Here is a 46,801-nt window from a genome sequence, read left to right as displayed (position 1 = left end):
GTCGAATTTACAAGTGACCATAAATTAAAAATAGGCACAAAAATATATTATTATGAGACAACCGCAACCAAAATTACTCTTAAACAAAATCAAAGCGATAGTAGACCGTATAAAGAGACAAATTATACTATTACCGATACCAATAAATTGAATATTGCAACAAGAGCTGATCTCCTTTTGGCAGGAGATTACACCAGAGTTACAAGCGGCAGTAGTGATCCAGGCACAGGGGGAGGAGCAGACACAATTTTGGATATGCCTGTGGCAACTCCGAATGGTGGAAATTACATCAACGGGCAAACTGCGAGTGTAACCCTTAGCTGCACTACAGCAGATGCGGCTATATATTACACTACAAACGGCAATGACCCAACTACAAGCAGTCCTTCTTACGTATCAGGTTCCTTTATTTCCATAACTTCACAAACAGACGCGACAATTGTGTTAAAGGCCTATGCCGTTAAACCTAACATGATTGACAGCGATGTAATGACTGCCAATTTTGTTTTTGCCGCGCCGCACATTGATGTGGCAACGCCTACGGCAAATCCAGATGGGGGAACTTATTTAACCACGGATACTCCAACTGTAACCCTTGCCACCGCTACAACAGGGGCGATAATTTATTACACTCTAAATAACACTACTCCAACAGTAATCAACGGTACTCCGTACTCAGTTCCCTTTATTATAACCCCCCCAACAACAGGGACCACAGTTACGCTACAAGCCATAGCAGCCAAAGATGGCTCTTTCAGCAGTGTACTTACCAAGACATTTACCTTTAATCCGCCGTCAGCCACTACTGTCGCAACGCCTACGGCAGATCCGCCTGGGGGAAGTTACACCACTTCTAATACTGTAAGTGTAACCCTTGCAACTACAACGTCAGATGCGGCAATTTATTACACCCTTGATGGCACTACCCCAACGGCAAGCAGTACTGCTTACACAACGCCCGTTTCTATTACTTCAACAACAGCCGCCACAAAAACGCTAAAAGCCATAGCAATCAAAGATAGCGTTTCAAGCAATACACTTACCGCAACCTATGTCTTTACAGCGTCAAATACGGTTACCAGTAACGCAGATTCCGGCACGGGAACATTACGTAATTTGATAGGTAGCACGCCTGCTGGGGGTATAATCGAAATTGGTTCATCAGTAACAATAATTGAATTGAATACTCAGATAGACATTACCAAAAACGTAACCATTTTAGGAAACGGCGTAATTATTAAACCGAGCGGTACCTATCCGAATACAGGTAAATCATTATTACAAATTCAAAGCAATACTTCTGCGCCAATTGTAACTATTAGCCGTGTTCATTTTAAAAGCGGCAAAGATAATAGCTCAGGTGGCGCAGGCGCCGCTATTTATAATAGAGGAACCCTCACTTTAGAATCCTGTATCTTTACTTTAAATACTACAGGAAAAGGCGGCGCTATTTCTAACACAGAAAACTCTACGAAGGTGAATGGCTGCACATTCTACACTAACACAGCCACAGTTAGCGGCGGAGCGATATATATTAACGCCGGAACTCTTACCCTGACTGGAAATCTGTTCTGTGGAAACACCGCTCCCGCCAACAAAGGACCTGCGGTATTCCGCGAAGGCGGGACTGTAACTTCAGGCGGTTACAATGTATCTGATGTCGCGCTGGTACAATACAGTTCAGGCAGTTGGACGGGGGGGCAAACAACTGACAAGTTGCTCTCGGCATTAGGTATCAACGATACACCGTTTAATACAGACACTCTTGCGCCTCCTATTGGTTCTGCTCTGGAGGGTGTTATGCCTTCGACGGCCATTCAAGGCTTCCCAACCACAGACTTTAACGGTCATACCAGAAATTGGCCTGGAGCGCCGGGTGCTTTGAAGTAAGAGAGTAAACAGCAAATTAAGAAAGCCGTCCGTTTGGGCGGCTTTTTTTTCTTCGTGATCTTTGTATCTTGGTGTTCTTTGTGTGAGTCTCTTTGGAAAAAATTCCCTTTTTGTGAGAAATTTTTTCAAAAAATTTTTAAAAACAGTCAAGCAAAACCGCTACCTCGCACCCATATAGGATATATCAATTTTTGATATAAAACCTTGTTTTCGGGAGTAAACTATGCCGACAGAAAAAAGTGAAACCGTTGTATCATTTGAGGAAGTTATCTCAATTATAGAACATGCCCGTGAAAACGCCTTTCGTGCGATAAACCATGAATTAATCTCTATGTATTGGGAAATCGGGCGTTTTATTAATGAAAAAGTTACCATTGCCAACTGGGGAAAATCGGTCGTTCAGGAGTTTTCACGGTTTATCCAATCTCACTTTAAGGGCATAAAAGGCTTTTCGCCTCAAAATATCTGGCGAATGAAGCAATTCTATGAAACCTATGCCGGAAACGAAAAACTCTCACCAATGGTGAGAGAAACTAGCTGGACGAACAATATCATTATTATGATGGCGGCTAAATCCGATGAGGAGCGGGAATTTTATTTGTTGCTTTCTGCGAAGAATAACTACTCCAAACGCGAACTGGAACGTCAGATTGACAGTGGTCTATATGAGCGGACGATGATTTCCAACGAAAAAAATCAATTGTTTCTGTCTCGAAATGCCGGATTGACCGCATTGCGTGATAGTTATGTACTGGAGTTTCTTGATGTTCCTGAACGCCATAATGAAAAAGAACTGCGCAAGGCAATTATTGCTAATTTACGGGATTTTATACTTGAATTCGGGAAAAACTTCTCGTTTATCGGCGAAGAATATCGTGTGCAAGTCGGTAATACGGATTTCAACATAGACCTGTTATTTTATAACCGTGAGCTTTCCTGTTTGGTTGCAATTGAGTTAAAAATAGGGCATTTTAAGCCGGAGCATTTAGGACAACTTGAATTTTACCTTGAAGCCCTTGATAGTGACGTAAAAAAGCAGAATGAAAATCCAAGTGTTGGCTTAATTTTATGTTCAAAGAAAGACAATGCTGTTGTAGAGTATGCGCTTAGACGCAGTATGTCGCCGGCAATGATAGCTAATTACCAGACGCATTTACCGGAGAAAACGCTGCTTACAAGCAAACTCCGCGAATTGCGCGAGTTGGCGGAGGCGGAAGGTTTGGTTGATGATGAAGAAGACTGAGATACCAGCTCATAAATAAGCGACTTGGTTTACTCTTTTTTTGCCATAAGATTCACACAAAGATCACAAAGACGCTAAATAAACGCACGGCATAGCCGTGTAGATGAAAAATGCTGCACAGCGTAGCACCAATAAAGGTCGCCGTCTGTAATAAAAGCAAGGTTGCCTTTGGGCAACCGCTAGTGCGCAAAGAACACAAAGGAGGGAAAGGTTTTGTCCGCTATCTTATCGTGAAATTTCAAGTTAAGCCCTCGTACAAAAACCACCTATTCCCCTCTTCTTTTGGGGAAAAAACCGCGAAAATATATTGAAAAAAAATGATTATTAAGATATATTAGGGTTAATAAAATCAATTATTTATGGCGGTCAAAGACTGCCGCCGCCTGAGGGCGGAAAATTAGGAGGAAAGAATGAAAAGTAGAAAAGTGTGGGTGGGAATACCGTTAATTATTCTGGTATTCACAGTTGTATTTGGAGTAATGCTGACAAGTTGTGATGATCAGATTACAGAAGAACAGCTTCTTGGAAAATGGTACACAAAAGAAGCCTTGCAAGCTTCAGAGCCTAGACCGTCTTTTGAATTTCAAAGCGGCCAGAAAGTGTTGTCAGGCGGCGAAACGTATACGTATGAGAGAGGAGCGCAGAATGTCTTTACGTTTAAGTTAGCAAGGAACAATCAACCGAACGGACAAGCCACATTTGCATTTGACCCTGACGGTGAAGAATTGACCATCTCAAGCTCACAAAATGCTCCCTTAAAGAATGGAAAATACTACCAGATTGGTGCAACTGTTGATCAAAGTGACTCTACGGCAATACCTTCGGCATACCCGCCCGGAGGAATTTACACCGAAGGGCAATCTGTAACCCTTAGTACAACAACATCAGGCGCGACCATCAAATATACTACAGGCACAAATGCAGGTGACCCAATTAACGGTACTACATACTCATCCCCAATTTTGATAAGCTCTACTACTACACTAAGAGCTATTGCTGTAAAAGATAACGTTTATAGTGATGAACTTTTCCAAGAGTACACAATCTCATCATCGTCATCATCATCATCAAATATAACTAGTAATGCCGATGCCGGCGAGGGATCATTACGCGCTGCTATTGCGGCCGCGCAAGATGGAGATACAATAACACTTAATCTATCAGGAAATAAAACCATTTCATTGAAATCATGCATAGATATAACTAAAAACATTATTATTGAAGGTGGCAGCGCGGTTATCACACGGGACAGTACATGGCCGGATAATATTAGCGGTTCATTCTTTGAAATAAAGGAAGGCAAGACGGTAAGTATTAATCGTGTTCATTTTAAGGGCGGCAGAGAATTAAATGCCAGCTTTGGTTTAGGCGGCGCTATTTATAATATTGGAACTCTCACTGTAACATCCTGTATCTTCAACGACAATCGGGCAAACTATGGCGGCGCTATTTATACAACAAGCAAGTCCCTATCTACTACGGTGAGAGGATGCACATTCTACAATAACACAGCCACAAAGTGGGGCGGAGCGATTTTTGTAGGCGGTGGAAGTCTTTTCCTAACAGGGAACCTGTTCTATGGAAATACAGCCACCGATTGGGGACCTATAGTTGACCAAAGTACTGCTGTTGCTTCCGCGAAGGTATATTCACGCGGCTACAATGTGGTTGATAAAGAGGATGGAACCGGAAAAACTCAATGCGGTTGGACGTCTGCAGAGGGTGACCAAAGACTTGGCACTGGTTCTTTGAGTAGTCTTACAACCGTTCCGTTTAATGTAACCACTTTCGAGCCTTCAACCACTTTGAAAAACTTCATAACTACGACTCCTGCTGGCTTCCCATCAACGGACTTTAATGGCGCTACCAGAAATGGAGTGCCTGGCGCTGTGAACGCTACTAACTAAGATTGAGCAAACAGTAAATAAAGAAAGCCGTCCGTTTGGGCGGCTTTTTTGTGTGGGTTACGGGAGGGTTCTCACACGAAGAAAGAGGGGAAGAATTTTTACCACGAGCCAACACGAACAACGACAAGATATGTGCAAAAAGTTCGTGGTGGCCTGCCTGACCACTCCAGAGTGGTCAGGTGAATGTGGGTCGTGGTAGAAATTTTTCTTTTGGACACCTCCGCCATTGCGTACGAACAAGAAGCGAACAAAAACTTGTTGCAATTACTCTTAGCTTACTAAAAACAAACTATCTGCTAATCACTAACTACTAACCACTAGCCACTTCCTTCGCTGTATCCCAATTCCATTTTGTCGTCAGCATACTCATTATCTCCTTGGCGTGTTTTTCCATTAGCTCTTTCCACTAACCACTTTTTCCTGATACAATGTTTTTACCTTTTCAGGATCAAGCTGAGTAGCCAATATAACTGTTTCAATAGGAAGCCCCAGTTTAACCATGTTTTGCGCAATACTGAACGATTTTCGTTCTTCCCATTTGGCAGCCAAGCCTGTTTCTTCAATCACTTGATCAAACCTATTTTTCATTTTTATTTTCTCCTTCAAAGCCGCATCATTTACTCCGGCTATTACATAAAAATATGCGCCTAACCGCGCCGCTTTTCCTTGCCGTTCTATTTCATCACTTACCCACGAAAACTCATCATACCCCAGTTTATTGCTCAGGCTTTTTAACCACAGGTTCTCTTCCGCAGAAAGCCTGCTGCTGTCAATTACCTGTATGGGTAATATGTCCCCGCTTACAGTATATATCCCTAAACCAGTTTCCGCAACATTATAACCACGCTCATATTTTAAATGTTTCAGCAGTTTTTTGGGGTAACGGCTTTCTACAAAAGAAACCGTCAGACTGGTTATGGGCACCTTGTTAAACGACGCGTAAAGGCAGGCATAACCGTAAACTTTGTAGAAATCGGCTACAGACACATAATCCCCAGGGCTTTTGTATTCCAGAAGATTCCACTCCCTGAATATGACGGCGATGTTCTTTTTAATAATCGCGTTTTTCGCTTTTTTTATGACAAGGCAGTCTATCCGCAAAGGCTCGGAAGTGAGCTGGTATTCGGGATGAAATTCCAGAATGTCCTGATACTCATGAAGTTCCATTTGCAGGGCTTCCACAAAAGCGGGGTGCCATGAGATACGCGCTGAGTCTGAATCCATGTTTTCTTCCATGTTCATTTTCTTTTTTACCGTCGGCATAGTTTACTCCCGGAAACAATGTTTATATCAAAAGTTGATATCCCTATATGGGTGCGAAGGTGGCGTTTTGCTTGACTGAAAAATGTAGTTTTTTTGGAAATTTTTTTTACCATGAACTCGCTAAATAAACTTACGGCTTCCTCTTCCTTTGTGTTCTTCTCTTTCTTAGCGTTCTTAGTGTGAAATTCTTAGTGTGAAGTTTTTGGATTGTTAAGGAGTTTACTTCCTTACAATATTCCCAATTGCATATAACGGATAAATGTCAATATTCTCATAACGTCCGAAATTTTCCAAAGATGTCCGTATGCCCCTATTAATATGCTTTTCTTTCATAAAAAGACGGAGGCTTTGCATACTGCCTTGAGTTCCCGATTTAACTTCTATGGGAATAATGCTGGAACCTTTCTGAACGACAAAATCAACTTGGGCCTTACCCTGTGAAGAACCGGGGCTGGCAGATCTCTGCCAGTAGAATAATTCCTGTAAGGCAAAACAGGAAGAGGCTTTTAATAATTCAAGCCCTGTAAAAATTTCCGCCAAAGAACCGCGATTAACGGCTGAAAAATCATTGGCGGGCAATATTTCAGAACGGAGGCCGAGGGTATGCAAAAAGAGACCGGTATCGCAGGGAATAATCCGGCGGTATTTCCTGTTTGCTTCGGCGCCAAGGGGAATGCCGTTAGCGGCGGTATGAGTAACAGGATGAACAAGCCCCGCCATAATAAGGAGTTCAAGCGCTTGCTTGACCGCCGCACTTGGACTGCCGGGGGCGGCTCGTTCATATACAAACTTTCCTTCAGTTTGATGCATTACAGATTCAAAAACTTTATTAAGAAGCAGAAGCGGGATGCGTTTATGGTATTTGGCAAAGTCTGTTTTTAACACGGTTATTAGATCATTCAAAACAAGTTCGCCGCTAAGCAAATCCCGTTTCCGCGCATATTGTGAAACGGCTTCAGGCATTCCTCCGCAAAGTAAAAATAGTTTAAATCTGCCCACAACCTGCTGATGAATGGGTTCGGCAAGCGGTTTTTCAGGAGAAGCGGTCTTAATAGCTTCGCAGAGGTCTTCTTCATTTAAGGCGGTTAAAAATTCATCAAACCCAAAAGGATACATAAAAAGGGAACGAATGCGTCCCACGCCAAATGACGGTATTTCTTCAAGGGCAAATTCCAGAAGAGATCCGGCGGCGGCTATATGAAGTTCGGCATACTTTTCATAAAAATAGCAAAGTTTTGCCAATGCAGATTGGCAACTTTGAATCTCATCAAAGAAAAGCAGAGTTTCTCCCGGAATTATCGGCGTATGGTAATAAAGCGCAAGTTGTTCACAGATTTCCTGAGGGGAAAGAGAGGTTTCAAAAAAACTTCTTACCTCTTTGTTTTCATCAAAGTTTATCTCGATAAAATTTTTAAAATGCGTCCCTAATTGTTTTATAGCGGAGGACTTTCCTACTTGTCTTGCCCCCCGCAAGAGTAAAGGTTTCCTGTCAGGCTGTTTTTCCCGACTCCATGAGAGGAGTATTTCATCGATATTTCGTTTTAAATACTTTGTTTCCATTTTTCCTTACCCAAAAATAGCATACTTTTATAGAAAATTCAACCCAAAAACAGCGTAGTTTCAAAGATAATTCAACCTAAAATTTTTCGAATTTCTACCACGAACCACACGAACCAACACGAACAACGACAAGATATGTGCAAAAAGTTCGTGTGGTTCGTGGTAAAAATCGTGATAAAAATCCCCTTGAATTGCCATTAAGCTCGGCATTATAATTAATATGATGAAAAAAGCGCTTTTTTTACTGTTTTTATTCCTCACCGCAGTTGTTTTTGCCGACAGCGGACTGCAAATAAAGGTGGAAGATAACAGTTCCGGCCTTACAATTATCGGTTCTACGGGCAGGGCGGATTCCCTGTCAATTCCCGAAACCATTGACGGCAAAAAAGTTACCATAATAAGCAATGGCGCTTTTATCGGGAAGGGGTTAAAAGAGGTTACTATTCCCGATTCTGTAACCGTTATCGGGGACGGCTCGTTTTCTTTTAACAGTCTGGAAACTGTAACAATAGGGAATAATGTTACTACTATCGGCAGGGGAGCGTTTAGCGGTAATAAGCTGGCTACTGTAACATTGGGTTCAAAAATTAGCGTCATCGGCAAGGGGGCTTTTTCCAACAATATGCTGGAAGCCGTTACCTTGCCCGCCTCCGTGACGGTAATTGATGATTATGCGTTTTTTAACAATAAAATTAAAACAATTGATATTCCCGCAAGCGTTACAACGATAGGGGAGGGCGCTTTTTCCGGCAATAAATTTACCTCGATAGTGATTGGCAGCGGAGTAACAACAATAAGGGACGGCGCGTTTTACAATAATTTTATAACAAGCGTTACAATTCCAGCTTCCCTAAAGACTTTGGGCAGCAAGGTTTTTGACGCTCGCCCGTCAGACGGACGGATCAGGGGCAATATAGTTTATACCGACGTTAGCGGAAAAGTCCTGTATACGACCGCAAAGAATTTTGACGCATTCTATTCCTCTAATGGTAAAAAATCCGGCAAGTATCTGTTGAGTGACGGCAATTGGAAGATGGAATAAGGGAAGAGGGAAAAAGTTTTTTGTTCGCTGGCCGTATTCTAAGCCATTCAAAGGGAACTTTTTTATATCATATTTTGGCAATTATCTCCGAGGATAGCCCGGTATACTTACTTATTTGAGACACAGGCATATTGTCAGCTTTCATTTTTCGGGCATTTTTAAGCTTTTCTTTTTTACGGGCTTTACGCTAGGCAGTCACCAATTCGTCCTGATAGTCCATGTCGCATTTTATGCGATATGACTCGCGTATATAATCCAATTTCCTTTGCGTGAAGCCTTTCATTGTTTTTACCGCCATCGCTATGCCCTCCTCTTTATTGATTATCTCTGTTTTAAATCTTTAATTTTCTCTAAAGAGAGTCCTGTAATTTCATGAACAAATTTAAAGGAAGAACCTTTTGCAAGCAAATTTTTCGCGATTATTAGTTTTTCTTCTTCGCGGCCTCTTTTACGGCCTTCTCTGTGGCCATTTTTACGGGCTTTACGCTGGACGGTTACCACTTCGTCTTGATAGTCCATATCGCATTTTATCCGATACGATTCGCGTATGTAGTCTAATTCTTTCTGCGTGAAGCCTTTCATGGTTTTTACCGCCATCGCTATGCCCTCCTCTCTATTTATTATATCAACAATTTTAGCCCTTTTTTCGGAATCTGTCAAATATTCAAAAAACACAGCCCATAGTTCCGCAGTTGTCATCTTTTCAATCGGTTTTTCGGCTATGGGTTTCGTCTTTTCCAGTTCAACGGTTATTATTTTGGTTTTTCCGCCAAGAGAGATTTGGGTTTTGGGATCATAATAGAAAAATTCGTGTATAAGGTCTTTGTCGGGAAAAAATTTTTTCTTTGCTAGAATGGCGATTTGATACGTTTTTTTCAAATCGATATAATTTTTTCCTTTTCCGTGAAGCTCCTGTCCTGCGAATAATCTCGCGGCGTGGTACTCAAGACGCACAAGTTCATTTGCTTTTGGGTTAAAAGACATTTCCACGTTTATCGGCTCGCCTTTTTTGGTTTTGCAGGCGATGTCGAAACGCAGATACCGCTGCCGCAGGTCGCTGACGGGCGGTTCGTTGGCGGTGATTGTGTCCACCTTGATAACGCTGCCTATAAGCGCCGAGATCAGATCGGATAGCGCGGCTCTAGATTTTGCTGTGTCTCTGGTGAATACGGCTTTGAATACCGGGTCGTGGCGGATGTCAAAGACTTGCGTCCCGCCCTCGAAAGGGAAGGGTCCCCACTCGTACTGGGTAGGATTTTGATTTTTCATTTACTCTCCTTAACAACAATTTTGTTGTTACTTATATATGGCGTGCAGATGTATGGCGCTTGACCGAAAATTAATTTTTTTAACTTTTTTCCGCTTGTCGGTATTCCGGTAATTATTGTATTCTTTATTAATATGAATTTTTTTTCAGTTTCAGATGACTCTCTCCAAAAAGCGGCGCAAATTCTGCGTGATGGGGGGCTTGTCGCGTTTCCTACTGAGACGGTCTACGGGCTTGGAGCGGACGCTTTTAACGCCTCGGCTATCGCGAAAATTTTTGAGGTAAAAAACCGGCCTCATTTTGATCCGCTCATTATTCACATTGCCGCGCTTGACGCTCTTGAAAAGGCGGCGGATTTTTCAGTATTAAGTAAAGAAACACGGCAAAAACTTTTTTTGCTGGCGGAGAATCTTTGGCCGGGACCGCTTTCCATTGTTTTGCCTAAAAATAAAAAAATACCCGGAATTGCCACCGCTGGATTGGAAACCGCAGCTATCCGTTTTCCCGATCATGATGTGGCGCGAGAACTTATTGCGCTTTCTTCGGGAGCGGTGGCGGCTCCTAGCGCCAACCCGTTCGGCTCATTAAGCCCTACAAGAGCGGAACATGTGCGCGATAAACTTGGCGATAGGGTAGATATGATCCTCGACGGTGGCCCCACCCGTATCGGGCTTGAATCTACCGTGATCGACATAACGGGCGGTACTGGTGAATCCCGTTGCGGCGAAGGTTCCCATCCGTCATGCGTAAAAATACTCAGGCCGGGCGGCACGCCGAAAGAGGCAATTGAAAAATTGATAGGAGCGGTTGAGGACGGCTCTCCTGTTACGGATGTTTCCAAAGGTCTTGCCTCTCCCGGGCAGTTAAAAAGCCATTACGCTCCTAATGCGTCGCTTGTCGCATTTAATATGGAAGATATTGAAAAAATTGCGTATGAAAAAGATAGCGGATTCATTTTTTTTGACGGGTCAGCTAGGGAGACTTGGATTTCCGCCCAAAAACCGCCAAAATCGGCTGTTATTAGGGTTCTTTCCGAGACAGGGCAGATTTTGGAAGCGGCATCGCGCTTTTTTGATACTCTTCATGAGATGGACAATGGTAAAATATTAAGAATATTTGCGCAATTAGCACCTCAAGAGGGGCTTGGAAACGCGATAAATGACAGAATTTTTCACGCTTGCGCATAAAAAATAAAATTTATTTCTTTTATCTTGCCACACCGCTTTATATGGTGTATACTCAAAAAAAACAACGCTATCTGTGTGGTCATGCCGCGCTTGATATAAAAAGGATTTGGGGATGAAAATTCAACGTTTTTTCACTGACTGCGAAAGCGGTCCGTATTTTGATATTGTTTGGGAACGGCGCAAGAGCGAGATTAGAAACCCGAATGGCAAACCGATTTTTTCCGAGGACACTGTAATTGTGCCGGCGTTCTGGAGTCAAATTGCCGCAGATATTATCGCGCAAAAATACTTCCGTAAAGCAGGAGTCCCAAAGAATAAAATCTATGAATGGAAGAAATGGGCAAAAACGGGAAATAATTCCGAGGATCCGGGAAATACCCTGCCAGAAGACGGCGCGGAACATGACGCTCGTCAGGTTTTTCACCGCCTTGCCTACACATGGCTTGAGTGGGGCAGGCAGAACAAATACTTTGAAAGTCAGGAAGACGAAAAGGCCTTTTATGATGAAACCTGTTATATGCTTGCCCATCAATATGCCGCGCCTAACAGTCCGCAATGGTTCAATACCGGTTTGTATTCCGTGTACGGGATCGACGGCCCGGCGCAGGGGCATTACTATTTTGATCCCGCGCAGGGAAAAGTTGTTAAGTCTGAAAGCGCCTATAAACGCCCACAGCCCCACGCCTGTTTTATCCTCTCTATAGACGACAATCTTGTAAATGAGGGCGGCATCATGGATCTTATGACCCGTGAAGCCAGATTGTTTAAGTACGGTTCGGGAACGGGTTCTAATTTTTCCCGCATCAGGGGAGTGAACGAAATTCTTTCAGGCGGCGGGGTTTCATCGGGGCTTTTGTCGTTCTTAAAAATCGGCGACAGGTCGGCGTCGGCAATTAAGTCGGGAGGCACGACCAGACGCGCCGCCAAGATGGTTACGCTCGATGTTGACCATCCCGACGTAGAAAAGTACATAAATTGGAAAGCGGCGGAGGAGCATAAAGTCGCTTCCATGGTAACGGGGTCTTTGATACTGAAAAAACATATCGATGCGATTAAGAGGGCTTTGTCTGGTTTTAGGGGGCCTGAAGACGATAAATTTAACACCGAGAAAAACCATGAGCTTGCGATGGTTTTAAGAGCGGCGTTAGGTGATAAAATACCGCCGTCCTACCTGTACCAGCAGTTGCGCCGACTTGAGCAGGGCGATGAAGAGGTCGATGTTTCCCAGTACTCCACATCTTGGGACGATGAGGCTTATAATACCGTTTCCGGGCAGAGTTCTAATAACAGTCTGCGCCTTAGCGATGATTTTATGAAAGCGGTATTAAATGACGAAGATTGGCAGTTAAAAAGCAGAACGGTGGGAGATACGGTTAAAATCGTAAAGGCGCGAAAACTTTGGTCGGATATAGCGAAGACAAGCTGGCAGTGCGCCGACCCCGGCCTTCAATACCACACTACTATTAACGACTGGCACACATGTCCCGCAGGCGGCGAGATACGCGCTTCAAATCCGTGTTCGGAATACATGTTTCTTGACGATACCGCCTGCAACCTCGCGTCAATAAACCTTGCCGCGTTATACGATAAAAGAAAAAAGGAATTTAATGTTGACGGATACCTTCACGCGATTGACATCTGGACTACTGTTCTTGAAATCTCCGTAGTAATGGCGCAGTTTCCGTCTTCGCGTATTGCGGAGCTTTCCTATCAATACCGTACGCTGGGCTTAGGTTATGCCAACCTTGGAACGCTCCTTATGATTATGGGGCTTGCCTACGATTCAGATCAGGGGCGCTCGGTAGCGGCGGCGCTTTCCGCGCTTCTTTCAGGCGAAGCATACGCGCAATCCGCCCGCATGGCACAGGAGCACGGCTCGTTCGCGCGTTACGGTGAAAATGCGGAAAATATGTTGCGCGTTATACGCAACCACAGGCGGGCGGCCAACAACGCCGTTGACGGCGAGTATGAGGGGCTTCACACGATTCCCAGGGGAATAGATCCCGCCCATTGCCCGGCTTATCTTTTGAACGCGGCAAAATCCGCATGGGATAGGGCGCTTGAATTGGGCAAAGCTCACGGGTACCGCAACGCGCAGGTTACCGCAATCGCGCCCACCGGCACAATAGGCCTTTTAATGGATTGCGACACCACGGGAATTGAGCCTGATTTCGCGCTTGTTAAATTTAAAAAACTCGCCGGCGGCGGCTATTTTAAGATTATCAATCAATCAGTGCCTCCCGCCCTTGAAAATTTAGGCTATTCGCCTCAGGCTATCGAAGAAATTGTCGCCTACGCCACCGGCAGAAAAACGTTAAAAGGCGCTCCCGCGATAAACCATGAAACTCTTAAAGCAAAAGGTTTTACAAATGAAGCCCTTGCCGCAATTGAAGACGCGGTAAAAACTGCTCTTAATCTTGACGGCGTTTTTAATCCGTATATACTTGGCAAATCGTTTGTCGAGGAAACCCTTAATATCCCTGAATCCACATGGTCGCTTCAAGGGTTCAGTCTTCTTAAACACCTCGGTTTCAGCTCTCAGGATATTGAAGACGCGGAATTGTTCGCCTGCGGCACAATGGGTCTTGAGGGCGCTCCCGGCCTTAAAAAAGATCATTACGCCGTTTTTGACACGGCGGCTCCTTCCGGCAGGAAGGGAAAACGCTCCATATCATGGACAGCCCATATCGGCATGATGGCGGCGGTACAGCCCTTCATTTCCGGAGCGATTTCCAAAACCATAAATATGCCCAATTCCGCCAATTACGACGACGTAAAAGGCGCGTATATGCTCTCGTGGAAAAACGCGCTAAAAGCCGTCGCCCTTTACAGGGACGGTTCCAAGCTTTCACAGCCGCTTAACACTTTCGCCCCGGGAACCGATCCGTTAGCTGACACTATCCTTAAAGTTGAAAAAGGACTGGAGCTTCCCGCGTCGGCTCCTGATAAAAGAAAAACTGCGAACCTGCGGGGGCTTCGCAAGTCTTTGCCGAACCGCAGAATGGGATACACTCAAAAAGCGAAAATCGGCGGACACTCGATTTTTATCAGAACCGGCGAATATGAAGACGGCAGTCTTGGAGAAATTTTTCTTGACATGCACAAGGAAGGCGCCGCTTTCAGAAGCTTGTTGAATAGTTTTGCCATTACCGTTTCTCTTGGACTGCAATACGGCGTACCCTTGGAAGAATATGTAGACGCGTTCACGTTCAGCAGATTTGAGCCAAACGGCTTGGTGCAGGGGCATGATTATGTAAAGATGGCGACAAGCGTAATTGATTATGTTTTCCGCGATTTGGCGATTAGCTATCTTAAACGCAGTGACTTGGGGCAGGTAAAGCCAGAAGACCTTGTAGCCACAGCAATGAAAAGCGAAACAGAAACGCCGGATCAAAAAGGACGCGGCGAAAAAAACAGCGCCGGTTTCAGGCCAAACAGCGTTACGGTTCCGGCGGTTAAGCCCGTAAAACAACAGCCGCAGGGCAATTTGGGAAACGCCCCCAAGGGATTATCCGCGTTTTCGCCAGCTACGGCCCAGCCTCAGGCGCAAGTCGCGGTAATGGAAGGTTCTTATCCGCAGGAAAACGAAGTAATAAAAATCGTGCAGGCGCGCATAAAGGGCTATGAGGGAGACCCCTGCTCTTCATGCGGTTCGTTTACTTTGGTTAGAAACGGAACCTGTATGAAGTGCGATACTTGCGGCAGTACCACAGGGTGTTCCTGATATAAACAAGGAGTAAATTATGAATTTGATTTTTTTAGGCCCTCCCGGCGCGGGTAAGGGAACTTTGGCAGTAAGAGTCGTGGAGATGCTTGGGATACCCCAGATAAGCACCGGTTCAATTTTTCGCGCTGCGATAGCGGACGGGACTCCGCTTGGCCTAAAAGTTAAATCCGTCATTGATTCGGGAAAACTTGTAGACGATGAAACTACAATCGCGCTTGTTAAAGAGCGTTTTACCAAGGACGATGTAAAAAAAGGGTATATATTGGACGGCTTCCCCCGGACAATTCCGCAGGCTGAGGCGTTAGCCGATTTTTCAAAAGTAGACAAGGTTATCAATTTTGACATTCCCGATTCGGGCGTGCTTGAGCGTCTTGGAGGGCGGAGGGTATGCAGAAAATGCGGATACAATTTTCACGCGGTTTTTAACAAGCCAAAAAAAGAAGGAGTTTGCGATTACTGCGGCGGAGAAGTGTACATCCGCGACGATGACAAACCGGAAGCCGTTCAAAAGCGCCTTGAAGTTTACCGCTCCCAGACCGCCCCGTTAATCGATTACTATCGTAAAAAAGGACTGCTTTTAGACATAGACGCAAGCCCGATGATAGACGAAATTGTCGTCAATTTTAAAAAAGCTCTGGGAATATAAATAGCGTCCGCTACCTTGCAAAAGACGATAAAAAAAAATAATATGTCAATATGGAAACACATACACCGGGCGAGCGTATCGCCGAAATACGCAAAACTTATCAAGTCAGCAGGGAAGACCTTGCCGAACGCAGCGGCGTATCAGTAGAACTGATCTCAAGAATTGAAGATGACGGGCATATTCCAGACCTTGCGCCGTTAATTAAAATTTCCAGGGGGCTGGGCGTTCGCCTAGGCACGCTTCTTGACGACCATGAAAAACTTGGTCCTGTTATTTGCAGAGTTGGGGAAGCCGCTTCCTCAAGCCGTTTTAAAACAGGTTTGCCTGAAGGAGCTGCGGCGGACGAACATCACGGTCTTAACTTTAACGCGCTTGCCGCTGATAAAAGCGGACGTCACATGGAGCCGTTTATCGTAACAATCGAAGCTGACGCGCATCAGGAAAAATCATCCCACGAGGGCGAAGAATTTATCTATGTAATGGATGGGAAAATGGCGTTTGAATACGGCACTGGAAAAGATACCTTAAACGCGGGGGATTCCGTTTATTACGATTCTATCGTGCCTCATTGCGTTTATTCCGCAGATAACAAGGCGGTAAAAATACTGGCTGTAATTTATACGCCGGCTTAAGAGGGCTCCATTATGGAATTTATAGAAAAGACTCTCACTCAAGTTTTAAAAGATAAAGCCGCCGCGCATCCGGATCACGATTTTCTTGTCTATTCTGACCGCAACCTCCGTTTTACTTACGCGGAATTTGATAAAAGAGTGGACGACTTCGCGAAGGGACTGCTCTCCATCGGCGTAAAAAAAGGCGACAACGTTGGCATTTGGGCTACAAACGTGCCTGATTGGAACACCGTGCTTTTCGCTTGCGCTAGAATTGGCGCCGTTCTTGTTACCGTAAATACCGGCTACAAAACCCATGAATTGGAATATGTGCTGAAACAATCCGACATGGTATGCCTGTGCCTTACAAACGGCTGGCGCGATTCCGATTATATAGGAATGGTAAACGATCTTGTGCCGGAACTTAAAACGACGCAAAGAGGGCAGATTAATTCTCCCAGATTCCCGTTCTTAAAATATGTCGTGCATATTGGCCAGCAAAAACACAGGGGGATGTTCACTTCAAGCGAAGTTTTGCTGTTAGGCCAGCATACCGATTCGGCGTTGTTAAGCGAAATTGAAAAAACGCTTGATACCAACGATGTTGTAAATATGCAGTATACGTCGGGTACTACGGGTTTCCCAAAGGGCGTAATGCTAACCCACAGAAACATTCTTAACAACGGGCTTGGCATCGGCGACAACCAGCGCCTTACTGAAAAAGACATTGTATGCCTTCCCGTGCCGCTGTTCCACTGTTTCGGTCTTGTGCTTGGGATGATGGCGATACTGACGCACGGCTCCACAGCCGCTATGATAGAGTGGTTCGATCCCCTGCTTGTGCTTGCTACAATTCAAAAGGAAAAATGCACCGCCGTTTATGGGGTGCCGACAATGTTCATCGCGGAGCTTAATCATCCCATGTTCAAGATGTTTGATCTTTCCAGCCTGCGCACCGGCATTATGGCGGGTTCCCCCTGTCCGATTGAAGCGATGCGCCAGGTAATTGATCTTATGTACATGAAGGAAGTCACTATCTGTTACGGGCTGACTGAATCATCGCCCGTTATGACCCAGACGCGCTACGATGACGACATTATCGTGAAAGTGGAAACCGTAGGCCGCGCCCTGCCCGGCGTGGAAGTTACAATCCGCGACCCTGAAACCGGCGAAGAATGTCCCGATGGCGTGCATGGGGAGTTCTGTTGCCGTGGCTACAATTCAATGAAAGGTTACTACAAACTGCCGGAGGCGACCGACCAATGTATCGACAAAAACGGCTGGCTTCATTCGGGCGACAGGGGCGTAAAAGACGAGAATGGCAACTTTAAGGTGACAGGCCGTTTAAAAGACATGATAATCCGGGGAGGAGAGAACATTTCTCCCAAAGAAGTGGAGGACTTTTTGTACACAATGCCGGGCGTCAAGGACGTGCAGGTAGTCGGGGTTACCAGTGAAAAATACGGCGAAGAAGTCGCCGCTTTTGTCATTCTTCACCATGACGTAAAAATGAACGTGGAAGACGTGCGCGACTATTGCAGGGATAAAATAGGCAGGTATAAAATACCCAAATATGTGTTTTTTGTGGACAATTACCCCCTTACATCAAGCGGAAAGATACAAAAGTACCTATTACGCGAGATGGGGAATAAACTGGTTCAGGAGCAGGCAAAGGGCTAGAGTTTTTTTGTATATTCTTCATTATTGCTATTTAGACCACTCGACTTTTTTTTGGAAATATGTCATAATTCAATAATGGACGCAGTTAAAATCGATCCTGAATTGATAAAAAAAGTTGAATTGTTTTCCAGCCTCGAGCAAAAAGAGATTGACTTTGTAATCTCACATTCAGCTTGGCTTCATCTTTCCAAAAGCGCACTTTTGTTCTCTTCAGGAGAAAAAGCCTCTCAGTTTTATATTTTAACAAGCGGGGAAATCCGCGTATTTAATAAAAGAGACGACGGCAGTGAAGAAGAAATGGCGCATTTTACAGCAGGTGATACAATCGGCGACTTTGACTTCGCGCGCGGGGCCGAATATGACGCTTATGCCGAAGCCGCGATGGATTCCGCTCTTATCGTCTTTCCGAATGCCGGTTTAACATTAGAATCTCTCGCGCAGGAAGATACTCAATCCGTTTGCAGTATTCTTCTAAACGCCATTATTATGATGACGGGGCGCATAAAATCGACGTATAAACTAATTTTGAATAATATGTCGTGGGTACAGGAACTTCACAGGCGGGCTTACGAAGACGCGGGAACGGGGCTTTGGAAACAGATACTTATTAAAGATGAAATTATAAACGCGCTGAATGGTTCTGCGGCATTGATCATGCTTAAACCTGACAGGTTTAAAACATTGGTTGATTCAAGGGGGCACAGCGCGGGAGACGAGGCTATGATCAGAATAGCGATTATACTTAAAAACATTACAAGGCAAATCGGGCATGGCTGGGCGCTTCGTTTTAAAAGCAATGAAGTCGGACTTATTATTAATAACTGCGGAACTGCACAAGCGGAAGAAATAGCCCTTGAATTGTATGAATTTATTAACGACATGGACTCAGTCCCCCCTCAAGATGATATTCCCGAATTTAATTTTTCCGCTACAATATCATGGGCCGTCTGGCCGGAAGACGGAGCTGATTGGGAAACGTTTTTTAACGGAAATTACAGCTCTCTTTTGGACAATTGGAAAGACGGCGGCAACAGGGTAGTTCATTATTCAAAAGAGGCGGCAAAAACATGAGCGAAAATAATATGAGCGAAAAAACATTACCATTTCTGTCCGTATCACTTGACGTTTCATTAACCGGCATACCGCTTTTTTCCGGATTTGATGAAAATGAATATAGTACCGTCGCTAAATTATTGAAAGTGGTATACGCGAAAAAAGACGACGTTATTTTCAGGGAAGGCGACAAAGGTGAAGATATGTTTATCCTTTTGTCAGGTTTATTAAGCGCGTTTGGCGCCCAATCAGACGGGAATCAAAGGTGGTTATTTGACATAAAACCTTGTGATTTTTTCGGTGAGATGTCGATAATTGCGCATGAACCGCGCTCTGCGACAATAAGCGCAAAAGATGATTCCGTTGTATTGATGCTGAACACGGTTGATTTTTTCAGAATAATTACCGATTACCCGATAATTGGCTATAAAATACTCAGAACTATCGGTACCGTACAAAATCAATGGTTAAGCCAGTCGTCAAAGTCCTACAACGATTTAATCCGGTGGGGCGAAAACGCGCGCAGAAGGGCAATCACTGACGAAATGACAGGGTTGTACAACCGCCGTTTCCTTGAAGAATCCATCAAGGAACGTTTTAATAATTCATTTATGAATTTACGCATTATGTCCCTGTTAATGATGGATCTTGACAAGATACACGGCATAAATGACCGTTATGGCCCCAAAGCGGGCGATATAATAATTACGTCATGCGCCCAGATAATCCGCGATTGTCTGCGGCCTGGTGATATTCCGGCGCGGCTTTCAGGAGACGAGTTTGCGATTCTTCTTCCCGATACCGATAAGAAAGACGCGGCTACGGTTGCCGAAAAAATTAGAAAACATATTGAAGACAACCAAGTTAAAGTTCCTTCCGCTCCCGGCGCAACCGATACCGTGACAATCGGCACAAGGACAAGCATTGGCATAGCAATTGCCCCCGCACACGCGAATACAATGGAAAAGTTTGAAGAAACTGCGGATGCCGCCCTGCGTAAAGCTAAAGAACTTGGCAGAAACAGGGTTGAAGTTTTTAATCAGGACTAAAACCTATTCTCCGTTTTGGTTTTGGCGGGGTTTCGATCAGATTACTCAATTTGGTAATAATTTCGTTAATAATTTCCGCATGTTTTGAAAAATTGTGTTTTGTGTCGTCTATATGCAGTATCAGTATTTTTTCTAAATAGTCTAATTTTTCACGTACAGGTTTAGCAATATAACGCCGCATTTCAATAAAAGCTTTTACAACGGAAATATTTACTTGTGTGGCAATTTTACTGTTCAAAACGGAAGATAGCATTATTACGCCATGTTCCGTAAAAGCAAAAGGCAAATATCTTCGTCCGCCGCGACCGTCTTTTGAGGTCACAAATTGTGACCTCAAAAACTCATATTCTTCCTCTGTCAATTGAAACATAAATTCCGGTGGAAAACGGTTTATATTACGCTTAACCGCTTGATTCAATACCTTGGTTTACACCTGATAAATTTTTGCCAAGTCCGCGTCCAGCATGACCTGATACCCGCGAATCTCATAAATCATTGCTTTAATTCTTTTCAAGACATTCATCTTTTATAATCATTAACAAAATTTTTTAAAAAGTCAATGAAAAAAAGCCGTGTTAATCATCTGTGCGTTTTTTTGCATTTGTGGTAAAATTGTTTAAGGAGATGCCATGTTGAAAATTACTTTTTTAGGCGCGGGCAGCACTATTTTTGTCCGTAATGTGTTGGGCGATAGCATGTCAAGCGAGGCTTTGCGCGAATGTGAAATCGCTTTGTACGATATTGACGCTCAAAGACTGAAAGAAAGCGAGCGTATTTTGTCCGCCATAAATAAAGGTAAGGGCGGGTATTCAAAAATTTCCTGTTACGCGGGTATTGAAAACCTTGAAAAAGCTTTAAAGGGCGCTTCTTTTGCCGTGAACGCTATTCAAGTTGGCGGTTATGATCCCGCCACAATCGCTGATTTTGAAATCCCTAAGAAATACGGGTTGCGCCAAACGATAGGCGACACTCTAGGCATCGGCGGCATAATGCGCGCCCTTCGGACAATTCCTGTTTTAGAGCAATTTGCCCGCGTTATGGAAAAAGTTTGCCCGGATGCGTGGTTTCTCAATTACACCAATCCAATGGCTATGCTGACCGGTTTTATGCAGAGATATACGGGCGTGAAAACTGTCGGTCTTTGCCACAGCGTGCAGGTGTGTTCTCAGCACTTGCTGGAATCGCTTAATATGAGTGACAAGCTCGCTGGGCGGCGCGAATTAATAGCGGGAATTAACCACATGGGATGGCTTTTGGATATCCGCGATAAAGACGGCGTTGATCTGTATCCTGAAATACGGCGGAGGGCTAAGGCAAAAAACTCAGGCGAAAAACACAACGATATGGTACGTTACGATTACATTGATAAACTTGGCTATTACTGCACCGAATCAAGCGAGCATAACGCAGAATATAATCCTTTTTACATCAAATCAAAATATCCGCAATTAATCGATGATTTTAAAATACCGTTAGATGAATATCCGCGCAGATGTATAGCTCAGATTGAAGGCTGGAAAGCCGAATATGAAAACCTTACAAAGAAAGAGATTATTGAACACGATAGGTCGCGCGAATACGCATCTTATATAATGGAATCCATTGTTACGGGAAATCCGTATAAAATCGGCGGAAATGTGTTAAACTCAGGCGGAAGTATCGAAAATTTGCCGCAGCAGGCCTGCGTCGAAGTTCCCTGTCTTGTAGACGGTTCAGGCATTAGGGCGTGCCATGCCGGGAAACTGCCCGTCCAGCTTGCCGCGATGAATATGACGCACATCAATGTCCATTTAATTGCCATTGAAGCCGCAGTGACAAAAAAAAGGGAACACATCTACCACGCCGCAATGCTTGATCCTCACACCGCAGCGGAACTTTCAATAGACGATATTCGCAAAATGACTGACGAATTGCTGGAAGCGCATAAAAACTGGCTCCCTGAGTATAGATAGGGAATGGGGAATAATTTATTTTTTACGCTTTTCTTTTTCTTCAATATTGCTAATGACTATTTGTGAAAGTTTCTTAAAATGCTTGGGAAGTAATTCTTCATCGGGAGAATTATAATATGCAAGAACACCGTTAAACTCTTCTTTGGCTTGTTCGTATTTTTTTTCTTTATAATGGATAAAAGCGATATGATATTCCGCTGTTATAATAAGGTCTATATTACTTTGATTGCGATCATGCAAAGCCTGATAATACTGTATTGCTACTTTGTAACGGTTCCTGTCCATAGCTTCATGGGCGCGTTGAATCAATTCCGCAGGGGACAAATCCTCGCTTATGTTTGCCATTGACTCGCATGAGAAAAATAAAAGCGCTAAAATCAACGCAAAATAAAGTCTATTCATAATAAAATTATATCCTTATCATCTTTCTTAGTAAAGGCATTCAGGAAGCATAAGTTACACAGTTTTTCTCTATAATTCGTAAAGATTTATGTTTCTTTAAGGAATAATTGACCATTCGTCCAAAAAGGTGCATAATTAACTTATGATAGCAGGTATAATCGGCGCTACGGGCTATGCTGGGGCCGAGTTGGTAAGACTCCTTTCAAGGCATCCTAAAGTTGAAAAATTGGCGCTTTCATCGGTAAGTTATGAAGGTGAGAATATCGATAAAATCTACCCAAATTTTTTGGGTAAGGTTTCGCTTCCCCTTTTAAAAGCCGATGAAGTTATCGCATCTTCCGATGTGGTTTTTTCCGCCCTTCCCCACGCGGTAGGGGAACCTTTTGCCACAGCCTGCATGGAACGCAGGATACACTATATCGATCTTTCAGCCGATTTCCGTTTTGATGAGAGCGAAGAAGTATACAGGGCATGGTACGGAAAAAATTATAGGTATCCCGAATTGCATAAAAAGTCTATTTATGGCCTGCCTGAGCTTAACCGTAAAAAGATCAAAGAACTTGCCGCGCAAGGCTCTGTTGTGATTGGAAATCCCGGATGTTATCCCACTGGCGGATCGCTAGGCGCGTTTCCGGCTTTGGCAAAAGGAATGAACCGCGTTGAAATGCCGGTTATTATTGACTCCGTAAGCGGCGTAACGGGCGGCGGCAGGGAACCGTCGCGGTCATTTCATTACGCGGAATGCGCGGATTCCATCTCCGCGTACAAGGTCTCCGCCCACAGACATTCGCCTGAAATTGAGCGTAATCTTGCGCTAATGTCTGCGGTAGGGAACAATCCCGCGCCGAGAATAATTTTTACGCCCCGTCTCGCGCCCGTAAACAGGGGGATACTCAGCCTCATTTACATTCCGCTTTCAGAACAGTGGTGCGTAAAGCCTAATAAAACCTATATGCCGCCTTCAAATGAGATTGAATTAAAAACGGCTGAAATCCGCGAAATTTATACTGATTTTTATAAAGATGAACCGTTTATTCGTGTGCTTCCGTCAGGCCTCTTTGCAGCCACCAACAGAGTGCGAATGTCTAATTACTGCGACATTTCCGTTCATGTTGACATTAATGGTTCCACATTGATAGTAACTGCAGCAATTGATAACATGGTTAAAGGCGCCGCCGGTCAGGCTATTCAAAATATGAACATCTTATTTGGTTTTGACGAAAAAGCCGGTCTTGACGCGATACCGATTATTTTTTAGGAATTGAAAATGAAAGAAGTGGCAGGCGGAGTTTGCGCCCCAAAGGGTTTTTCAGCCGGCGGCATTAGGTGCGGCATAAAGGCAGGTTCGCAGAAAAAAGATTTGGCTGTTATTTATTCCGAAAAAAACTGCAATGCGGCGGCGATGTTTACAACTAACAAGGTAAAAGCCGCAAGCGTCCAAGTTAGTCAGGAAAATATCGCCGGCGGCAAATTACGCGCCATTATTGCCAATTCAGGCAACGCTAACGCCTGTACCGGAGAGGAAGGGATGTCAGCCGCAAAACGCATGGCTCAGCTTGCCGCAGATACGCTGGGCATTTCCGCCGGCGAAGTCGCGGTCGCTTCCACAGGCGTTATCGGCGTACCGTTGCCGATTGAAGTAATAGAAAAAAATATTAACGCCATTAAAGCCAATCTGCGCTCCGATGAAAAGGGAAACGCGGACGCTCTTGAAGCAATTATGACGACCGATACGCGCAAAAAGGAAATTGCCGTGGAGACTGAAATTGGCGGGGAGCTTGTTCGTATCGGGGCGATTACAAAAGGCTCAGGGATGATTCATCCCAATATGGCGACAATGCTTGCCTTTATCACAACTGACGCGGATGTGGAAAAATCCGCTCTTGATTCGGCTCTGCGCCTCGCCGTAAAACGCTCCTTTAACCGCCTGACTGTAGACGGCGACACTTCCACCAACGACATGGTTCTCATAATGGCAAACGGCGAGGCGGGAAACGCGCCCGTCAATTCTTCAAACAAGTGCCCGCACTGCACGGCGGATTACAACGCTTTTTATTCCGCTCTTGAATATGTGTGCGTCGCGCTTGCCCGCAAAATGGCTCGTGACGGGGAAGGCGCGACAAAACTTGTTACGGTAACCGTAACAAACGCAAAAGATGAAGATACTGCGGAAGCGCTGGCAAAGTCCGTAGCTTCTTCCAGTCTTGTAAAAGCCGCCTGCTTCGGCGCGGACGCGAATTGGGGGCGCGTTTTATGCGCCCTTGGGTACGCCGGAGTTGATTTTACCCCTGAGGAAACCGACGTAAGTTTTAAGAGCGCGTCGGGAGAGATTTTAGTTTGCAAGATAGGTCAAACAGTTAACTTCAATGAAGAAAAAGCAAAGAAAATTCTGTCTGAAGAAGAGATTGAAATATTAGTCTGTTTAAAAGAAGGGAGCGGAACCGCGTCTGTCTGGGGATGCGATCTTACTTACGATTATGTAAAAATTAACGGAGATTACCGGTCGTGAATACAATTTCAAATAACGACAGGGCGGGCGTGCTTGTTCACGCGCTGCCGTATATTCAAAGTTTTCAGGGTAAAACAATTGTTGTTAAATACGGCGGAAACGCCATGCTCAACGATGACTTAAAAAGGGCGGTCATAGAAGACGTGATCCTCATGTCATGCGTCGGTATAAGAACAGTCCTTGTTCATGGCGGCGGGCCGGAAATAGAGGCAATGTTAAAAAAGACGGGCAAGGAAAGCCGTTTTATTAACGGGCTGAGGTACACCGATGAAGAAACAATGGACATAGTGCAAATGGTTCTCTGTGGGAAAGTCAATAAAGAAATTACCGCCCTTATTCAAAAAACAGGCGGCAAAGCAATCGGCTTATGCGGAATTGACGGAGGCCTTTTAAAAGCCAGCCGCATGAAAAACGAAGACTTAGGCCTTGTCGGTGAAATTGACAAGGTGGACATATCAATCTTAAACACCGTTTTGGACGCCGAAGCTATACCTGTAATTTCTTCCGTAGCTTATGGGACAGGCAAAGACGAAGGAAAGGCGCTCAATATTAACGCCGATATTGCCGCCGCCAAAATAGCCGCCGCCCTTGGAGCGGAAAAATTAGTCCTTATGACCGATGTCCGGGGCATCCTCCGCGACGTAAAAGACGAAAGCACCCTTGTAAAATCCATTAAAAGGCCGCAGTTGGACGCCCTAAAAGAAGAAGGCATTCTAACAAAAGGAATGATCCCCAAAACTGACTGCTGCGCCATGGCATTGGACGGCGGCGTAAAAAAGGCGCATATTATTGACGGTCGATTGCCCCACGCCATACTAATTGAGCTATTTACCGACGAAGGCATCGGAACAGAGATAATCGGCAATATTTAGCCTAATAGTACACTATAAATCAAGAAGATTTCTCACAAAGGACACAAAGAAAGAGAAGATCACAAAGAGGGGAAAGGGGATTCTTGTCCTAAGGATTAACGTGGGCTTCACGATAAGATAACGGACAAAAACCCCTGATCCCCCTTTGTGTTCTTTGTACCTTTGTGATCTTTGTGAGAAATTTTTCGGTTTAATTTTCGGTATAATTTAAAATAATGCTCGCTATAGCCCACTAGACAAAAAATGTAAAAATTTGCTAATCTAGTGTAAGAAAGTGAAAACTAAGGAGGCCAGTTGGCTGAGAAAGATTTACGTGTAAACGAGCAGATTCGTTCCAGGGAAGTCCGTCTAATCCGGGATGACGGAGAGCAGGGAATAATGTCTGTTTCGCAAGCATTGGAAATTGCCAAAGAAGCGGGTCTTGACCTTGTGGAAGTCGCGCCCAATGCGGTGCCGCCAGTTGTCAAGATTTTAGATTACGGTAAGTTCAGGTTTGAGAACGAAAAGAGGCTGAGGGATTCCAAAAAAAAGCAGAAACTTTTAAAGCTTAAAGAAATCAGGATGCAGCCTAAGATCGACGATCATGATCTTGACTTTAAATCTAAGCATATAAAGGAATTCTTATCCGAAGGCAATAAGGTAAAAGTTACGATTCGTTTCCGAGGCCGTGAACTTGCCCACACTGAACTTGGTTTTGACGTTATGAAGGACGTTCTTTCCCGTATTGAGGGAGAATATGTAATGGACAAACCGCCCGCGATGGAAGGGCGTTTTATGTCTATGGTACTGAGTCCTAAAGGCAAGAAATAAATTTTGAGAGGTGGCTTATGCCAAAAATGAAAACAAAAAAAAGCGCGGCAAAGCGTTATTCATTTACCGGGACCGGTAAGGTGAAGTATAAAAAACAGAATCTGCGCCATATCCTGACCAAGAAGTCGTCAAAACGCAAGCGTGGCTTGCGTCATGCCGGAGTTTTGTCCGATGACAATGTGCCGGTAATCAGAAAAAAGCTTCTGCCATACGGCTGAGCGTTAAGAGGTAAATTATGTCAAGAGCAGTTGACGGTTCAAAAAGAAAAAACCATCGGAAGAAAATATTAAAACAGGCTAAAGGTTATTGGGGAAGGAGAAGCACCAATTTTAAAACCGCGAAAGACGCGGTAGCCATAGCGTTAACTTACGCGTACCGCGACAGGAAAGACAGGAAAGCTCAATTCCGCAGACTGTGGATTGTAAGAATTAACGCGGCTTGCAGGGAAAACGGGCTTTCCTATTCACGGCTTATCGCAGGCCTTAATAAAGCTGGCGTTATTATCGACAGGAAAGCGCTTGCATGGCTCGCTTCTGAAGACGCGGCGGCGTTCAAGGCTGTCGCTGAAAAAGCCAAAGCGGCGCTTGGAGAGAAAAAATGATCAGTCTTGAGCAGGTCCAGCTTCTGGAAACAAAAGTCGCTAAAGCGATTGAGTACGTACAGCGGGTAAATTCGGAAAATGCCGCCCTCTTGTCCGAGAGGGCGGGTTTACAGCAGAAATTAGACGCGAATCAAAAACGCCTTGATGAGTTGGAACTGCTTGTTATGCGCTTTAAGGAAGATCAGGGGCGTATTGAAGACGGCATAGTCGCCGCGTTGGACAGGCTAAGCCAGTTTGAAGAAGCGTTTGAAAAAAGCCTGAAGGAAAAAACGACGACAAAAAAGGCTCAGGCTAAAAAAGAGAAAACTACCGATACGGAGCCAAAAGAAGCCGAATCAGATTCAAAAGAGTTTTTTGAGATTTCCGCGAAAGAGGCCAAGAAAAACGCCGAGCTTTCGTCTGCTGTAAAGGAAACTAGTGTTCAGAAGGATAAAAGTACTCCTAAGGATAGCGGTACTCCTAAAAATAACAGCGAACCTGCGGATAACGATTCAGCGGATAACGATTCAGCGGATAGCGATCCGGCGGATACTGATCCGGCGGATAGCGATTCGGCGGATAAAGAACTGGACATTTTTTAGGGAAATTAATGGCCAATGATATACGTTTGGATATTCTTGGAACTTCATTTACAATAACCGCCGATGAGGACGAGGAATATCTTAATAAAGTACTGTCCCAGTACAGCACGGCTGTAAAAAATACGCAAAGCATATCAGGAATTAAAGAGCCTCTTAATATCGCCATTTTAACGGGTTTTATTTTATGTGATGAATTTAACAAGGTAAAACAACGGCTGGATGACGAGATACGCGCCAGGGGAGAATTAAAAAACGAAGATAATTGGGAAAATCAGGAAGTTGAAGACCGTACTCTTCGTCTTATAACAAAACTTGATCAGGCGTTAAGCCTGTTTGGCGATGATAAAAATACATAAACTTCAAAATAAAATAAAACATTATGAATGGGGTTCTACGCGAATACTTCCCGAATTTTTAGGATTGGCGGAGAATGGGAATAATGATTTAAAGAAGCCCTATGCGGAAATGTGGCTGGGTACGCACCCGCTTGCTCCGTCTGTGGCGCAGGTAAACGGAAACAGCGTAAACCTTAAAGAGATTTCCGGGGAGCTTCCGTTTTTATTAAAACTGATTGCCGTGGAAAAGCCGCTTTCAATTCAGGTTCACCCGAACAAGGAACAGGCGCGCCAGGGTTTTAAGCGTGAGAATGAAATGGGGCTTGATATGGATTCTCCTGTAAGAAATTACAAAGATGAAAACGGCAAAAACGAAATAATCTGCGCCATTACCCCTTTTACCCTAATGGCGGGATTTAAAGAGCCAAAAGAAATATACGCTTCCTTGGGCGCGGTTTCAGACGATAAAACGGATCTGATTAAAAAATTAAACTCTCTTTATCCGCAAGACCCGGGCGTTTTTTCGCCCCTTTACCTCAACCTTATTACATTACAGCCGGGACAGGGGCTTTTTATTCCGTGCGGCGTGCCTCACGCGTATATCAACGGTTTTGGCGTGGAATTGATGGCCAATTCCGACAATGTAATCCGGGGCGGTCTTACGCCCAAACATAAAGATATTGGCGAGTTAAAAAAAATAATGCCTCTTGTCCCATTTGTTCCGCAAGTTATTACTCCTTCCCGCGATACTCAAGTTTGCTATCCGCTGCCGGGCGAAAACTTTTCTCTTTTTTACATTCACGGCCACGGCAGCGCGTCTTTTAATGAAAGCGGCGTTGGAGTCTTCATTGTAACGGAAGGCGAATTGGAAATAGAAAACCAGTTTTTTAAAAAAGGCGAATCTTTTTATTTTTCCGCTGATAACGATTCCCCTCTTTTACTAAAAGGGAATTTTTCCCTGTTTGCCGCGTGTATAACGGGAGCGGAATGAAAATACTTGTAGATGCCGATTCCTGTCCAAAACCTGTACGAGAGCTTATGCTCAGAAGAGCTAAAAAACTTAAACTTAGAATTGTCTTTGCCGCTAACCGTCAGATTCCCGGGGCAAATGGGACGGAGATGGAGATTTGCCCCATTGAGGAAAACTCCGCCGATGACCGTATAGTTGAGCTGTCTGTAAAAGGCGATCTCGTAATAACGCGGGATGTACCCCTAGCAAAGAGGCTCGTGGAAAAGTCAGTATCCGTAATTGACGACCGAGGGAGGGTATTCACGGCGGACAATATTAACGAACTCCTTTCCATCCGCAACTTTAAAGTCGGTCTTGCGGATAACGGGCTTGAAACGGAGAGAACGGCAAATTACGGGAAAAAAGAACTTAAAACATTTGCCGACTCGCTGGACAGGACATTAACGGCTATGCTGCGTCTTCGGGATACCGATTCTGAGTCTGTTTGATATTTGGAAGTATTTCAAAGAAAATATCAATTAACTCCGGATCAAATTTTGAGCCTGCGAGTTTTCGCATTTCGTCAAGCACTTCATTTTCGCTCCACGGCTCTTTGTATACCCGTTTTGAACATAGTGCGTCAAATACGTCTGCAATTGCGACAATCCTGCCCCCTAGGGGAATTTCTTCGCCCTTTCTTCCCAGCGGTTTTCCTTCGTCATTTGTTTTTTCCGCTTTGCCCGTGAGGGGGTCAATCCAGCCCGGGTAACCTGTGCCGTCCCAATTTTCATGGTGGGTCAGCGCTATATCTCTTGCAAGTATGTCAACAGGTGAGCTTGTGTCACGAAAAAGGCTTGCGCCGTAAATGGTATGGTTCTGCATAATCTGATATTCTTCCGGCGTAAAACGGGCTGGTTTTTTAAGAATCACATCCGAAATCGCCACCTTGCCTACGTCGTGAAGCATAGAGCTTATCTTTAACGAATCCCTGAATTTATCTTTTTCTTCAACCGGAATCTTATGATGAAAAGCCCATCTGTCATAGATTTCTATCGCGTAACCGGCAACGCGGTTTACATGGGTGCCTGTTTCCTTTGGGTCGCGTAATTCCGCCATTTTAATCATACGCAGGATCATCGCCCTTGTAAGGTACGCCCTTTGAAGAACCATAGTGGCGTTTGCCGCGAAATGCATAAGGATAACTTCATCATCCGTGGAAAACGGAATAATATTTCCGTTCTCATCTTTGGCGTTGATAACCTGAATAACGCCCATCAGCTTTTTGTCCGTGGCGACCAGAGGAATGGTCAGAGTGGAGACTGTTTTGTATCCTGTAATTATGTCAAAGTCTGAAAGAAATTTATACGGCATTTCAGGTGGAATGTTGTACATATCGGGAATATTAATCAATGTTTTTTTAAGGGCGCAATAACCTGAAATGGATTTTTCATTGATCTTGACTGAAAATATTTTATAGATCATTTTTTGTCCGGGCGGCATATTTCTTTGAATAGTGTCATTTTGTGAATATTTTATCGATAATTTCTCAGTTACTTCCTCATTGTCTTCATCAGGAACTGTAATATAAATTGATCCGGCATCGGCATGGACAACTTTTCTTGATTCAAAAAGTATCCTTTCCAGTAACAGTTCATAATCCTGTATCTGATTTAATTCTGAGTCCAGACGAATAATGTTCTTAAATTCAGTTTCATAACTCATATCCCCTCCAAAAGCAATCCTAAGGACGGCAACCCCCTTGTGTAAACTTCCATATAATAATATTTTATTATATAGAGGATATTTATTCAATGGGAGTTATAAAGACGGCTCTGGAAATAGCCATGGAAAAAACCGAAAAAGTTAAAAGCGACAAGTCGGGTATTGAGCAGTTTGAAGTTAAAAAACGCGGTAAAAAACTTGCCAATGCTTTTCTTGAGGGGGAAACGGATTTGGCAGGGGAGATAAAAAAAACGCCCGCGCAGGACAGGGAAAGCTTAAAACAGGGGATTTTTGACGTTCTTGTCGCTCAAATTGCCCTGCCTGCCGCCAAAGAGGATGAAAAAAAGATAGAAAAGCTGGGTAAAGGGCTTTCCGCCGTGATAAACAAGAGCGAATTTAACGAAATGTACAGGCAATTGACCATGCTCTTTGCCCAATACATTAAAGAAGCTTCCCAATACGAACAGATGATTAACCAGCAGTACGCTCCAAAGCTTCGCCAGAAGGAAGAAGAATTATCACGCAGATTAGGCAGGGAAGTCCGTATCGATCCCTTCCAGGATCCGGAATTTGTCGCTTTTTACAACCAGCATATTAACGCTTTAAAAGCCAATTATGAGCCTGTAGTGGCGCAAGCCAGGGAAGAAGCAAAACGGATGTTTAGCGCGTAAATTTTTGTGGACATATTTTTAATCTGTTATTATAATGTTTTATTAATAAGCTAATTCCAAGGGGAGGATATTATGGCTGAGCATATAATGCACAAAAAAGAGGCGAAAAAAGCGCCTCAAAAGTCGCTTAAAGAAAAACGCGAACAAAAGAAAGAAAAGAAAAAAAACAAGGGCAGCGAATAGGGATTTGTTCGAAAAGTCTCACACTAAGATCACAAAGGTACAAAGATCACAAAGGAAGATCAAAGGTTTTTGTCTGTTATCTTATCGTGTGGCTCAAGCATAGATAACGGACAAAAACATTGCTCACTGCTCATTGGTTTTCACTTCCCATTTGTGTTCTTTATGTGAACTCCTCTTAAAATATTTATTTAATCAAATAAAACTCCACTCTGCGGTTTTTCCACCAGTTGTCGCGGTCTTCAAAGGGGGCGATTGTTTTGGAGGAGCCTGCGCCGGTGGCGGTTAACCTGCTTCGCAGGACGCCGTTGCGTACCAATTGATCTACAATTGCCCTTGCCCTCAATTCGCTGATGCGTCTTAGAGCAGGCTCTTCACTGTCGCGCGCGGGGCCAATGGGTTGCGTGGGATTGGCGTGGCCTTCTACCTGTACCTTGTAATCGCGGAATTGGTTGAGTATCTGCGCGATGCGCTTTATTATGCGCATATTATTGTCAACAACGTCTTTGGGCAGATTTTCAAAGTCCGCGAAATTCGGCCTGAACTGGATTGAGGGGATTTGCATCCTCAGCCTGTCTCCTTCTCGGATAACAAGCACGTCAATACCGATTTTGCCTTCCGTTGAACTGGAGTTTCCAAGAGCGTCGGTCGCGGTATATGTGTAAGGATAGTACATCGCGGACTGAACAAGTTCGCCCTTATCGCTCTTGCCATCCCAAATAATTCTATTGGACGGACTGCCGATGCCTTCAATCTTGCGGAAAACTTGAGTTGTGCCGCTCTCGACCGGAGTGCGTATTTCAAAAGACCATACCGCTATGGGAGATAAGTCTTTCGCTGTAAGACTGATAAACAGTTCGTCATTTTCACCGTCGTTATCGGGACTGAAATATTCGGGCGTGGTTGCGACTGTAAGAGCCGGTCCCGTAACGTCCACTAATACGGGAGAAGCCGACGTTTTTACTATTTTGCCACTTGTATAATTTACCGTAAGCTCCGCCGTGTAAAAACCTTCGCGTATTTGCCCCTGCTCATCAAGGCCGTTCCAGCCCTGAACTGCGGGAACAGGAGAGCTACCTGAGAACGCGCGCCGCACGGTTCCCGTCTCGTCTTTTAATTCCAGTTTCCAGTTGTTAACGCCGTCGTTTATCGAAAGGCGGTTGGTAAAGTTGACCATGTTGGCGGTTTGATTTTTCGTAGGCGCTATCGCTGAAACGGAAGTTGTTAAAAACGCTTCCGCTTCTCTTGAATCAAGAATGATATTTGTCAATTCCGCGCTTGCGGAATTTTGCGCCTTGTCAGTCGTGCCGATGCGGAAAATATACACTCCGTCAGGCGCGATTTGGCCGGAATCGGTTTTACCGTCCCAAACTACGGGTTTTGGCTCTCCGCTTTGAGTTTCAAACGCCCTAATTTTCTGTCCTGTGGGATTGTAAATCGCGCTTTCCCACGCGTCTTCCGCCGAACCTTTAGGAGTAATTGTAACAGTTCTGTTTCCGCTCTGAGCGCCGCCTGAGGAATCCTTTGGATCAAAAATTCTTTGCGCGTCTGGAATCGGGTTTATCGTTATTACGGGAAGCTTGTTTTTAATTACGGCTTCGTAAACGGGAGTAACCGCCTTGTTGCCCAAATTGTCAGTGGCGGTAATTGTAAAAGTATACTTGCCGTCTACGGGCGCTTCTCCCGTACTGCGAATTCCGTCCCAGATAATCGCCGGCGGAATGTCAATTTGCTTTTTAGACGTGAATAACCGTTTAAAAAATTCCTTCATGTTGAAACGTTCAAAACGCTGTTCCTTGTTTTCAATAACGCGGACGACATTGCCCTCTTCGTCCTTTATTTCCACTGACCATGACGCCACATAACTTTGATCCGTTATTCTTAAAGGAATTTCAAGTAAATCGGCTTTACCGTCGTGGTTAGGTGAAAAATATGCGGTTTCAGGATATTTTATATTTATTACAGGCGGTTTTTTGTCCGCAACTCCGGCAAACCAGCTTACTCCGCCGCCAACCGCAGTAACGCCTTCGTATAACGGTTTAAAGGCCGTGCTTATTAACAGGTCTCCGTCAGAAGGAAGCCGTCCGCCGACAATCCAATCTCCTGTGGAAGGCAGCCTTATATTTACGCAAAGTCCGATTGAAGGAATCGCCGGGAATGACACAATTTCATCCGCTAATTCCTGCACGTTAAGCCCGCTGCCTCCAGGCCATGACACGTTGAGGGTGATTAATTCCGCTATTGTCATTTTTATTCCGGCTTTCCAAATTACGTTAATATATGAAGGAAGAGGATAGAAAAGAGATGGGAAGGCGATATCGGTGGCAAAGCCTAAAACAAAGGGATCCTCTTTATTATTTTTTCCTTCTATGTGGATAAGGTCGAATGAAACGCCGCCGATGGCGGTAAGCCATGTTGGAAAATAACTTAATCCAAGGCCTCGCAGGACTACGCCTACCGTGAAATTTTTCAAAAAGCTAAGGTTACCCGTATTGTATCTAAACCCAAGATCTCCTGAGATTGTCCCTGCCACGCCAGCGCCGAAGTTTAATCCAAGCCCAAGAGACATTCCCGGATATAATTCTTTTGCGGCGAACAGGTTGCCTCCAAAAGTCGGGTTTATGGGGAAATATAAAAATTGATCTTCCTTAAAACCGCCTATGTATCTTATGGAACCGCCGAAGACCCCGGCTTTTGTCGGGAATAACGCGCCTACGGAAATTGACTGCATATACCCGCTGTCATTTGGTTCTTCGCCCGGCAACAGTTTCGGAATTGCCAAATAGCTTGCGTCAAAAACCATTCTGTCGGCATCCCCGCTCTGGGCAGGATTAAAGGCGCTTACGGGCGCCCCGCCTTGAGTAGTGGTAAAACCGTTGGCGGAAACAGCCGCGCTAAAAAGATCAGGAACCGCGTCGGCTCCGCCGGGAGAGCGTGCGGGATCGGCATAAAGTCCCGCTGAAAGCAAGAACAAGGCTGCAAGAAACACAGCCGCTTTTCTGATCGTTATTTGTCCCCTCATATTTACCTCACTTTATCAATATATAGAAAAAATACTATTAATTTAGTATAGTTTCAATATGATTAACCTTTTTAAAGTTTATTTGTTCTATATAAGTATAAAGGATTTTTAAATTAATGAAAAAAAATAAAAAACAAGCGATCTTTTTGTTAATTTTGCCGTTTATTTGCATTTCCTGTTCCGGTAAAAAATCGAAAACAGCCGTCTATGAATTTACTGAAATTAGGCGCGGAAATCTGGAGCGTACTGTGTCATCCAGCGGGACAATTAACCCCGTCGCCGCAGTAAAGATTCTCCCGCGCATGAGCGGCAAAGTGGAAGCGGTCAATGTTGATTATAATGACACTGTTAAAAAAGGGGATGTTCTCGCGCAACTTAATACCGATATGCTCCGTCTTCAAAGGGATCAGCAGCAGGCGGCTGTTCAAAAAGCGCGCGCTAATTATGAATTGCAGTTGATCAATTACCGTAATCAGGAAGCTTTGGCAAAAAGGGAACTGATTTCCGAATACGAGTTAAAAACGTCAAAGACTTCCCTTGACAATCAAAGGGCGGATCTTGCCGTCGCCGAGGCGAATTTAAGGGTTATAGAAACTGAGATAAATCAATACGCGTTTATTACGTCCCCCATTGACGGCATTGTGCTTGATAAAAATATTAACGTGGGCGATACGGTAGTCGATTCGGCGAACAACAATTCAGGCAGTATTTTTACAATTGCCGAAAATCTGCGCGAAATGCAGATAGAGGCGATGATAGGGGAGCTTGACATAGCCTCAATATTTAAGGGGCAGGAAGTGCGCTTTACGCTTGAAAGCCTTCCCGGGCGAAGATTTTCAGGCGTTGTGGAAACGCTGAGGATGGTTCCCGTCGTGTCGAATAGCGTGGTTTCATATACGGTTATTATCAACGTGGAAAACCGGGGCGGCTCACTTTTGCCGGGTATGACGTGCGCCGTGGACTTTATCGTGGATAGAAGCGAAAACGCCCTCCTTGTTCCCAATGCCGCCCTGCGTTATCAGCCGACAAGCATTAGCGCGGAACAAATTTCCGATTTACTGTTTAACGCAAGTCTTGAAAATATGACGGAAGAACAGAAGCAAGCCGCCCTTGAGGAAAGGGAAAAACAGAAAGCTGAGTCTTCACAAAAGCAAAACCAAAACAACCAGGGAATCTCGCAGATAATGATGGGGTCACAGCCGGGACCTAGAATGGGCGGGGGAGGCAGACAGCCAGGCAATCAAGGTAATCAGGGGGGACAGCGGCGTAATGCGCAGGTTGTAGTTTGGCGTAACCTTTGGTTTGTCGGCGATGGCGGCAAACTTGACGTGATACAGGTGCGCACGGGCATTAGCGACGGCACTTCAACTGAAATAATCGTACCCGATAATTTTGAGGGCAGGCAGATAATTTTAAGGGAGAAAATTTAGTGTCTGTCATTGAAATGCGCGGGATCAAACGCGAATATCGGATGGGCGGAAAGCAGGGTAAGTCCAAAGACGATTCAAACGTGATAGTTGTCCGCGCCCTTCGCGGCGTGGATTTTTCAGCCGAAGAAGGGGAATTTGTTTCAGTAATGGGGCCGTCTGGTTCGGGTAAATCAACTTTAATGAATATTCTTGGCTGTCTTGACAAGCCTTCGGGCGGAACCTATACCCTTGACGGAATTGAAACTTCCACCTCTGATTCCGATACATTCGCATATATCAGAAACCGTAAAATCGGTTTTGTGTTTCAATCCTTTAATTTATTGGCGCGTACTACGGCTCTTGAAAACGTGGAACTGCCTCTTTTTTACCGCCAGCGGGAAAAAGGCGAAAAACGCCGTCTTTTTAAAAATGACGCGTCCGTCCGCAAAGAAAAAGCAATTGCCTCCCTTAGCGAAGTAGGTTTGGCGCAGCGTATGGATCATTTCCCGTCCCAGTTGTCGGGCGGGCAGCAGCAGAGAGTGGCGATAGCAAGGGCTATTGTAAATGATCCGGCTTTTATTCTTGCCGACGAGCCGACCGGTAATTTAGATACCGGCATGACAATGGAAATCATGGGGCTTTTTCAGCAGTTAAACGACATGGGCAAGACGATCATCATGGTAACGCACGAGCCTGAGCTTGCCGTTTACACAAAGAGGGTAATCACCCTGCGCGACGGGCAGTTGGTCAGCGATAAACCCGTAACAAAAAGGCGCAACGCGCTTGAAGACATGGCTTCATGGAACAGGGAACATGACAAATTGGAAAAGGAAGGCGCGTAACGTGAATATTTTACAACTCCTGCAAACCTGCGTCCGCTCCATTCTCCGTAACCGCATGAGAAGTCTCCTAACGTCGCTTGGAGTAATCATCGGCGTAGGTTCCGTCATTACTATGGTCGCTCTCGGCGAAGGCTCTCAGAGGGAGATTGAAGAGCGTATTACCGCGATGGGAACCAATTTACTTCAAATAATGCCGCGCCGTCAGGCAAGCAGATCGGGACAACAGGTAATGATGCGCGTTAGCGCCTTTACTAAGAATGACATTCAAAAACTGCGCGATGAATCCAGTTTCGCAGCCGCAGTTTCCGGCGTTGTTCAAAGCAACGCGAATGTTACCGGGAGTCTTGGGAATGCGCAGGTTTCCATTCAGGGTGTGGAACCGGATTTTATTTCCGCGCGGAACTGGATTATTGAGAGGGGATTTTTCTTTGACGATGAAGATATGCGGCTGCGGAACAAGGTGGCGGTTTTAGGCGGCACTACGGCAAAGAATTTGTTTGGAGACGCGAATTCCGCGCTGGGAGAGCAGATACGGATAGGAACGAATTATTTTTTAGTTGTAGGAATATTGGAAAGCAAAGGGGCGGGTCTTGGCGGCAATGATCAGGATGATATTATAATGGTACCGTTGGATACCGCTATGACGCGCCTTGCAAATTCACGCAACATAAATCAGATAGTTATGAGCGTTGTTAGCAAAGAGTATATGGACGCGGCGAAAAAAGAAACGGAGTATATTCTGCGTGAATCGCGAAGAATCCAGGAAGGAGCCGCTTCTGATTTTGAGATAATGAGTTGGGCTGATATAATTGACATGGCGTCCGCCGCGTCAAAAACTTTAACCACGTTGTTAGCCGCCATTGCCGGCATATCGCTCTTAGTTGGCGGCATCGGCATCATGAACATTATGCTGGTCTCCGTTACAGAACGCACCCGCGAAATAGGCATTAGAATGGCGGTGGGCGGACGCAAAAAGGATATTCTGCTCCAGTTTCTTACCGAGTCGGTAATACTGAGCCTTATGGGGGGGATTCTCGGCATTGGTTTGTCCATTCTCGCGTGCCGAATACTGGCAATGAGGGGCGCTTATACGGTTATTAATCCATTTGTTGTAATGATCGCAGTTCTTTTTGCCGCGTTTGTCGGCATCATTTTTGGATATTACCCGGCGTTGAAAGCCGCGCGGTTGTATCCGATAGACGCTTTGAGGTACGAATAATGAAAAAAATAGCGGTTGTACTTTTGTTTTTATTGGTGAATAAATACGCGTTTTCGCAAACTGTAAACCTTGAGCAAGCGCGAACATTAGCCCTTGCAAACTCAACTTCTCTTGCGAAGTATGAGTCCGCGATACGGAGCAGCGTACTCGATGAAAAAAATCAACTGTACTCCATGCTGCCTCAGGTCTCGGCGGATTACAGGGCGACTATGGGTTATTTAAAAAATTGGGAATTTATCAATCCGATAGACGCTTTTACTTCGGGAGTGTCTTTTTCAATTACGCAGATTATTTTTCAGGGCGGTAAAAGTTTTATTAATAAAGCGATAAGCGGCATCGCGACAGAGAGCGTAAGAAAAGACGCGCAGGCTGAGTACTTTAATACGCTAGATTCTGCGGATAACGCTTATTACGCCGTGTTGGAAGCGGCCTCCGCCTTGGAAGCCGAAGAAGCGTCTTTGCAGACTGCGGTCATGGCTCTTTCGATAGCGGAAGTGCGCCAACAAAGCGGAATGATAAACCGCGGCGATTACTTAAAAGCGCTTGCGGATAAAGAGATGCGGGAAAATTCCCGCAATCAGGCGCGGCGTACTCTTGTCCTGAATATGGCAAAATTTAAAACAATAACCGGTCTGCAAACGGCGCAACTTGCTCCGATTGATTTTACCATGTATGAAAATATTCTTTCGAGCCTTGCGGAAATTACGGATGAAAAAGCCGATGAGTTATACGCGTATTTTTGGAATATAATGGCTTGCGATAATCCTTCGCTTGCGAAAGCGGCTCTTGGCAATAAAAGGGCGGAAATGAACTACACGCTTTCCAAAAGAGATTACGCGCCGACAATAAGCGCGACAATTTTTTCCTCTGAGTTTGGCTATTCGCCTGTAAGCGGTTTTAATAATTCATCTAATGGAGGAATTTCAATTAATGGGAAGATACCGGTGGATTTTTGGGTGCTTGAAAACCGTCTTGAAAAGAGCAAAATAGCCCGCGATACCGAAGCGATTAATTATACAAATACGCAAATCTCTTTAGAGCAGGACCTTTTAACATCGCTTTCAAACGTTTTTACGCAGGCGGGTTCCGTTCTTTCTTCGCGCCGTTCCCTTGAATACACGGAATCGCATTTTAATTATGTGATGGAACGCTACCGTCTTTCTCAAAGCTCTGTAGCGGATTTAAATGACGCGACATCGCTTTTTATTTCAGCCAGAAACAGTTTAAACCGCGCGACTTACAGTTTTTTGCAGAGTATTTCGCGTATCAGGTCCCTGTGCGCGATGGACGATGAAAAGCGCCTGTTAAATATTTTATCCGGCGATTTCCTTTAACCTTTCGATTATGTTAAGGTGCTGAGTGCAAGTCTGTTCGCATAACCCGCAAGCCGTGCATTTTGCCGCGCCCGCCCTATCAAGTTCCCAGTGCCATTTTAACCTGTCTCCCATCGGGTCTTTGTTGTTTTTATCGAGCAATTTTTGATTGTACGCGTCCATGTAACGTGGAATCGGAATCCCCTCGGGGCAGTTGTCGCAATACGCGCATCCCGTACAGATGCCTTCAAACGAGGTTTGCGCTTTTGCGATTGTTTCTTCAAGTTCAGCTTTTGTACGCGGCTTGTAGCCTTCCATCGCATCAAGCGCCTCGCGCAAATGTTCGATTGTATCAAAGCCGACAAGGGTATTTGTTATTTCAGGATGATCCCAAAGGACTCGAAGCGCGGCTGTGACAACGCTTTCGCCCTTTCTGCAAATAAATTTAAAAAGTTCGGGATGCTGAGGTATAACGCCGCCGCCAAGCGGGTTCATAATAACGGCGCCAAGTTTTTTCTTTTTAATGGCGTCAAACGCCTCCCGTCTCGCGCTGAAATTATACGCGGAGTACCCGAACAGCACGCCTTCAAAAACTCCTTCCATCAATAATTCTTTTATCTCATCTTTGATAAGGTGGCTTGAAATGCAAATGTGCCGGATGAGCTTCTCTTCTTTAAGTTTCATGAAAGTTTTTAAGATGCCATTTTTTTTCCTTTTTTCCCAATTTTCCAAACTCAATATGCACCATATATGATAGAAGTCGATAAAATCAATATTCATGCGTTTTAGCTGATTGTCAATTTCCCTGCGAATCCCGCTCTCGGTGCTTTCAAAAGTTTTTGTGGCGCTGAGGTAGGGCAGTCCCCGTTTTCGCATTTCTGCGAAACCCTTGCCAAAGACGGTTTCGCTCCTTGTCTCAAAATAACCGGGCGCGGTGTCGAAGTAATTAATCCCGCCTTCCGCGGCTGCGACCATAAGGCGGACGCACTCTTCGTGGTCGTCTACGTTTTTAAATCTCATTCCGCCGAAGCCTAAGAGGGAAACTTTTTCGCCAGTTTTGCCGTAAGTTCTGTAAATCATATTTACTCCTTTATGGGTATTATATCAGAAAGATTGGGGAGTAGGGAGTGGGGATTGGGGAGTATGGGTTTTTGTCCTAAGGCTAAGCGTGGACTTTACGATAGGATTACGGACATAAACCCCACTCCCTACTCCCCACTCCCTCTTCGTTCTTTTTGTGAATTTTTCGTAAAATTTCCCTTGACAAAGACGTAAAAAATAGAATAAAATACATAATATGATACAAAACATCATGTTTACAAAAATACGCTGTGAGTGTACATTAGGGAATGAACTCGTGGGGGGGGGGGGGGGTACTCATTATATCCTTCACTTCCAACAGCGCGGACGGTACTTTTTACCATAATTCTTATTTTAGCAACTCCCTGTTTTTCAGATGAACAACCATGGTATGACGGTTTTTTTATCGAAGGCTCATTTAACCGGTATTTCGCGCCGGAATTTCTTTCCGAACTCGTAAGCCCTAAGCCGGGTTTCCGAGCCGCGTTTGGTTATGATTTCCGGCATTTCCGATTCGCGCTGGAATCGGGCTATTCAAGCCTTGACGGAACCAATCCCCTTGTCTTAGATATTTCAATTATCCCGCTTGCGCTCAAACTTGGTTATGAACTGCCAATTTATTTTGGCTTTGGGGCGCAGGCGGATTTTCACGCCGGCTGTTTCTTTTCTAGAATAATCCGTTACCCCACCGCCATTGACATGCTTATGAATAAATCCCAAGAAGATAACGAGCGCAACCTTTTTGCGGGGGCGAGGTTGTACCTGACGTGGGCAATACCGGGCAATTGGCTGAAAATTTATGCCGGAGGCGGAGTTGACGCGATTATTGAGACGGACGGGTTTATCCCCCTGCCGCTTGTCGAGGCGGGATTGTCCTTCAAGCCCGCGCCACTTTTCCGGCTGTTTGACGGAATCAGCAGAGAGCGTAAAAAAGTCGTTGTTTTCGGCACGGTGTTCTTTGAGCCTGAAGGCGTGACGGCGCGGGAGGAAAGCCTTAAAGCGTTAGACGAATTTGGCGAATACGCTAAGGCGAACCCGGGTAAAAAACTGCTGCTGCGATCCTACGCCGTCAGACATGACAAACAGCAGCGGCTGGAGCTGTCCGTGAAACGCGCCGAATTTTGCAGGGAGTACCTTGTCACGCGCTGCGGCGTTGAAGAGGGAAGGATAAAGATAGACCCGTGGGGTTCGCGTAACGCCCCCGAAGCGGGAAATGAAAACGTAAAATTTTACGACTGCGTGGAATTGATTATAGACGCGAAAAAATAATAACGGTAAAAAGGAATAAAAAATGAACTGTAAAAAAAAGGCAATGAAACTAATCGCGATGATAAGCGCGATACTGCTGTCCGCCCTTGCGGGGTGCGACAATTATTATCACAATTTGATTCCCCCAAGCGGGGACAGGATCATTTCGTTTAAGGTGCCCGGGCAGGTGAGGGCGGCGATGATCAGCGATGACGCGGTTATGGTAACGGTGAAGGAAGGGATAAACGTCCGCAGTCTTCTGCCGGAAGTTACAGTATCGCCTAAGGCGAAGACTCTGCCCGTTACGTTTAACTACCTGCAAGCGGCGTTTCCCAGCGCGGATGTTTTAGACATCGCCTTGGGAATGTATGCCACTGATGATCACGGCTCCTATATTACAGACCTGATCAAAAACAACAAAGATTTTAACATCCCCGCTTTAAACATGGCCATTGATTTCTCCGCTCCCGTGGACTGGTACGTTATTTCCGCGCAGGGCAAGATACGCCGTTATACGGTATTCATCACGCCGGAAAACGGAAACAATCCCGGCGGCGGCGCCGAATGGCCCAAGCTTTTGGGCATTCGTTTCTCGAAGGATAAAAATCCCGAACTGCCGTCAGACGCGTTCTGCTGGATTTTCGAGGATAGCCGTACCGTAAACTCCACGGTAAAGTATAAGGCGGATTCCGATTTCAGCTTCGCTCTAATTCCCACTTTTGTCATTTTAGGGGACCGCGCCGAACTTAACGGCGATGAAATCACCTCCGATGAAAGCGTGATTCAATTTGACGCAGTACCGGGAAAACAAACAAAAACGCTGACTTTGTGGCGGGACAGCAACGCCGCAAGCTATGCTCTTAACGTGACATTTGAGGAAGACGCGGGAACGGACGGGCCGCTTTTGGAAGGCCTGCGCTTCGCCAAATACGACAATCCAGAACTTGTAATTGACGCGGTATGCCGAATTAATGAAAGCGTCGGGACGATCAGCGCGAGGGCGTATTATCCGATGGAGATGTCATATTTAAGCTTCGCCCTTTCTCCCGCCTTTGAAATCCTAGGCGAGCGTTTGGAAGTTGACGGCGCGGACGTGCATTCAGGCGATGAAACAAGCGTCATTCAATTTGAAAGAAGCTTCGGCTCACAGAGCAAAACGCTCACCGTGTGGCGCAACGGCAAATCAAAGGACTATACCCTGACCATCACGTTTGAAGAAGACCCCGACACGGTGCGCAGCATTACGGACTTCCGCTTTGTCAAACAGGACAATCCCGGCATTGCGGCTAACGCCGTCGCCTCCATTATAAATACTGACAACACGGGGACGATAACCGTGCAGGTGTTTTATTCGGACTCGCCGCCTTCAAATCTGATACCGAGGTTTGTAAGTCCCGGCACGCTGACAGTCTCGGGCGCGATACAGACAACCGGAGCGTCAAGCCAGAATTTTTCCTCTCCCGTCAGTTACCGTGTAACTTCACGTAACGGCCAGTACGTGCGCACTTATACGGTAAAGGTCACTTTTGTCAGCCTGACGGACGCGGCACCCCGCATTACGTCTTTCCGTTTTTCCCAAAGTCTGAATTCCGGCCTTGTGCGGGACAGTGACGCGGAAATACGGGATGATACGGGATTTGTCATTATAAACGCGTATTACGGCGGCACTTTCGCGCCGGAACTGCTTACTCCTGAATTTACCGCCGAAGGCATGGTACAGATAATGGGGAGCGTGCAGATTTCCGCCGCAAGCCCGCAGGATTTTAACCGTCCGGTTAAATACACGGTTGTCCACCCCGTGAACTCACTGCTCAAGCGGGATTATTGGGTATATACGACTATGGTTCAGGACTCGTCGTCCCACGCTGTTATTTCAAGCTTCAGTTTCCACCCGGATGAAAACCCCGGACTGCGTGACGAACTGACGGCGCGGATAGATCAGAGTGCGGGCAAGATAACCGTATACGCCCCAATAGGTTCCGGGGTTAAGGCGCGGACGATGTACCCGCGTTTTACTGCGGCGGGACAGGTGAGCGTAGGCGGGGCGGCGCAGGTTTCGGGCGTGTCGGGACAGTCTTTCGGCGGGCAGGTAACGTACACGGTAACATCAGCTAACGGCCTTAACCGCAGAGACTATACGGTTGACGTGCGTGAGCTGACATCGACGATGTTCGTGAACCAGAACGCGATAGGGGCGGGAGACGGCACAAGCTGGGAGAACGCGTTCCGTTATCTGCAAACGGCGTGCGAGGCGGCTGCGGAGTTTCCCGCTGACGTGCCGGTGGAGATATGGATTGCCAGCGGAACCTACACGGCGGGGGGAGTTGATGATTATTTCCCGCTTGCCCCCAATACCGCCTACATAGGCGGGTTTGCCGGATATGAAACAGCCAAAAGCCAGCGTAACCTTGCCGCTAACGAGACGGTTATTTCAGGCGGTCTTGGCGCTGGCATATATTCAAAGCGTTTGTTTTACTCGCCTTCCGAGATTGGCGGCGATTTGTCCTTTGAAAATCTTCGCATGAGCGAGGTAAGAGGGCAGGAAGGCCCATGCGTTTATGCGCCGCTTGACTCTGCGTCTGAAATTGAAGTGACTGACTGTGAAATTAATAATACGCAAGCGTCCGGCGCGGGAGGGGCGATATATGTCCGTGGCGGCGGCGCGGTTATTTCCCGCTGTTCGTTTTCAACTTGCGACAACGGCGCGGTGTATGTCCAGGGGAAAGGCGCGAAGATTTATGACGTTGAAGTTTCCTCCTGTACCGGCGGTAATACCGGCGGTATTACCGGCGCCATCAGGCTTGATTGCTCTGGAGAAACCGAGATAAAACGGGTGAACGCCGCCGATTGTTCCGGCATCGTATTCTACCTAAGCGGAAACGGGAACAAGACGCTGGAAACGCTAACGGCAAACCGCGTGGGACAGTGTTTGCGAGCGCAGAATACTACCGGATACGTCAGCGTAAGCGGGCTTGTAATGGGGGACATTTCCGGCGCGGGAATCAGCCTGATAGGGGCGGACGGCGTAAAATATTTTTCCGGCGTTGCCGCGCAAAACATAAACGGTTACGCGGTGGACAGCGTGGCTTCTTCCGGCCCCTTTACCATAACCGGCAACAGTACGTTTGACAATACCGGCGCCATATCAGTTGAGGACAGTTCCGGCACGGTATCCGTTTATAATACCAAAATCACAAACGCGAAAGGGGCATCCGCCTTAAGCGTTTCCGCAAACAGTGCCGTTATAGACTCGCTTACCGTTGACGGCGTGCCTAACGGCAGGGGCATAACCATAAACAGAAGCGGAAGGACGGATATTACAAATACCGTTATAAAAAATTGCGTTACCAACGGAAGCGGCGGCGGCATAAGCATTGAAGGCGCCGGTAGCGCGGGTATTTCCAACGTGACAATCACTGCCTGCAAAGCCTCCGCGCAGGGCGGCGGGATGTTCCTTGCCTGTTCGGGGAATGTGTCAGTTTCCAAAACAACGATTGATTCAGCCACTATTACCGCCTCAGGCACTTCCGGCGGAGGAATCTACCGTACTGGCGGCAGTCTATCTGTGGAAAATTCAGTCATAAAAAACATAACGGGAAGCGGCACAGGGTGCTCGGGTATTTATTATTCCGCTTCAGCTAATCTGGAAGTCTCAGGTCTAGAGTTGCAGAATATTCCAGGCTACGGTATTTACAGCGCGGGAAACGGCGTTAGGAAATTTTCCGGTATTACCGCCGTAACAAACATAGGCGGCGAATACGGCGTGTATTCCGGTTCCATGACAAGCGGCAATTTTTCCGTTACCGACAGTAATTTCATTTCCTGCAGCGTGTACTGTTCCGCGTCTGGAGCCTCCGTACCAATAAATGTGTCCGATACGGATATCCGCAACGTAAAAGGTTCCTCCGGTCTGTATGCGAATACAGGAAGCGGGTCGGTTACTATAGACTGGGTGAACATAGACGGCGTACCCAACGGCAGGGGGATATATGCCGCTTCCAGTAATACCGTCCGTATTTCCAACTCGACTGTCAAAAATTGCGTTACCACAGGAAACGGCGGCGGTATAAGTATCTCAGGTTCGGGGAGCGCAAATATTTCTTCTACTACGATTACCGCCTGTAAAGCCGATTCGCAAGGCGGCGGGATAAACCTTGTCTGTTCGGGGAATGTGTCTGTTTCAAATACCACGATTGATTCCGTCACGATTACAGCGTCCGGCGTTTCAGGCGGAGGCATCTACCGCAGTGGCGGCAGCCTTTCGGTGGTAAATTCCGTCTTAAAAAACATAATGGGAAACGGCGCAGGGTGTTCAGGAATTTACCATTCCGCTTCAGCTAATCTGGAAGTCTCAGGTTTGGAGTTACAGAATATTCCGGGCTACGGTATTTACAGTTCGGGAAACGGCGTTAGGAAATTTTCCGGTATTACCGCCGTAACAAACATAGGCGGCGAATATGGCGTGTATTCCACTTCCATTGGAACCGGCAGTTTTTCCGTTACCGACAGCAAATTCACTTCCTGCGGCGTGTACTGTAACGCATCGGGAGCCGTACCTATAACGGTAACCGATACGGAAATCCGCAACGCGAAAGGTTCCAACGGCCTGTGTGCGGTCGCAGGAGGTGGATCGGTTACAATAGACAAGGTTATCATTGACGGCGTACCCAATGGCAGGGGGATAGAAGCTTCTTCCGATAACACGATGAGGATTTCAAACTCTACTATTAAAAATTGCGTTACATCTGGATACGGCGGGGGCATCAGCATCTCAGGTGCGGGAAGCGCGACTTTTTCTAATGTAACAATCACAGTATGCAAAGCCGTTTCATACGGCGGCGGGATGTACATTATTTGTTCGGGAGATGTGTCTATTGCCGATACCACGATTGATAATGTTATGCTTAATTGGGGTGAAGAAAATATCTATCATGGTCATGAGGTGTCGTTTACCGTCCC

The 46,801-nt window shown here is 45.5% G+C and carries 38 protein-coding genes (1 of these 38 running past the window's edge); 29 read left to right on the top strand and 9 right to left on the bottom strand.

Annotated features, from left to right (window positions below; genetic code table 11):
* From ACYVRH_RS10370 to ACYVRH_RS10360, 3 genes are all read left to right on the top strand, one after another.
* The coding region (locus ACYVRH_RS10370) for a chitobiase/beta-hexosaminidase C-terminal domain-containing protein (protein WP_461256835.1) at window positions 1–1,890 on the top strand (1,890 nt) is incomplete at its 5' end.
* Between the two features lie 223 nt (window positions 1,891–2,113).
* Window positions 2,114–3,133 carry a PDDEXK nuclease domain-containing protein gene (locus tag ACYVRH_RS10365; protein ID WP_461256834.1) on the top strand — a complete coding sequence of 340 codons (1,020 nt, stop codon included), beginning with the start codon at window positions 2,114–2,116 and terminating at the stop codon, window positions 3,131–3,133.
* Between the two features lie 479 nt (window positions 3,134–3,612).
* Complete coding sequence (locus tag ACYVRH_RS10360; RefSeq protein ID WP_461256833.1) at window positions 3,613–5,040, top strand: chitobiase/beta-hexosaminidase C-terminal domain-containing protein; 1,428 nt, start codon at window positions 3,613–3,615, stop codon at window positions 5,038–5,040.
* A gap of 393 nt (window positions 5,041–5,433) precedes the next feature.
* Here ACYVRH_RS10360 and ACYVRH_RS10355 read toward each other — a convergent pair whose 3' ends face one another.
* Together ACYVRH_RS10355 and ACYVRH_RS10350 are read right to left on the bottom strand one after the other, a co-directional pair.
* Window positions 5,434–6,303 carry a hypothetical protein gene (locus tag ACYVRH_RS10355; protein ID WP_461256832.1) on the bottom strand — a complete coding sequence of 290 codons (870 nt, stop codon included), beginning with the start codon at window positions 6,301–6,303 and terminating at the stop codon, window positions 5,434–5,436.
* A gap of 219 nt (window positions 6,304–6,522) precedes the next feature.
* On the bottom strand, window positions 6,523–7,863 hold the full coding sequence (locus ACYVRH_RS10350) for an ATP-binding protein (RefSeq protein WP_461256831.1): 1,341 nt from the start codon (window positions 7,861–7,863) through the stop codon (window positions 6,523–6,525).
* Between the two features lie 220 nt (window positions 7,864–8,083).
* Here ACYVRH_RS10350 and ACYVRH_RS10345 point away from each other — a divergent pair, with 220 nt between their 5' ends.
* The gene (locus tag ACYVRH_RS10345) at window positions 8,084–8,905 is read left to right on the top strand and encodes a leucine-rich repeat domain-containing protein (RefSeq protein ID WP_461256830.1); all 822 of its coding nucleotides are present in this window, start codon (window positions 8,084–8,086) and stop codon (window positions 8,903–8,905) included.
* Between the two features lie 321 nt (window positions 8,906–9,226).
* On the opposite strand, the gene ACYVRH_RS10340 is transcribed toward ACYVRH_RS10345, so the two are convergent.
* Entirely contained in the window at window positions 9,227–10,174 is a 948-nt protein-coding gene (locus tag ACYVRH_RS10340) for an Rpn family recombination-promoting nuclease/putative transposase (protein ID WP_461256829.1), read from the bottom strand.
* Window positions 10,175–10,306: 132 nt separating this feature from the next.
* Between ACYVRH_RS10340 and ACYVRH_RS10335 the strand changes: the two genes are divergently transcribed.
* The 7 genes from ACYVRH_RS10335 (at window position 10,307) to ACYVRH_RS10305 (ending at window position 20,125) form a co-directional block, all read left to right on the top strand.
* Window positions 10,307–11,359 (top strand): L-threonylcarbamoyladenylate synthase, encoded by a 1,053-nt coding sequence (locus ACYVRH_RS10335; protein WP_461256828.1) that lies wholly within the window; start codon window positions 10,307–10,309, stop codon window positions 11,357–11,359.
* A gap of 112 nt (window positions 11,360–11,471) precedes the next feature.
* Window positions 11,472–15,083: a vitamin B12-dependent ribonucleotide reductase gene (locus ACYVRH_RS10330; RefSeq protein WP_461256827.1), complete on the top strand. Its 3,612-nt coding sequence runs from the start codon at window positions 11,472–11,474 to the stop codon at window positions 15,081–15,083.
* 19 nt (window positions 15,084–15,102) lie between these two features.
* Window positions 15,103–15,732, top strand: coding sequence for an adenylate kinase (locus ACYVRH_RS10325; RefSeq protein WP_461256826.1), 630 nt, complete (start codon window positions 15,103–15,105; stop codon window positions 15,730–15,732).
* 50 nt (window positions 15,733–15,782) lie between these two features.
* Window positions 15,783–16,364, top strand: coding sequence for a helix-turn-helix domain-containing protein (locus tag ACYVRH_RS10320; RefSeq protein ID WP_461256825.1), 582 nt, complete (start codon window positions 15,783–15,785; stop codon window positions 16,362–16,364).
* Window positions 16,365–16,376: 12 nt separating this feature from the next.
* Window positions 16,377–18,023 (top strand): AMP-binding protein, encoded by a 1,647-nt coding sequence (locus ACYVRH_RS10315; protein ID WP_461256824.1) that lies wholly within the window; start codon window positions 16,377–16,379, stop codon window positions 18,021–18,023.
* A gap of 75 nt (window positions 18,024–18,098) precedes the next feature.
* Complete coding sequence (locus ACYVRH_RS10310) at window positions 18,099–19,094, top strand: diguanylate cyclase domain-containing protein (protein WP_461256823.1); 996 nt, start codon at window positions 18,099–18,101, stop codon at window positions 19,092–19,094.
* Window positions 19,091–20,125 (top strand): diguanylate cyclase, encoded by a 1,035-nt coding sequence (locus ACYVRH_RS10305; RefSeq protein WP_461256822.1) that lies wholly within the window; start codon window positions 19,091–19,093, stop codon window positions 20,123–20,125. The genes ACYVRH_RS10310 and ACYVRH_RS10305 overlap by 4 nt, the downstream gene beginning before the upstream one ends.
* Here the strand turns inward: ACYVRH_RS10305 and ACYVRH_RS10300 are convergent.
* Both ACYVRH_RS10300 and ACYVRH_RS10295 read right to left on the bottom strand, forming a co-directional pair.
* Entirely contained in the window at window positions 20,112–20,543 is a 432-nt protein-coding gene (locus ACYVRH_RS10300; RefSeq protein WP_461256821.1) for an ORF6N domain-containing protein, read from the bottom strand. The genes ACYVRH_RS10305 and ACYVRH_RS10300 overlap by 14 nt on opposite strands.
* A gap of 9 nt (window positions 20,544–20,552) precedes the next feature.
* Window positions 20,553–20,648: an ORF6N domain-containing protein gene (locus ACYVRH_RS10295; RefSeq protein ID WP_461256820.1), complete on the bottom strand. Its 96-nt coding sequence runs from the start codon at window positions 20,646–20,648 to the stop codon at window positions 20,553–20,555.
* Between the two features lie 106 nt (window positions 20,649–20,754).
* On the opposite strand from ACYVRH_RS10295, the gene melA reads away from it, so the two are divergent.
* Window positions 20,755–22,077 carry an alpha-galactosidase gene (gene melA, locus ACYVRH_RS10290; RefSeq protein ID WP_461256819.1) on the top strand — a complete coding sequence of 441 codons (1,323 nt, stop codon included), beginning with the start codon at window positions 20,755–20,757 and terminating at the stop codon, window positions 22,075–22,077.
* Between the two features lie 15 nt (window positions 22,078–22,092).
* Here the strand turns inward: melA and ACYVRH_RS10285 are convergent, their stop codons facing one another.
* Window positions 22,093–22,479: an outer membrane protein assembly factor BamD gene (locus tag ACYVRH_RS10285; protein ID WP_461256818.1), complete on the bottom strand. Its 387-nt coding sequence runs from the start codon at window positions 22,477–22,479 to the stop codon at window positions 22,093–22,095.
* Window positions 22,480–22,621: 142 nt separating this feature from the next.
* On the opposite strand from ACYVRH_RS10285, the gene argC reads away from it, so the two are divergent.
* From argC to ACYVRH_RS10235, 10 genes are all read left to right on the top strand, one after another.
* The gene (argC, locus tag ACYVRH_RS10280; protein WP_461256817.1) at window positions 22,622–23,737 is read left to right on the top strand and encodes an N-acetyl-gamma-glutamyl-phosphate reductase; all 1,116 of its coding nucleotides are present in this window, start codon (window positions 22,622–22,624) and stop codon (window positions 23,735–23,737) included.
* 9 nt (window positions 23,738–23,746) lie between these two features.
* A complete protein-coding gene (gene argJ, locus ACYVRH_RS10275) occupies window positions 23,747–24,988 on the top strand; it encodes a bifunctional ornithine acetyltransferase/N-acetylglutamate synthase (RefSeq protein WP_461256816.1) in 1,242 nt (413 codons plus the stop codon).
* Window positions 24,985–25,860 carry an acetylglutamate kinase gene (argB, locus tag ACYVRH_RS10270; protein ID WP_461256815.1) on the top strand — a complete coding sequence of 292 codons (876 nt, stop codon included), beginning with the start codon at window positions 24,985–24,987 and terminating at the stop codon, window positions 25,858–25,860. The genes argJ and argB overlap by 4 nt, the downstream gene beginning before the upstream one ends.
* Before the next feature lie 294 nt (window positions 25,861–26,154).
* Complete coding sequence (gene infC, locus ACYVRH_RS10265; RefSeq protein WP_461256814.1) at window positions 26,155–26,670, top strand: translation initiation factor IF-3; 516 nt, start codon at window positions 26,155–26,157, stop codon at window positions 26,668–26,670.
* A gap of 17 nt (window positions 26,671–26,687) precedes the next feature.
* Entirely contained in the window at window positions 26,688–26,888 is a 201-nt protein-coding gene (gene rpmI / locus ACYVRH_RS10260) for a 50S ribosomal protein L35 (protein WP_461256813.1), read from the top strand.
* Window positions 26,889–26,905: 17 nt separating this feature from the next.
* Window positions 26,906–27,271: a 50S ribosomal protein L20 gene (gene rplT, locus ACYVRH_RS10255; RefSeq protein ID WP_461256812.1), complete on the top strand. Its 366-nt coding sequence runs from the start codon at window positions 26,906–26,908 to the stop codon at window positions 27,269–27,271.
* Window positions 27,268–27,852 carry a cell division protein ZapB gene (locus ACYVRH_RS10250; protein ID WP_461256811.1) on the top strand — a complete coding sequence of 195 codons (585 nt, stop codon included), beginning with the start codon at window positions 27,268–27,270 and terminating at the stop codon, window positions 27,850–27,852. Before rplT ends, ACYVRH_RS10250 begins: the two co-directional genes overlap by 4 nt.
* Window positions 27,853–27,860: 8 nt before the next feature.
* Complete coding sequence (locus ACYVRH_RS10245; RefSeq protein WP_461256810.1) at window positions 27,861–28,208, top strand: cell division protein ZapA; 348 nt, start codon at window positions 27,861–27,863, stop codon at window positions 28,206–28,208.
* Window positions 28,192–29,178 (top strand): type I phosphomannose isomerase catalytic subunit, encoded by a 987-nt coding sequence (locus ACYVRH_RS10240; RefSeq protein ID WP_461256841.1) that lies wholly within the window; start codon window positions 28,192–28,194, stop codon window positions 29,176–29,178. Before ACYVRH_RS10245 ends, ACYVRH_RS10240 begins: the two co-directional genes overlap by 17 nt.
* Window positions 29,175–29,645: a DUF188 domain-containing protein gene (locus tag ACYVRH_RS10235; RefSeq protein WP_461256809.1), complete on the top strand. Its 471-nt coding sequence runs from the start codon at window positions 29,175–29,177 to the stop codon at window positions 29,643–29,645. Before ACYVRH_RS10240 ends, ACYVRH_RS10235 begins: the two co-directional genes overlap by 4 nt.
* Here ACYVRH_RS10235 and ACYVRH_RS10230 read toward each other — a convergent pair.
* The gene (locus ACYVRH_RS10230) at window positions 29,605–30,858 is read right to left on the bottom strand and encodes an HD domain-containing phosphohydrolase (RefSeq protein WP_461256808.1); all 1,254 of its coding nucleotides are present in this window, start codon (window positions 30,856–30,858) and stop codon (window positions 29,605–29,607) included. The genes ACYVRH_RS10235 and ACYVRH_RS10230 overlap by 41 nt on opposite strands.
* Before the next feature lie 89 nt (window positions 30,859–30,947).
* On the opposite strand from ACYVRH_RS10230, the gene ACYVRH_RS10225 reads away from it, so the two are divergent.
* Window positions 30,948–31,529, top strand: a complete 582-nt coding sequence (locus ACYVRH_RS10225) for a DUF6657 family protein (RefSeq protein ID WP_461256807.1) — start codon at window positions 30,948–30,950, stop codon at window positions 31,527–31,529.
* Between the two features lie 367 nt (window positions 31,530–31,896).
* Here the strand turns inward: ACYVRH_RS10225 and ACYVRH_RS10220 are convergent, their stop codons facing one another.
* Window positions 31,897–34,731: an OmpA family protein gene (locus ACYVRH_RS10220; protein ID WP_461256806.1), complete on the bottom strand. Its 2,835-nt coding sequence runs from the start codon at window positions 34,729–34,731 to the stop codon at window positions 31,897–31,899.
* Window positions 34,732–34,847: 116 nt separating this feature from the next.
* On the opposite strand from ACYVRH_RS10220, the gene ACYVRH_RS10215 reads away from it, so the two are divergent.
* From ACYVRH_RS10215 to ACYVRH_RS10200, 4 genes are read left to right on the top strand one after another with little or no spacing between them, the layout of a single operon-like run.
* Complete coding sequence (locus ACYVRH_RS10215) at window positions 34,848–36,161, top strand: efflux RND transporter periplasmic adaptor subunit (RefSeq protein WP_461256805.1); 1,314 nt, start codon at window positions 34,848–34,850, stop codon at window positions 36,159–36,161.
* Window positions 36,161–36,982: an ABC transporter ATP-binding protein gene (locus tag ACYVRH_RS10210; RefSeq protein WP_461256804.1), complete on the top strand. Its 822-nt coding sequence runs from the start codon at window positions 36,161–36,163 to the stop codon at window positions 36,980–36,982. Before ACYVRH_RS10215 ends, ACYVRH_RS10210 begins: the two co-directional genes overlap by 1 nt.
* The gene (locus tag ACYVRH_RS10205; RefSeq protein WP_461256803.1) at window positions 36,924–38,201 is read left to right on the top strand and encodes an ABC transporter permease; all 1,278 of its coding nucleotides are present in this window, start codon (window positions 36,924–36,926) and stop codon (window positions 38,199–38,201) included. Before ACYVRH_RS10210 ends, ACYVRH_RS10205 begins: the two co-directional genes overlap by 59 nt.
* Entirely contained in the window at window positions 38,201–39,535 is a 1,335-nt protein-coding gene (locus tag ACYVRH_RS10200; protein ID WP_461256802.1) for a TolC family protein, read from the top strand. The genes ACYVRH_RS10205 and ACYVRH_RS10200 overlap by 1 nt, the downstream gene beginning before the upstream one ends.
* Here the strand turns inward: ACYVRH_RS10200 and ACYVRH_RS10195 are convergent.
* Window positions 39,515–40,594: an aldo/keto reductase gene (locus tag ACYVRH_RS10195; protein WP_461256801.1), complete on the bottom strand. Its 1,080-nt coding sequence runs from the start codon at window positions 40,592–40,594 to the stop codon at window positions 39,515–39,517. The two genes, ACYVRH_RS10200 and ACYVRH_RS10195, sit on opposite strands and share 21 nt — an antisense overlap.
* A 705-nt stretch (window positions 40,595–41,299) precedes the next feature.
* Here ACYVRH_RS10195 and ACYVRH_RS10190 point away from each other — a divergent pair.
* The gene (locus ACYVRH_RS10190) at window positions 41,300–41,863 is read left to right on the top strand and encodes an OmpA family protein (RefSeq protein WP_461256800.1); all 564 of its coding nucleotides are present in this window, start codon (window positions 41,300–41,302) and stop codon (window positions 41,861–41,863) included.
* 22 nt (window positions 41,864–41,885) lie between these two features.
* Window positions 41,886–46,801, top strand: the 5' portion of a protein-coding gene (locus tag ACYVRH_RS10185) for a beta strand repeat-containing protein (RefSeq protein WP_461256799.1). It continues 1,396 nt past the right edge of the window; 4,916 of the gene's 6,312 nt are visible here — the first part of the coding sequence; the start codon lies at window positions 41,886–41,888; the stop codon falls past the right edge of the window.

This window comes from Treponema sp. R80B11-R83G3, assembly GCF_054786115.1.
Note: the sequence above shows the minus strand (reverse complement) of the source record. Positions and strands in the feature narration are given on the sequence as shown.

Bases quoted from the DNA above. Each gene is read 5' to 3' on its own strand.
- ACYVRH_RS10365 (WP_461256834.1), top strand. From the start codon at position 2,114: ATGCCGACAGAAAAAAGTGAAACCGTTGTATCATTTGAGGAAGTTATC.
- ACYVRH_RS10360 (WP_461256833.1), top strand. From the start codon at position 3,613: ATGCTGACAAGTTGTGATGATCAGATTACAGAAGAACAGCTTCTTGGA.
- ACYVRH_RS10355 (WP_461256832.1), bottom strand. From the start codon at position 6,303: ATGCCGACGGTAAAAAAGAAAATGAACATGGAAGAAAACATGGATTCA.
- ACYVRH_RS10350 (WP_461256831.1), bottom strand. From the start codon at position 7,863: ATGGAAACAAAGTATTTAAAACGAAATATCGATGAAATACTCCTCTCA.
- ACYVRH_RS10345 (WP_461256830.1), top strand. From the start codon at position 8,084: ATGATGAAAAAAGCGCTTTTTTTACTGTTTTTATTCCTCACCGCAGTT.
- ACYVRH_RS10340 (WP_461256829.1), bottom strand. From the start codon at position 10,174: ATGAAAAATCAAAATCCTACCCAGTACGAGTGGGGACCCTTCCCTTTC.
- ACYVRH_RS10335 (WP_461256828.1), top strand. From the start codon at position 10,307: ATGAATTTTTTTTCAGTTTCAGATGACTCTCTCCAAAAAGCGGCGCAA.
- ACYVRH_RS10330 (WP_461256827.1), top strand. From the start codon at position 11,472: ATGAAAATTCAACGTTTTTTCACTGACTGCGAAAGCGGTCCGTATTTT.
- ACYVRH_RS10325 (WP_461256826.1), top strand. From the start codon at position 15,103: ATGAATTTGATTTTTTTAGGCCCTCCCGGCGCGGGTAAGGGAACTTTG.
- ACYVRH_RS10320 (WP_461256825.1), top strand. From the start codon at position 15,783: ATGGAAACACATACACCGGGCGAGCGTATCGCCGAAATACGCAAAACT.
- ACYVRH_RS10315 (WP_461256824.1), top strand. From the start codon at position 16,377: ATGGAATTTATAGAAAAGACTCTCACTCAAGTTTTAAAAGATAAAGCC.
- ACYVRH_RS10310 (WP_461256823.1), top strand. From the start codon at position 18,099: ATGGACGCAGTTAAAATCGATCCTGAATTGATAAAAAAAGTTGAATTG.
- ACYVRH_RS10305 (WP_461256822.1), top strand. From the start codon at position 19,091: ATGAGCGAAAATAATATGAGCGAAAAAACATTACCATTTCTGTCCGTA.
- ACYVRH_RS10295 (WP_461256820.1), bottom strand. From the start codon at position 20,648: ATGAATGTCTTGAAAAGAATTAAAGCAATGATTTATGAGATTCGCGGG.
- melA (WP_461256819.1), top strand. From the start codon at position 20,755: ATGTTGAAAATTACTTTTTTAGGCGCGGGCAGCACTATTTTTGTCCGT.
- ACYVRH_RS10285 (WP_461256818.1), bottom strand. From the start codon at position 22,479: ATGAATAGACTTTATTTTGCGTTGATTTTAGCGCTTTTATTTTTCTCA.
- argC (WP_461256817.1), top strand. From the start codon at position 22,622: ATGATAGCAGGTATAATCGGCGCTACGGGCTATGCTGGGGCCGAGTTG.
- argJ (WP_461256816.1), top strand. From the start codon at position 23,747: ATGAAAGAAGTGGCAGGCGGAGTTTGCGCCCCAAAGGGTTTTTCAGCC.
- rpmI (WP_461256813.1), top strand. From the start codon at position 26,688: ATGCCAAAAATGAAAACAAAAAAAAGCGCGGCAAAGCGTTATTCATTT.
- rplT (WP_461256812.1), top strand. From the start codon at position 26,906: ATGTCAAGAGCAGTTGACGGTTCAAAAAGAAAAAACCATCGGAAGAAA.
- ACYVRH_RS10250 (WP_461256811.1), top strand. From the start codon at position 27,268: ATGATCAGTCTTGAGCAGGTCCAGCTTCTGGAAACAAAAGTCGCTAAA.
- ACYVRH_RS10245 (WP_461256810.1), top strand. From the start codon at position 27,861: ATGGCCAATGATATACGTTTGGATATTCTTGGAACTTCATTTACAATA.
- ACYVRH_RS10240 (WP_461256841.1), top strand. From the start codon at position 28,192: ATGATAAAAATACATAAACTTCAAAATAAAATAAAACATTATGAATGG.
- ACYVRH_RS10235 (WP_461256809.1), top strand. From the start codon at position 29,175: ATGAAAATACTTGTAGATGCCGATTCCTGTCCAAAACCTGTACGAGAG.
- ACYVRH_RS10230 (WP_461256808.1), bottom strand. From the start codon at position 30,858: ATGAGTTATGAAACTGAATTTAAGAACATTATTCGTCTGGACTCAGAA.
- ACYVRH_RS10225 (WP_461256807.1), top strand. From the start codon at position 30,948: ATGGGAGTTATAAAGACGGCTCTGGAAATAGCCATGGAAAAAACCGAA.
- ACYVRH_RS10220 (WP_461256806.1), bottom strand. From the start codon at position 34,731: ATGAGGGGACAAATAACGATCAGAAAAGCGGCTGTGTTTCTTGCAGCC.
- ACYVRH_RS10215 (WP_461256805.1), top strand. From the start codon at position 34,848: ATGAAAAAAAATAAAAAACAAGCGATCTTTTTGTTAATTTTGCCGTTT.
- ACYVRH_RS10200 (WP_461256802.1), top strand. From the start codon at position 38,201: ATGAAAAAAATAGCGGTTGTACTTTTGTTTTTATTGGTGAATAAATAC.
- ACYVRH_RS10195 (WP_461256801.1), bottom strand. From the start codon at position 40,594: ATGATTTACAGAACTTACGGCAAAACTGGCGAAAAAGTTTCCCTCTTA.
- ACYVRH_RS10190 (WP_461256800.1), top strand. From the start codon at position 41,300: ATGAATAAATCCCAAGAAGATAACGAGCGCAACCTTTTTGCGGGGGCG.